The 57,109-nt window shown below is 64.5% G+C and carries 53 protein-coding genes (1 of these 53 cut by a window edge); 37 read left to right on the top strand and 16 right to left on the bottom strand.

The genetic code is table 11. From position 1 onward, the window contains the following. Window positions 1-49: 49 nt before the first annotated feature. Window positions 50-892, top strand: coding sequence for an MBL fold metallo-hydrolase (locus ACVW17_RS33165; protein WP_456798330.1), 843 nt, complete (start codon window positions 50-52; stop codon window positions 890-892). Here ACVW17_RS33165 and ACVW17_RS33160 read toward each other — a convergent pair. Genes ACVW17_RS33160 through ACVW17_RS33150 form a run of 3 tightly spaced genes read right to left on the bottom strand, consistent with a single transcriptional unit; the run spans window position 889 to window position 4,386 of the window. Then, window positions 889-1,512, bottom strand: a complete 624-nt coding sequence (locus ACVW17_RS33160) for a DUF1254 domain-containing protein (RefSeq protein ID WP_456798329.1) — start codon at window positions 1,510-1,512, stop codon at window positions 889-891. The two genes, ACVW17_RS33165 and ACVW17_RS33160, sit on opposite strands and share 4 nt — an antisense overlap. After that, on the bottom strand, window positions 1,509-2,087 hold the full coding sequence (locus tag ACVW17_RS33155) for a DUF1214 domain-containing protein (protein WP_456755791.1): 579 nt from the start codon (window positions 2,085-2,087) through the stop codon (window positions 1,509-1,511). The genes ACVW17_RS33160 and ACVW17_RS33155 overlap by 4 nt, the downstream gene beginning before the upstream one ends. A 1-nt stretch (window position 2,088) precedes the next feature. Beyond that, the gene (locus ACVW17_RS33150; RefSeq protein WP_456798328.1) at window positions 2,089-4,386 is read right to left on the bottom strand and encodes a transglycosylase domain-containing protein; all 2,298 of its coding nucleotides are present in this window, start codon (window positions 4,384-4,386) and stop codon (window positions 2,089-2,091) included. A gap of 286 nt (window positions 4,387-4,672) precedes the next feature. Between ACVW17_RS33150 and ACVW17_RS33145 the strand changes: the two genes are divergently transcribed. From ACVW17_RS33145 to ACVW17_RS33115, 7 genes are all read left to right on the top strand, one after another. Then, window positions 4,673-5,209: a YcgN family cysteine cluster protein gene (locus tag ACVW17_RS33145; RefSeq protein WP_456798327.1), complete on the top strand. Its 537-nt coding sequence runs from the start codon at window positions 4,673-4,675 to the stop codon at window positions 5,207-5,209. Window positions 5,210-5,368: 159 nt separating this feature from the next. Next, a complete protein-coding gene (locus ACVW17_RS33140; protein ID WP_456755788.1) occupies window positions 5,369-6,964 on the top strand; it encodes an MDR family MFS transporter in 1,596 nt (531 codons plus the stop codon). Window positions 6,965-7,543: 579 nt separating this feature from the next. After that, window positions 7,544-8,767 (top strand): ABC transporter substrate-binding protein, encoded by a 1,224-nt coding sequence (locus tag ACVW17_RS33135; RefSeq protein ID WP_456756585.1) that lies wholly within the window; start codon window positions 7,544-7,546, stop codon window positions 8,765-8,767. Between the two features lie 94 nt (window positions 8,768-8,861). Next, on the top strand, window positions 8,862-9,737 hold the full coding sequence (locus ACVW17_RS33130; protein WP_050424320.1) for a branched-chain amino acid ABC transporter permease: 876 nt from the start codon (window positions 8,862-8,864) through the stop codon (window positions 9,735-9,737). A gap of 1 nt (window position 9,738) precedes the next feature. Further along, on the top strand, window positions 9,739-10,665 hold the full coding sequence (locus ACVW17_RS33125) for a branched-chain amino acid ABC transporter permease (RefSeq protein ID WP_456755787.1): 927 nt from the start codon (window positions 9,739-9,741) through the stop codon (window positions 10,663-10,665). After that, the gene (locus ACVW17_RS33120; RefSeq protein ID WP_456755786.1) at window positions 10,665-12,143 is read left to right on the top strand and encodes an ATP-binding cassette domain-containing protein; all 1,479 of its coding nucleotides are present in this window, start codon (window positions 10,665-10,667) and stop codon (window positions 12,141-12,143) included. The genes ACVW17_RS33125 and ACVW17_RS33120 overlap by 1 nt, the downstream gene beginning before the upstream one ends. A gap of 45 nt (window positions 12,144-12,188) precedes the next feature. Then, window positions 12,189-13,430: an ABC transporter substrate-binding protein gene (locus ACVW17_RS33115; protein WP_456755785.1), complete on the top strand. Its 1,242-nt coding sequence runs from the start codon at window positions 12,189-12,191 to the stop codon at window positions 13,428-13,430. Window positions 13,431-13,550: 120 nt separating this feature from the next. Here ACVW17_RS33115 and ACVW17_RS33110 read toward each other — a convergent pair whose 3' ends face one another. Continuing rightward, window positions 13,551-14,765, bottom strand: a complete 1,215-nt coding sequence (locus tag ACVW17_RS33110) for an NAD(P)/FAD-dependent oxidoreductase (protein WP_456755784.1) — start codon at window positions 14,763-14,765, stop codon at window positions 13,551-13,553. A gap of 82 nt (window positions 14,766-14,847) precedes the next feature. Next, entirely contained in the window at window positions 14,848-16,542 is a 1,695-nt protein-coding gene (locus ACVW17_RS33105; protein ID WP_456756584.1) for a thiamine pyrophosphate-requiring protein, read from the bottom strand. 203 nt (window positions 16,543-16,745) lie between these two features. Here ACVW17_RS33105 and ACVW17_RS33100 point away from each other — a divergent pair, with 203 nt between their 5' ends. Beyond that, a complete protein-coding gene (locus ACVW17_RS33100) occupies window positions 16,746-16,970 on the top strand; it encodes a Flp family type IVb pilin (protein WP_456755783.1) in 225 nt (74 codons plus the stop codon). A 104-nt stretch (window positions 16,971-17,074) separates the two neighbouring features. Here the strand turns inward: ACVW17_RS33100 and ku are convergent, their stop codons facing one another. Then, window positions 17,075-18,052 carry a non-homologous end joining protein Ku gene (ku, locus tag ACVW17_RS33095; protein WP_456755782.1) on the bottom strand — a complete coding sequence of 326 codons (978 nt, stop codon included), beginning with the start codon at window positions 18,050-18,052 and terminating at the stop codon, window positions 17,075-17,077. A gap of 253 nt (window positions 18,053-18,305) precedes the next feature. On the opposite strand from ku, the gene ACVW17_RS33090 reads away from it, so the two are divergent. The 8 genes from ACVW17_RS33090 (at window position 18,306) to ACVW17_RS33055 (ending at window position 22,597) form a co-directional block, all read left to right on the top strand. Next, complete coding sequence (locus ACVW17_RS33090) at window positions 18,306-18,458, top strand: hypothetical protein (RefSeq protein WP_456755781.1); 153 nt, start codon at window positions 18,306-18,308, stop codon at window positions 18,456-18,458. A 299-nt stretch (window positions 18,459-18,757) separates the two neighbouring features. Next, complete coding sequence (locus ACVW17_RS33085) at window positions 18,758-18,934, top strand: hypothetical protein (RefSeq protein WP_212019182.1); 177 nt, start codon at window positions 18,758-18,760, stop codon at window positions 18,932-18,934. A 157-nt stretch (window positions 18,935-19,091) separates the two neighbouring features. Then, the gene (locus ACVW17_RS33080) at window positions 19,092-19,289 is read left to right on the top strand and encodes a hypothetical protein (protein WP_456755780.1); all 198 of its coding nucleotides are present in this window, start codon (window positions 19,092-19,094) and stop codon (window positions 19,287-19,289) included. Window positions 19,290-19,442: 153 nt separating this feature from the next. Continuing rightward, window positions 19,443-19,712 carry a hypothetical protein gene (locus ACVW17_RS33075; RefSeq protein ID WP_456755779.1) on the top strand — a complete coding sequence of 90 codons (270 nt, stop codon included), beginning with the start codon at window positions 19,443-19,445 and terminating at the stop codon, window positions 19,710-19,712. A 56-nt stretch (window positions 19,713-19,768) separates the two neighbouring features. Further along, complete coding sequence (locus tag ACVW17_RS33070; protein ID WP_456755778.1) at window positions 19,769-20,185, top strand: hypothetical protein; 417 nt, start codon at window positions 19,769-19,771, stop codon at window positions 20,183-20,185. A gap of 90 nt (window positions 20,186-20,275) precedes the next feature. Further along, window positions 20,276-21,304, top strand: a complete 1,029-nt coding sequence (locus tag ACVW17_RS33065; protein WP_456756583.1) for an NAD-dependent epimerase — start codon at window positions 20,276-20,278, stop codon at window positions 21,302-21,304. A gap of 58 nt (window positions 21,305-21,362) precedes the next feature. Beyond that, window positions 21,363-21,620, top strand: a complete 258-nt coding sequence (locus ACVW17_RS33060; RefSeq protein WP_456755777.1) for a hypothetical protein — start codon at window positions 21,363-21,365, stop codon at window positions 21,618-21,620. A gap of 767 nt (window positions 21,621-22,387) precedes the next feature. Next, the gene (locus tag ACVW17_RS33055; RefSeq protein ID WP_456755776.1) at window positions 22,388-22,597 is read left to right on the top strand and encodes a hypothetical protein; all 210 of its coding nucleotides are present in this window, start codon (window positions 22,388-22,390) and stop codon (window positions 22,595-22,597) included. Window positions 22,598-22,776: 179 nt separating this feature from the next. Here ACVW17_RS33055 and ACVW17_RS33050 read toward each other — a convergent pair whose 3' ends face one another. Continuing rightward, entirely contained in the window at window positions 22,777-22,965 is a 189-nt protein-coding gene (locus ACVW17_RS33050) for a hypothetical protein (RefSeq protein ID WP_456755775.1), read from the bottom strand. Window positions 22,966-23,631: 666 nt separating this feature from the next. Between ACVW17_RS33050 and ACVW17_RS33045 the strand changes: the two genes are divergently transcribed. Then, on the top strand, window positions 23,632-24,006 hold the full coding sequence (locus ACVW17_RS33045) for a transposase (RefSeq protein WP_456755774.1): 375 nt from the start codon (window positions 23,632-23,634) through the stop codon (window positions 24,004-24,006). 15 nt (window positions 24,007-24,021) lie between these two features. Here the strand turns inward: ACVW17_RS33045 and ACVW17_RS33040 are convergent, their stop codons facing one another. Then, window positions 24,022-24,327: a hypothetical protein gene (locus tag ACVW17_RS33040; protein ID WP_456755773.1), complete on the bottom strand. Its 306-nt coding sequence runs from the start codon at window positions 24,325-24,327 to the stop codon at window positions 24,022-24,024. Between the two features lie 95 nt (window positions 24,328-24,422). Between ACVW17_RS33040 and ACVW17_RS33035 the strand changes: the two genes are divergently transcribed. Beyond that, complete coding sequence (locus ACVW17_RS33035) at window positions 24,423-25,865, top strand: undecaprenyl-phosphate glucose phosphotransferase (RefSeq protein ID WP_456755772.1); 1,443 nt, start codon at window positions 24,423-24,425, stop codon at window positions 25,863-25,865. Between the two features lie 36 nt (window positions 25,866-25,901). Here the strand turns inward: ACVW17_RS33035 and ACVW17_RS33030 are convergent, their stop codons facing one another. The 5 genes from ACVW17_RS33030 to ACVW17_RS33010 all read right to left on the bottom strand — a co-directional run bounded on the left by ACVW17_RS33030 (window position 25,902) and on the right by ACVW17_RS33010 (window position 29,443). Further along, window positions 25,902-26,486, bottom strand: a complete 585-nt coding sequence (locus tag ACVW17_RS33030; RefSeq protein ID WP_456755771.1) for a hypothetical protein — start codon at window positions 26,484-26,486, stop codon at window positions 25,902-25,904. After that, window positions 26,479-27,294 carry a metallophosphoesterase family protein gene (locus ACVW17_RS33025; RefSeq protein ID WP_456755770.1) on the bottom strand — a complete coding sequence of 272 codons (816 nt, stop codon included), beginning with the start codon at window positions 27,292-27,294 and terminating at the stop codon, window positions 26,479-26,481. The genes ACVW17_RS33030 and ACVW17_RS33025 overlap by 8 nt, the downstream gene beginning before the upstream one ends. A 7-nt stretch (window positions 27,295-27,301) precedes the next feature. After that, window positions 27,302-28,597, bottom strand: a complete 1,296-nt coding sequence (locus tag ACVW17_RS33020) for a hypothetical protein (RefSeq protein WP_456755769.1) — start codon at window positions 28,595-28,597, stop codon at window positions 27,302-27,304. A 125-nt stretch (window positions 28,598-28,722) separates the two neighbouring features. Next, on the bottom strand, window positions 28,723-28,986 hold the full coding sequence (locus ACVW17_RS33015) for a hypothetical protein (RefSeq protein ID WP_456755768.1): 264 nt from the start codon (window positions 28,984-28,986) through the stop codon (window positions 28,723-28,725). Window positions 28,987-29,110: 124 nt separating this feature from the next. Continuing rightward, on the bottom strand, window positions 29,111-29,443 hold the full coding sequence (locus tag ACVW17_RS33010; protein ID WP_456755767.1) for a hypothetical protein: 333 nt from the start codon (window positions 29,441-29,443) through the stop codon (window positions 29,111-29,113). A 228-nt stretch (window positions 29,444-29,671) separates the two neighbouring features. Between ACVW17_RS33010 and ACVW17_RS33005 the strand changes: the two genes are divergently transcribed. The 11 genes from ACVW17_RS33005 (at window position 29,672) to ACVW17_RS32955 (ending at window position 42,242) form a co-directional block, all read left to right on the top strand. Further along, a complete protein-coding gene (locus tag ACVW17_RS33005) occupies window positions 29,672-30,856 on the top strand; it encodes a polysaccharide biosynthesis/export family protein (RefSeq protein WP_456755766.1) in 1,185 nt (394 codons plus the stop codon). A 31-nt stretch (window positions 30,857-30,887) separates the two neighbouring features. Then, a complete protein-coding gene (locus ACVW17_RS33000) occupies window positions 30,888-32,342 on the top strand; it encodes an O-antigen ligase family protein (RefSeq protein WP_456798326.1) in 1,455 nt (484 codons plus the stop codon). Window positions 32,343-32,494: 152 nt separating this feature from the next. Further along, window positions 32,495-33,079: a hypothetical protein gene (locus tag ACVW17_RS32995; protein ID WP_456798325.1), complete on the top strand. Its 585-nt coding sequence runs from the start codon at window positions 32,495-32,497 to the stop codon at window positions 33,077-33,079. A gap of 123 nt (window positions 33,080-33,202) precedes the next feature. Further along, window positions 33,203-35,476, top strand: coding sequence for a polysaccharide biosynthesis tyrosine autokinase (locus tag ACVW17_RS32990; protein WP_456755763.1), 2,274 nt, complete (start codon window positions 33,203-33,205; stop codon window positions 35,474-35,476). A gap of 13 nt (window positions 35,477-35,489) precedes the next feature. After that, window positions 35,490-36,302, top strand: coding sequence for a hypothetical protein (locus ACVW17_RS32985; RefSeq protein ID WP_456755762.1), 813 nt, complete (start codon window positions 35,490-35,492; stop codon window positions 36,300-36,302). Beyond that, entirely contained in the window at window positions 36,299-37,051 is a 753-nt protein-coding gene (locus ACVW17_RS32980) for a class I SAM-dependent methyltransferase (protein WP_456755761.1), read from the top strand. Before ACVW17_RS32985 ends, ACVW17_RS32980 begins: the two co-directional genes overlap by 4 nt. Window positions 37,052-37,054: 3 nt before the next feature. After that, window positions 37,055-38,170 (top strand): glycosyltransferase family 4 protein, encoded by a 1,116-nt coding sequence (locus tag ACVW17_RS32975; RefSeq protein WP_456755760.1) that lies wholly within the window; start codon window positions 37,055-37,057, stop codon window positions 38,168-38,170. Beyond that, window positions 38,167-39,459: an O-antigen ligase family protein gene (locus ACVW17_RS32970; RefSeq protein ID WP_456755759.1), complete on the top strand. Its 1,293-nt coding sequence runs from the start codon at window positions 38,167-38,169 to the stop codon at window positions 39,457-39,459. The genes ACVW17_RS32975 and ACVW17_RS32970 overlap by 4 nt, the downstream gene beginning before the upstream one ends. After that, complete coding sequence (locus ACVW17_RS32965; protein WP_456755758.1) at window positions 39,456-40,775, top strand: polysaccharide transporter; 1,320 nt, start codon at window positions 39,456-39,458, stop codon at window positions 40,773-40,775. Before ACVW17_RS32970 ends, ACVW17_RS32965 begins: the two co-directional genes overlap by 4 nt. Beyond that, entirely contained in the window at window positions 40,772-41,398 is a 627-nt protein-coding gene (locus ACVW17_RS32960; protein WP_456755757.1) for a class I SAM-dependent methyltransferase, read from the top strand. Before ACVW17_RS32965 ends, ACVW17_RS32960 begins: the two co-directional genes overlap by 4 nt. A gap of 58 nt (window positions 41,399-41,456) precedes the next feature. Further along, the gene (locus ACVW17_RS32955; RefSeq protein WP_456755756.1) at window positions 41,457-42,242 is read left to right on the top strand and encodes a methyltransferase domain-containing protein; all 786 of its coding nucleotides are present in this window, start codon (window positions 41,457-41,459) and stop codon (window positions 42,240-42,242) included. Here ACVW17_RS32955 and ACVW17_RS32950 read toward each other — a convergent pair. The 3 genes from ACVW17_RS32950 to ACVW17_RS32940 form a co-directional block, all read right to left on the bottom strand. Further along, complete coding sequence (locus tag ACVW17_RS32950; protein ID WP_456755755.1) at window positions 42,150-42,866, bottom strand: class I SAM-dependent methyltransferase; 717 nt, start codon at window positions 42,864-42,866, stop codon at window positions 42,150-42,152. The genes ACVW17_RS32955 and ACVW17_RS32950 overlap by 93 nt on opposite strands. An 8-nt stretch (window positions 42,867-42,874) precedes the next feature. Further along, a complete protein-coding gene (locus tag ACVW17_RS32945) occupies window positions 42,875-44,185 on the bottom strand; it encodes a nucleotide sugar dehydrogenase (protein WP_456755754.1) in 1,311 nt (436 codons plus the stop codon). Window positions 44,186-44,258: 73 nt separating this feature from the next. Then, window positions 44,259-45,566: a glycosyltransferase family 4 protein gene (locus ACVW17_RS32940; protein WP_456798324.1), complete on the bottom strand. Its 1,308-nt coding sequence runs from the start codon at window positions 45,564-45,566 to the stop codon at window positions 44,259-44,261. Window positions 45,567-45,683: 117 nt separating this feature from the next. Here ACVW17_RS32940 and ACVW17_RS32935 point away from each other — a divergent pair, with 117 nt between their 5' ends. From ACVW17_RS32935 to ACVW17_RS32905, 7 genes are all read left to right on the top strand, one after another. Continuing rightward, window positions 45,684-46,922 (top strand): glycosyl hydrolase, encoded by a 1,239-nt coding sequence (locus ACVW17_RS32935; RefSeq protein ID WP_456755752.1) that lies wholly within the window; start codon window positions 45,684-45,686, stop codon window positions 46,920-46,922. A 109-nt stretch (window positions 46,923-47,031) separates the two neighbouring features. Continuing rightward, the gene (locus tag ACVW17_RS32930) at window positions 47,032-49,218 is read left to right on the top strand and encodes a bi-domain-containing oxidoreductase (protein ID WP_456755751.1); all 2,187 of its coding nucleotides are present in this window, start codon (window positions 47,032-47,034) and stop codon (window positions 49,216-49,218) included. Continuing rightward, window positions 49,215-51,221: an alginate lyase family protein gene (locus ACVW17_RS32925; protein WP_456755750.1), complete on the top strand. Its 2,007-nt coding sequence runs from the start codon at window positions 49,215-49,217 to the stop codon at window positions 51,219-51,221. Before ACVW17_RS32930 ends, ACVW17_RS32925 begins: the two co-directional genes overlap by 4 nt. Next, complete coding sequence (locus ACVW17_RS32920) at window positions 51,218-52,429, top strand: glycosyltransferase (RefSeq protein WP_456755749.1); 1,212 nt, start codon at window positions 51,218-51,220, stop codon at window positions 52,427-52,429. The genes ACVW17_RS32925 and ACVW17_RS32920 overlap by 4 nt, the downstream gene beginning before the upstream one ends. A gap of 603 nt (window positions 52,430-53,032) precedes the next feature. Further along, a complete protein-coding gene (locus ACVW17_RS32915) occupies window positions 53,033-54,304 on the top strand; it encodes a calcium-binding protein (RefSeq protein WP_456755748.1) in 1,272 nt (423 codons plus the stop codon). Between the two features lie 483 nt (window positions 54,305-54,787). After that, window positions 54,788-55,402, top strand: coding sequence for a class I SAM-dependent methyltransferase (locus ACVW17_RS32910; RefSeq protein WP_456756582.1), 615 nt, complete (start codon window positions 54,788-54,790; stop codon window positions 55,400-55,402). 195 nt (window positions 55,403-55,597) lie between these two features. Further along, window positions 55,598-57,109 carry the 5' portion of a peptidase domain-containing ABC transporter gene (locus ACVW17_RS32905; RefSeq protein WP_456755747.1) on the top strand. It continues 723 nt past the right edge of the window, so 1,512 of the gene's 2,235 nt are visible here — the first part of the coding sequence; its start codon is at window positions 55,598-55,600; its stop codon lies off the right edge, out of view.

Below are 57,109 nucleotides of genomic sequence, written 5' to 3'. Positions count from 1 at the left end.
ATGGAATGGCGAGTGGCAAGCCTGCCTCGGCTCCAGCGGAGGATTTGTCATGCGCATCCATCATCTCAACACCGGCACGATGTGCCCGATCGGCAAGCGGCTCGTGAACGGCAGCGGCAGCATCTTCCAGCGGGCGCGGATGGTCTGTCATTGCCTGCTGGTCGAGAGCAATGACGGCCTCGTGCTGGTCGACACCGGGATCGGGCTCGACGACATCGGCGACCCGCCGCGGCTCGGGCGCAAATGGGTGCGGCAGACCACGCCGCGGCTCGATCCGGCCGAGACTGCCGTCCGGCAGGTGAAGGCGCTCGGCTTCTCGCCTGGTGATGTGCGCCATGTGCTGCTGACGCATCTGGATCGCGACCACGCCGGCGGCGTGCCTGACTTTCCAAAGGCCAGGGTGCACGTTCATCGCAAGGAATACGACATGGCGGTAACGCATCAGGTCGCGCCGCGGGTGGGACGCTACATCACGGCGCAGTGGCAGCACGGGCCGGACTGGGCGTTCTATGGCGCCGATGGCGAGGACTGGTTCGGCTTCAGGGGCGTGCGCGCACTCGGCGACCGCGAGCCGGACATTCTGATGATCCCGCTGCACGGCCACACGCTCGGCCATTGCGGCATCGCGGTGCGCGACAAGGGCAAGTGGCTGCTGCACGCCGGCGATGCCTATTTCCATCACGCCCAGCTTGACGCCAGGCCGCGGATCCCGCTGGTGCTCGGCATGTTCCAACGCCGGGCGGACATGGATCGCGCGACGCGCGTCCAGAACCAGGAGCGGCTGCGGCAATTGAAGGCGGCGCATGGCGCCGACGTCACGATCGTCAACAGCCACGATCCCGTCGATTACGAGACCTGCCGCTGCGGCCGGCACCTGGCGTTAGCAAGCTAGCGCTTGCGTGCGGCGGGCGGTGGGGCAGGAGCGGGCGGCGGAGGTGGCGGCGCTTCCTGTTTCGCCGCGACCGGCTCGGCCTGCACCTTGCATGAGGAGGCCGCAAGTGAGGCCTGCGCCTGCGGCATCAGGCCGGGCTCCGGCGCCAGCGCCTTCAGCAGGATCAGTCCGGTCGAGGTCGGCGAGTCGATGATCAGCCGGTCGGCCGCGGTGACTTCCTCGTCCTCGGGCAGATCGTTGTGCTGCGCCTCGGTCATCAGGTCGAGCTCGATCACCTTCTTGCCGGCGGAGCGGTCGTTGATCGCGTAATAGGCGACCTCGTTGCGGGTGTAGAACGACACCGAGGTGTAGGCCTGGCTGACCGGCACGGTGAGCTTGAGGGGCCCGGTCGAGAGATCGTAGCGGCAGATCGCCACCGCGAAGGCCGGATCCATCAGCGGCATCGGCGCGTGGCTCGGGTCGGCCAGCGGCAGCTGCGTCACCTCGTTGAGCTTGGTCATCGGCGTCAGCCGCGAATAGGCGTCCTGCGAGGCGATCCGCGGCAGCGCCAGCACGCTGACGAGATGCACCACGCCGCCGAGCAGCACGCCTGCGAGGATGGTGAGCAGCACGCGGATCATGAACAGCCCGTCGTGGTGATCGAGGGCATCGGCGCGTCGCGCTGGGTGCGGGTCGCGACCCCGACCGGCGTGTCGTAGAGCCGCAGCATCAGCGCGTAGCGCTCGATGCCGCCGGTCGGCAGCCAGTTGCCGGCGCGCGAGCGCGAGGCGATGTGGATCTCGAACGTGCCGTCGGAGGCGCGCATGATCTCCTGGCTGGTGAAGCCGTAGCGCTGCAGCGAGTTGGCGACGAGGTGGCCCTTGCGGTCGAACAGCGTCAGCGTCCAGAACCGCGCCGCCGGGGTCACGCCGCTGACCACGACGTCGCAGCGGCCGTCGAGCGGCTTGTTCTTGTCGTCTGACGTCGCCGAGAATGCGATGCCGTCGCCGGTGCCGATCGGCAGCTCGCCGCTGCGTGCGATGGTGGCACGCGAATAGGGATCGACGTCCGAGGTGCCGTTCTTCGGCCGCGCGGTCCAGGCGCCGATCTTCAGCGTGCCGAGATCGGTGCCGCGCGTCGCCGTCGCGTAGGTCAGGCCGAGGCCGACGGCGGTGGCGATCACGAGGGCCAGCAAAGTGGTGAGGAGGAGCCGCACGTCAGTTCTTGCGTGGCACAGAAGGTGTCGCGCCGTCCGGCCCGGCCGCGGCAACGTAGTTTTCGGGGAACGCCAGCGCGCTCGAGGACTCCGCCTTGCCGGTCTTCGAGGGCTCGTTCAGCGTGGTCTTGCCGGTGGTCTTCTCGGCGGTTCTGGCGGCATCGTCGAGCAGCTTCTCGACCCGCACCAGGATATCCGCGCCGCGCTTGGTCAGCACCGGCGGCGGACCCGGCTTGGTCTCCAGCACGCGCGGCGCCGCGTTGGCCTGGGCATTGGCCTGCGCCTGCGGCAGCTTCTGGCCCATGCCGACGCCGGCGAGTTCGCGGACTTCCACGCCCTGATGTGCAGCAACCATGATGTCGTGCCAGGTCTGCGCCGGCAGCGAACCGCCGGTCATGCGGTTGGTCGGCGAATAGTCATCATTGCCGTACCACACCGCGCAGGTGAAGTTGCCGGTGTAGCCGACGAACCAGGCGTCGCGATAGGCGTTGGTGGTGCCGGTTTTGCCCGCGGTCGGAATGCCGTCGAGCGCGGCGCGGCGCGCGGTGCCTTCGCTGACCACGTGGCTCATCATGCCGGCCATATCGGCGGCAATATTCGGCGGGATGGCCTGCCGCGGCTTCGGACCGTCGCGGTCCCAGCGCCAGACCAGATCGCCGGCGCCGGTGCGCACCTCGAGCACGGCATGCGGCGTCACGGACTTGCCGCGGTTCGGGAAGGTCGCATAGGCCACCGCATGCTCGAGCACGGTGACTTCGTCGGAGCCGATCGGCATCGACGGCGTATCGGGCAGCGGCGCCGTGAGGCCGAAGCGCCGCGCGACCTCGACGATCGCGGCGCGGCCGAACTTGGCCGGATTGGGCGCCTTCGGCTGCAGCTTCTGGCCGATCGCGATCGACAGCTTCACCGGGATCACGTTGATCGAGTTGGTGATCGCCTGCGTCAGCGTGATCAGGCCGGAATAGGAGTGGCCATAGTTCTGCGGGCACCAATTGCCGATGCAGACCGGACCGTCGACGATCTTCGAATTGGGAGTGAAGCCGTTCAGCAGCGCCGTGGTGTAGACATACGGCTTGAACGACGAGCCGGGCTGGCGATAAGCGTCGGTGGCGCGGTTGAACTGGCTCGACCCGTAGTCGCGTCCGCCGACCATGGCGCGAACGCCGCCGTCGAGATCGGACACCACGGTCGCGGCCTGGGTCGCGTGATAGTCGCGACCGAACTGGCGGAGCTGGTTCTCGATCGCTTCCTCGGCCGCGTGCTGCACGTTCATGTCGATCGCGGTGCGGACCACGAAGACGCGCTCGGTGTAGGATTTCGGGAAGGTGTCGACCAGCTTGCGCATCTCGTCGAAGGCGTAGTCGAGATAGTAGTTCGGCGAGTTCTCGTCGCGCCGGTCGACCGCGACTGCGGGATTGCGGCGGGCGCCGAACACCTGGCCCTCGGTCATGAAGCCGGCATCGACGAGGTTGTCGAGCACGACGTTGGCGCGGGCGCGCGCCGCGGGCAGGTTGATGTGCGGGGCGTATTTGGTCGGCGCCTTGAACAGGCCGGCGAGCATCGCGGCTTCCGCGAGATTCACGTCGCGCACCGACTTGTTGAAGTAGAAGTGCGCGGCGCCGTCGACGCCGAAGGTGCCGCCGCCCATATAGGCGCGGTCGAGATAGAGCTTGAGGATCTCGTTCTTGGTCAGCCGGGTCTCGAGCCAGATCGCAAGGAAGGCTTCCTTCACCTTGCGCTCGATGGTGCGCTCATTGTTCAGGAACAGGTTCTTGGCAAGCTGCTGGGTGATCGACGAACCGCCCTGGCGAACGCCGCCGGCCTGCGCGTTGGTGACGAGCGCGCGGGCGAGGCCCGGTACGTCGATGCCGAAATGATCGTAGAAGCGGCGGTCTTCGGTGGCGAGCGTCGCCTTGATCAGGTTGTCCGGAAAGTCTTCCAGCGGGATCGAGTCATTATGCTTGATGCCGCGGCTGCCGATCGGGTTGCCATAACGGTCGAGGAAGGTCACCGCGAGGTCGGACTTCTTCAGCCAGTCCTCGTCGGCGGTCTCGCGGAACGCCGGGATCGCGAGCGTCAGCAGCAGGATCATGCCGCCGAGCCCAAGGGTTGCGGCTTCCGACAGCGGCTCGATGAACACCCAGCGCTTCCAGCGGCCGACATAGAAGCGGTCCATGAAGGTGGAATAGCGCTCGTAAAGCTCGCGCAGGCCCTTGCCCGACGAGAACAGCGTCGAGTCGATACGCGCATCGAGGTCCAGGAAGAAATTCCGGACCTTCTGTTTCCAATGCGACGGCATGATCTGAAAGGACCGACCCTTGATCAGTTTGATAGCACTGCGGGCGCCCTAACGGGCACAGGCCAGCGTCTTGCTTCGATGTTGCGGCAATCCCAAGGCGCTTTTGCGTCGTTGGGGACTCGTTCCACGTTCTATCCGAGCGGCTGCCATAAACCAATGGCGCGGCTGGTGAATTTAATGAAAGGCCTAACGCTGCCCACCGGCTTTTGGGACCCCGCAATCGCACCCCCTTGCGGAGGCGGCGCCGGCGTCCCAAGAAGAGCTGCACCGTAAATTCAGGGATAGCATGACCGCACCGCCCAAGCGCCCGTCGGACCAGGAGGGATTCTTCTGGAAAACCAAGACGTTGGAAGAAATGTCCAGCGCCGAATGGGAGAGCCTGTGTGACGGCTGCGCACGTTGCTGCCTGGAGAAGCTCGAGGACGAGGACACCGGCAAGATCTATTTCACCCATATCTCCTGCAAGCTGCTCGATGCGGGCCTGTGCGCCTGCAAGGACTATCCGAACCGCTCCGACCAGGTTCCGGATTGCGTCCGTCTGACGCCGGAAAATGTCCGGACCCTGAACTGGCTGCCGCCGAGCTGCGGCTATCGCCTCGTGGCCGAGGGGCGGGACCTTTACTGGTGGCATCCGCTGGTCTCCGGTGATCCCAACACCGTTCATGAAGCCGGGGTCTCGGTGCGCGGGCGGGTGGAGGGCACCGAGCTCGACGTCAACGACGCCGACCTCGAGAGTCACATCGTGCGCTGGCCGGCGGTGCTGCCCAAGCAGGCGCAGTTGAAGAAGCGACCGAAAGCGCTCGGCAAAACGACCAAAGCCTGACGTTGCCGCTGCGTCCGCGATCACGTCATCGCGAGAACATCGCGGTGGGATGCACCCATGCGCTGGGGTGCCTGCCTCGGCAGGCAATTGCTGCATAAATTGCAAAACAGAGAATGATTCCATCGCGGGATGCGCCCGCGCAGCAGCATTACGCCTCAAATGAACAAGTATGAACGGCAGAGCCGTTTTCCTGCCGACCAATCCACTTTGCCTGACGACATTGCCGGAGAGCTGTCCCGTCTTCCAAGCGAGGTGATCGAGCTCAGCGACGCGCCCCCGCTGGCGCCGCCGGCACCGCTCAATCCGGATGAAGTCCGCACCATCGTCATCAGCCTGATGCTGACGATGTTCCTGGCCGCGCTCGACCAGACCATCGTTGCGACCGCACTGCCGACGATCGGGCGCCAGTTTCACGACGTCACCAATCTGTCCTGGGTGATCACGGCCTATCTGCTCGCCTCCACCGCTGTGGCGCCCGTGTTCGGCACGCTGAGCGACATCTATGGCCGCCGCGTCATGATCATCACCTCGCTCAGCCTGTTCGTGGTCGGCTCGGTGCTGTGCGCGATCGCGCCCAGCATGACCATGCTGATCGTTGCCCGTGGCCTGCAGGGGCTCGGCGGCGGCGGCATCATGCCCGTGGTCCAGACCGTGATCTCCGACGTGGTCACTCCGCGCGAGCGCGGCCGCTACCAGGCCTATTTCTCCAGCGTTTGGATGGCGGGCGGCATTCTCGGCCCGGTGGTCGGCGGCGTGTTCGCCGAGCATCTGCACTGGTCGATGATCTTCTGGATCAACCTGCCGCTCGCGGCCGCTGCACTGGCGCTGCTGCTGCCGAAGATGGGCAAGATCCCGGTGTTCCACCGCAAGCGCAAGGTCGACTGGCTCGGCGGCGTGCTGCTGATGGCCTCGGCCGTCGTCTTGATGCTGGTGCTGACCTGGGGCGGCACGCGTCTCTCGTGGTTGTCGCCGACCATCACCGCGATGGTCGGCGCCTCGATCGCGCTCGCCGGTGCCTTCGTCTGGCACGCGCGCCGCGCCGACGAGCCGTTCCTGCCGCTGTCGCTGCTCGGCGGCTCGGTGGTGCCGTTCGCGATGGGCGCCGGCGGCTGTGCGCTCGGCGCCATGGTCGGCCTCACCGTGCACCTGCCGCTCTATTACGAGGTGGTCTATCACCTCACCGCCAGCGAGGCCGGCCTCGCGCTGATCCCGCTCGCGGCGATCTCGACCTTTGGTGCGGCGATCGCCGGCCGCACCATGGCGAAGGCCAAGCACTACAAGCGCGTCGCGATCGTCGGCACTTCGGTCGCCGCGATCTGTGCCGTCGGCATGGCGGTGACGACGCTGCCGCTGTGGGGCTTGCTGCTTGTCATGAGCGTATTCGCGCTCGGGCTCGGCACCACATTCCCGATCAGCGTGGTGTCGTTACAGAACGCGGTGGCGCGGCCGCAGGTCGGCACCGTGACCGGCGCGATGAACTTCTTCCGCGCCATGATGGCGTCGTTCACGGTCGCCGCCTTCACCACGATCCTCTTGATGACGCTCGGCACCGACATCTCGCTCGCCGGCGAGCATCACGCTGCTTCCGCCGGCACCGTCAGCGCGATCCCGATGGCCGACATGATCACGGCCTTCCGCTACGTGTTCGGCGCCGCCGCCGTGCTGCTGACCACCGCGTCGATCTGCATGATCACGATGGAAGAGCGCCCACTCGCCGGCCCCGCCACGCGGCCGCCGGCGGAGATGGCGGAGTAGGGCTTGTAGCCAAACTCACAGCTGTCGTCCCTGCGAAAGCAGGGACCCATACGCCGTGACTTTCGTTATCAAAGGGACTCGTCGTTCCAGCATCGTTTCGATAATGAGTATTTGTGGTTATGGGTCCCTGCTCCCGTGCGCAATTGCGCACTAGGCAGGGACGACACCGAGATTGTTACACGGTCTGCGAGTCATACATCCGCCTTCTCGCGAGGCCCACGCTACTCTATCCCTTCGTCATTCCGGGGCTCGCGAAGCGAGAGCCCGGAATCCATTTCACCACAGGTGATGCGGCTTAATGGATTCCGGGCTCGCGCCAAGAGGCGCGCCCCGGAATGACGGATGGAGAGTTTGGCGCCCCGCGCCTTTTATTCCGGCGCTGCCTCATATTTATTCAGCCGCCTCACTCCGACCCACTACTTTAGTCGCCGTCCAAGCATGGCGATCTGCGCGCAGTTTCACTTGCTGCGCATTTTGTCGCGGCTATAGTCCGGCCCCAAGAGCTCAAAGCAGCCGAACAAGAACACAAAAGAGGAGAGAAACAGGGTGAAAAGAACATCGCGACTGCCTGCTCATGCGATGCAGCAACTTGCCGGAGCGGCCGTGTTGGGCCTGTTGGCAGCCAGCCCCGGCGGCGCGCTTGCCGCTGACACCCTCAAGATCGGCGTGATCGCCGAAGCTCAGGCCATTGCGGGGGCCTCGATCCCGCAGGCAGCGCAGCTGGCCGCCGACGAGATCAACGCCAAGGGCGGCATCGACGGCCGTAAGATCGAGATCGTCTCCTATGATAATCACTCGTCCTCGGCGGATTCGGTGCGTGCGTTCCAGCGCGCGGTCAACGAGGACAAGGTCAACGTCGTCATCTCGAGCTACATCAGCGAAGTGGTGCTGGCGCTCGAGCCGTGGGCCTCGCGCCTGAAGACGCCGTTCGTCACGCCCGGCGCCGCCTCCAACGAGATCAGCAAGAGCGTCCACGCCGACTACGAGAAGAACAAGTACACCTTCCACGGCTACCTGACCTCGGCGGCGCTGGCGCTGTCGGTCTGCGACGCCGCCAAGGAGCTCCTGGTCGATCAGAAGCACATGAAGACCGCGGTCATCATGAGCGAGGACGCAGCCTGGACCAAGCCGCTCGACGTCGGCTACGAGGAGTGCCTGCCCAAGATCGGGCTCAAGGTCGTCGACCATATCCGCTTCTCGCCCGACACCACCGACTTCACGCCGATCTTCAACAAGGTCGAAGGCTCGAAGCCCGACGTGATCATCACCGGTATCTCGCATGTCGGCGTGCAGCCGACCGTGCAGTGGAAGAACCAGCAGGTGCCGATCCCGATGTTCGGCATCTCCTCGCAGGCCACCAACGAGACCTTCGGCAAGGACACCAATGATGCCGCGGAAGGCGTGCTGTATCAGGGCGTGTCCGGCCCGAACGTCGCGGTGACGCCGAAGTCGGTGCCGTTCGCGGAGGACTTCAAGAAGCGCTACGGCAATTACCCGTCCTATGCGGGCTACACCGCCTATGACGAGGTCTACTACATCGCCGATGCGGTGAAGCGCGCCGGCTCGGTCGATGCCGACAAGATGGTCGATGCGCTGGAGAAGACCGATTGGGAAGGCACCATCGGGCGCGTCCAGTTCTACGGCAAGGACGATCCGTTCACTCATTCGATCAAGTACGGCAAGGGCCTGATCACCGGACTGATGCTGCAGTGGCAGGGCGGCAAGCAGGTCGCGGTCTGGCCGAAGGAGGTCGCCAAGAGCGACCTCAAGTTCCCGAGCTTCATCAAGCTCACCACCAATTAACCGATGATAATGCTCCCGGGTCGCTCCCGGGAGCATCCTTATTCGGTCCCGCGTCCTCCACAACAGGCAGCCCGGCTGCCGCGGCCAATCTGAGATGCTTGCCTTACAAATCCTGATCGATGGCTTTGCCATCAGTGCGCTCTATGCGCTCGGCGCCACCGGCTTCACCCTGATCTTCGGTGTCTCCGGCGTTCTCAATCTCTCCCACGGCGCCATCATGGTGGCCGCAGCGGTCGCGGCTTGGGCCGCGGCCAGCGTGCTGCACCTCGACATCTACACCGGCGCGCTGTTCGGTGTCGGCGTGGCGCTGATCGTGTCGTTCGCGACCTATTTCGCAGTCGTCAAGCCGATCCAGAATTCCACACGGATCCCCAATGAGGAGAAGGAAATCTTCGTCCTCACCGGCACGTTGCTGTGGGGCATCATGATCCAGGAGCTGATCGCCTATTTCTTCACCAACAATGCCAAGACCGTGCTGCCGATCGTCGAAGGCGTCGTCGATATCTTCGGAAACCGCACGCCGCGCAACAACATCTTCACCGCGCTGGTGTGCTGCCTCGTGATCGGCCTGCTCTGGCTCTTGGTGAACCGGACGCGGACCGGCAAGGCGGTGCTGGCGGCCTCGATGAACCCGCGCGGCGTCACGCTGCTCGGGCTCGAGCTCACCCAGATCTACATCGTGGTGTGGGGCATCTACGGCATTTTGGCCGGCATCGCCGGCGTGCTGCTCGGCATGTTCCTCGGCGTCAGCTCCTACAGCGTCGGACCGCTGACCGCGAGCGCGTTCTCGATCGTGGTGCTCGGCGGTCTCGGCAGTGTGTCGGGCTCGCTGATCGCGGCCTTCGTGGTCGGCTATCTCGAGACCATCACGGCCTACATGATCTCGCCGGCCTACCGCACCATTCCGGCGCTGCTGCTCCTGGTGTTCGTGATGTATATCCGGCCCCAGGGCCTGCTCGGGAGGCGCTGAGATGGCCAACTTCTTCACCTCGCGCCTGTTCTTCATTTCGCTGGCCTGCGTGGCGATCGCGGCGACGCTGCCGCTCTACGTCTCGGGCTACATCCTCGGCCTGCTCACCGTCGCGTTCTATTTCGGCGTGTTCGCGATGGCCTGGGACCTGTTGTTCGGTTTCGCCGGCGAGGTCAATTTCGGACCGACCTTCCTGATCGGCACCGGCGCCTACACCGCCGGCATTCTCAACAACCAGTATGGCTGGTCGGTCTATGTCTGCATCCTGCTCGGCGCGCTGGCCTCTGTGGTCGCGGGCTTCGTGCTGGCACTGCCGGCGCTGCGGGTGAGGGGGCCGTATTTCGGCCTCACCACGCTGGTCGCGGTCTTGATGTTGCAGAACTTCGTCGTGGTGTTCGCCGATCTGACCGGCGGCGAGATCGGGCTGACGATCCCCGACGTGATCAGCATCAATGCCGGCACCAACTACTGGATCGCGCTCGGCTTCATGACCGTGAGCGCGGCCATTCTGTACGGCTTGTCGCAATCGCCCGTCGGCCTGGTGTTGCAGGCGAGCGGGCAGGATCCGGTGCAGGCCGGCGCGCTCGGCTTCAATATCGTCAAGCACAAGCTCGCGGCCTTCATCGTCAGCGCGTTCTTCTCGGGCCTGTCGGGGGCGCTCTTGGTGTTCTATTTCGGCACCGCCTCGGTCGGCACCGTGGTCGACGTGGCGGTCGGCGTCAACGTCATCGTCTCCGCCGTGCTCGGCGGCCGGCGCACCGTGCTGGGCGCGGCGTTGGGCGCGATCTTCCTGATCGTCGCCGGCGAGTTCCTGCGTCCGACCGGCGAGCTTGCAACCTTCATCGTCTCGGCGGTGGCGCTGCTCGTCGTCCTGTTCTTCCCCGGCGGTTTCCTCGGAGCGGCCCTGTCACGCGAGGCGCGCTCCTGATGGATCAGACTGTGACCACCGCAACCCTCACCGTCCGCGGATTGACCAAGAGATTCGGCGGCCTGACCGCCGTGAAGAACCTCTCGTTCGATCTGCATCCCGGCGAGATCCTCGGCCTGATCGGGCCGAACGGCTCGGGCAAGTCGACCGCGATGAAGAGCGTGATGGGCATCGAGCGCCCGACCGCGGGCGAGGTGCTGTTCGAGGGCGAGAACATCGCTGGCCTGCCCGCGCACAGAATCGCGCGCAAGGGTTTTGGCATGGTGTTCCAGCACTCGCGGCCGCTGAACCGGCAGACCGTGCTCGAGAACATCATGGTCGCGCTGCTGCCCGACAGCCTGTTGATGCTGTTTCCCGACAAGGCGCTGACCGAGCGCGCCAAGTGGATCGCCGAGCGCGTCGGCCTGGGGGCGGTGATGAACCGCCGTCCGCCGACGCTGCCGTTCGCCGATCTGCGCCGGCTGGAACTGGCCAAGGCAATCGCGCGTGATCCAAAAGTGGTGCTGGTCGACGAGCCCTTCGCCGGGCTGACCAGCGCCGAGGTCGGCATGTTCTCGCAATTGATCCGCAGCTTCCGAGACGAGGGGCGGGCGGTGATGCTGGTCGACCACAACGTCAAGAGCGTTGCGGCGATGGTCGACCGCGTGCTTGCGATGTATCTCGGCGAGGAGATCACGACCGGCCGCGCCGAAGACGTGATGAAGAACGAGACCGTGCGGCGGGTCTATCTCGGCGGCGCGATCGAGACCCATGCGCGGCCCGAGACCTCGTTCAAGGATAAGGTGCCGCTGCTGCAGGTCGAGAATGTCAGCGTGCATTACGGCAAGGCGCAGGCGCTGGAGAACGTCTCGATGCACGTCCATGAGGGCGAGTTCGTCTCCGTCGTCGGCCTCAACGGTGCCGGCAAGACCACGCTGTTCAACACCATCTCCGGCTTCCTGCCTTACACCGGCGAGATCCTGCGTGGCGGGCAGCCGCTGCGCGGCACCGGACCGGCCAAGATCGCCCGCTCGGGTCTCGTGCAGTGCCCGGAATCGCGCGAGCTGTTCGGCGAGATGACGGTGCGGGAAAACCTCGACCTCGGCGGCCAGCATCTCGACGACGCTGCGCGGGCGAAACAGCTCGCCTGGCTGTTCGAGCTGTTCCCGATCCTCAAGGAGCGGCAGGGCCAGATGGCGCAGACGCTGTCCGGCGGCGAGCAGCAGATGCTGGCGATCGGGCGCGCGCTGATGATGCAGCCGCAGATCCTGATCCTCGACGAGCCGACGCTGGGCCTCGCGCCCGTGATCCTCGAACTGCTGTCGAAGGCGCTGGAGAAGCTGCGCCAGACCACCAAGATCACGGTGCTGCTCGGCGAGCAGAACGTGACGTTCGCGCTTCCGCATGCCGACCGCGTCTATGTGCTGGAGCACGCGCGGATCGTCTGGGAGGGCGATCCGGGCCGGTTCGCCGCGGAGGCCGGCAAGGACTTTCTCTGACGTTCGAAGATTTAAAAACAAGAAAGCAAAGCAAGGGAGATCATCATGTCACGCTATTCAACTGCCACCCGTTTGAGCCTGTTGGCGACTGCGCTCGCGCTGTGCCTCGCGGCGCCGGCCTATGCGCAGTCCAAGGATCCGATCAAGATCGGGGTCATCGCCGAGGTGCAGTCGATTGCCGGCGCGGCAACCCCGGGCGGCGCGCAGATCGCGGCCGACGAGATCAACGCCAAGGGCGGCGTGATGGGCCGCAAGATCGAGATCGTCACCTATGACAACAAGAGCTCGTCGGCCGATTCCGTGCGCGCCTTCCAGCGCGCGGTGAGCGAGGACAAGGTCTCGGCCGTGATCGCGAGCTACATCAGCGAGGTCGTGCTGGCGCTGGAGCCGTGGGCCTCGCGGCTGAAGATGCCGCTGATCACGCCAGGCGCGGCCTCCAACGAGATCACCAAGGCCATCCATAACGACTATGAGAAGAACAAGTACACCTTCCACGGCTATCTGACCTCGGCGGCGCAGGCGCAGCTGGTCTGCGACGCGGCCAAGGAGCTGCTGGTCGACCAGCTCAAGTTCAAGTCGGTCGCGATCATGAGCGAGGACGCGGCCTGGACCAAGCCGCTCGACGTCGGCTACGAGGCGTGCCTGCCCAAGGCGGGGCTGAAGGTGGTCGAGCACATCCGCTTCTCGCCCGACACCACCGACTTCACGCCGATCTTCAACAAGATGGAAGCGGCCAAGCCCGACGTGATCGTCACCGGCATCTCCCATGTCGGCGTACAGCCGACGGTGCAGTGGAAGAACCAGCAGGTGCCGATCCCGATGTTCGGCATCAGCGCGCAGGCGCTGAGCCCGACATTCTGGGGCGACACCAACGGCGCGGCCGAAGGCGTGCCGTCGCTCGCGGTCGCGACGCCCGACGTCGCGGTGACGCCGAAGACAAAGCCGTTCGCGGCCGCCTTCAAGGCCAAGTTCGGCACGCCGCCGGCCTACACCGGCTACACCGCCTATGACGAGGTCTACATCATCGCGGAAGCGATCCAGCGCGCCGGCTCGACCGATCCGGACAAGATGGTCGCCGAGCTCGAGAAGACCGACTTCGAAGGCACGATCGGCAAGATCCAGTTCTACGGCAAGAACGACGAGTTCACCCACGGCATCAAGTCCGGTCCGGGCGCCGTCACCGGCCTTGTGTTCCAGTGGCAGAACGGCAAGCAGATCACGGTCTGGCCGAAGGCGATCGCCGAGGGCAAGCTGAAGTTTCCGGATTTTGTGAAGCTGTCGCAGTAACGGACGTACTCGCCGTCATTGCGAGGAGCATAACGACGAAGCAATCCATCTATCCGAGTAAGTGGAGGGATGGATTGCTTCGCTTCGCTCGCAATGACGATTGGGGGATGTGAGCCTCAACTACTTGCGTGTCGGCGGTGCCGCCTGGATCGTCGGCGCGGCGGCCGCGAGCAGCGCGGCGCGATCACCGTTGCGCGGCGGATAGATGCGCTGCTGGTTGATGGTCTGCTTGGTGAGTTTCGCGGCCGCGCCCGTGCTGTGCACCTCGCGGTCCCAGCCGGTGGTGTAGAGCGCGCCCCAGGCCCCGAGATCGAGCACCGTCACATACCAGTCGATGGTGAGCGGCAGCAGCTTTTCGCCGAACAGGTCGGCCACCACATTGTGCCCGGCGAAGCGGCCCATCGGCCGCGCGAACTGGCAGGACATCACGGTCGGATGCGCGCCGTCGATCAGGCAGGACGCGACGTCGCCGGCGGCGAACACGCCCTCGAGGCCCTCGACCCGCATGGTGCGATCGACCGCGAGCCGGCCGAGCGCGTCGCGCTTGCCCGGCAGCATCGCGGCAAGCGGGCTCGCGCGCATGCCGGCACACCACACCACGGTCTTTGTCGGAATGATCTCGCCGCTATCGAGCGTGATGCTGTCGGCACCAATGGCATTGACCCTGACATTCAGCCGGGTCTCGACGCCGAGCGCGGTCAGTGCCTCGTTGATGACGGGACGGCCAGGCGCGCCGAAGGTCGCACCGACCACCGGATTGGGATCGATCAGGATCACGCGACGACCGCCCGTGATGCCGGCGCGCGCGAGCTTGGCCGGCATTTCGGCCGCGACCTCGATCCCGGTAAATCCCGCGCCGATCACCGCGACCGTCGAACGCGCCGGCGACGGCGGCTCCCTGCCGAGCGCCGCCAGATGCGCGTCGAGCCGCATCGCGGCGCCATAGGTGTCGACGTCGAAGCCGTGCGCGGCAAGGCCTGCGATGGCAGGGCGCAGCAGCTCGCTGCCGGTCGTCAGCACCAGCCGATCATAAGTCAACGTATCCGCGCTCGCGCCGGTCTTGACCACGACTTCGCGCTTGGCCGGATCGATCGCCGCGACCTCAGCCACCCTGTGCGCGACGCCGACGGGATCGAGCAGATCCTTGAGCGGCAGCGCGACGTCGCCGAGATCGACCTCGTAATTGCGCACCCGGATGTTGTGATAGGCGTTGCGATCGACGACGAGGATCTCGGTGTCCGCCGCCCGGGCGCCGATCTCGTCGCGCTTGCGGGCCGCACCGAGCGCGGCCCATAGCCCGGCAAAGCCGGCCCCCAGCACCAGGATGCGCGCCATTGCTCCCTCCGATCTTGCGTCGGAGAGAGCTTGCCCGCGCAGGCGAGGTCAAATCAAGTGGGTGAGGGCGTGTGAGGTGCCCTCACGTCCCCGGCCGCGACACCTCGGTCTCCTTGCTGGTGATGAACTCCAGCAGCACCGGCACGCCTTCCTTGGTCTTCTGGATGCCGCGCTTGATCGCGGGGATAATGTCTTCCGGCTTGGTCACGCGCTCGCCGTAGCCGCCGAAGGCGCGGGCCATTGCGGCGTAGTCGCCGGAGATGTCGGTGGAACGATATTTCTCGGTCGAGATCGGCATCACCTTCAATTCGATCGCCATCGAGAAGTTGTTCAGGAGGATCGACATGATCGGGATCCGCTCGCGCACCGCGGTCTCGAAATCCATGCCGGTGAAGCCGATCGCGGCGTCGCCCCAGACATTGATGCAGAGCTTGTCCGGTTTTGCCAGCTTGGCGCCCATCGCAAGACCGAGGCCGTAGCCGAGCTGCGTGGTCTTGCCCCAGCCGATATAGGACAGCGGCTCGACCGACTTCCAGAACGGCGACAGCTGGTCGCGCGGGCTGCCGGCGTCGTGGGTGATGATGGTGTTATGGATGTCGACGGTGTGCTGCAGGTCCCACAGCACGCGGTAGGGATTGAGCGGCGCGTCGTTATGCGTCAGCTTGGGCATCCATTTGGCGAGCCATTCCTTATGGGACGCGGCGATCTCTTCCGCGACCGCGCCGGCGTTGCGGTCCGAGGTCACGGTCTTGCCGATCTCCTCGAGCAGCGCGTCGAGCACCAGGCCGGCGTCGCCGACCAGGCCGATCCTGGCCTCGACATCCTTGTTGATGTGGTTCGGATCGAGCGTCGAATGGATGATGGTCTTGCCCTTCGGCATCGCGATGCCGAACGAGGTCTCGGTGAAGGAGCAGCCGATGCCGAAGATCACGTCGGCGTCGGCCAAAAATTTCGGCACCGCGCGCGGCACCGCGAGGCCGCCGGAGCCGAGCGACAGCGGATGCGTCTCGGGGAATGACGACTTGCCGCCGAGGCTGGTGGTGACGGGGATCGCGAGCCGTTCGGCGAGCCGCTTCAGTTGCGGCCAGGCCTTCGCATAGTGCACGCCCTGGCCGGCATAGATCACCGGACGCTTGGCGTTGATCAGCAGCGCGGCGGCTTCCTTCACATGGACAGGATCGGCGCCGTAGCGGGTGCGCAGCACCGGCGTGTAGTTGAGCGGCTCCGGCACCTCCTCGTTCCACATGTCAGCGGGGATTTCCACGATCACCGGACCGCCGCGGCCGTTCTTCAGCTTGGTGAAGGCGCGACGGAAGATGTTGCCGACTTCAGCTGCGATGTTGATCGGCTCGGAGGATTTCGAAAACGCCTTCATCGCCTGGCTGGAATTGAAGTTCGGGTCGATATTGGCAAGCCGCCGCGCATAGCCCATCGGCAACACCAGCACGGGGACGGATTCGCCGTAGCACTGCGCGACGCCGCCCATCGCATTCTCGGCGCCGGGGCCGTGCTGCATGCAGAACGCGCCGATCTTCTCGCCCGAGGTGACGCGGGAGATCGCATCCGCCATGTGGACGCCGATGCGTTCCTGGCGAACCATCACGGGGCGGATGTCGGCGGCGGCGGCGTATTCGATCAGGTGGTTGACCGGATAGCCCGTGAGGATCTCGATCCCCTCCCGCTTCATGATTTCCGCGATCGCGGTGCCGAGCTTCATGACGGTCACTCCCTTCGAATGCGGCCGGTTTGGTCCGGCCTCGTTGTCGTCCTGTCCGATAAAGGAACAGGATTCCGCCGACGGGTAAAGCCGAGCGGCGGGCCGGATCGGGTAGTCCTGATATGCGTTTACGCCCAATCGCGAGCCGATTGCGCGCGCGGCGGCACCATGATGCAGGCAAAACTGGCAGTGAATTTCTGCGCAACCCTTAAGCGATCGTTCATCCTGTCCCTCAATGGGCCGTCAACCAATGTGGCCTAGTTTTGCTGGAATATTACTACGGCGCGGGAGACAAAGCCGCGGGCGTCGGACAGGAGCTTTTCATGCGCGCGTTGCTGGCAAGATTTCTGCGAGATGAGGTCGGGGCGACTGCGATCGAATACGCCATCATTGCTGGCGGCATCAGCATCGTGATCGTCGCCGGCGTCAGGGGCATCGGCACCCAGGTGGCAGGCCAATTCACCGCCGTCAGTTCTGCATTCAAGTAAAGCGCTGCAAGTAAGCGCCGCAAGGCGCCGCTTCATCGCGTTCCCGCTTCAGCCGTCCCGGTCGTCTCCATTCAACGCGCGCGGCATCGGCATGCGCGCGAATTTCAGCCGGCCTTCTTCCGCGCCGCGGTGCCTTGCGCGCGCGTTGCCTTCTCGGCCTTCTTCGGCTCGGGCTTGGCGGTCTCCTTGGGCTCGCGCTTGCCGCTGCCCGAGATCGGCAGCAGCATCTCGCGCTGGCCTTCGATGCGCTTCTTCGGCTTCTTGCCCTTCGCGGCCTTTGCCTCGTTCCTGGCCGGTGCGGCCTGCTTCTCGTTGGCGAGGCTCTTCTTCAGCGCGTCCATCAGATTGATGACGTTGCCGCTGGCCTTGGCGGCGGGCTTGGCGATCTTGATGCCGTTGCGCTTCTGGTTGATCAGATCGATCAGCGCCTGCTCGTAGCGGTCCTCGAACTCCTCCGGATCGAACTCGGCGGACTTCTGCTCGACGATGTGCTTGGCGAGATCGAGCATGTCCTTGGTGATCTTCACGTCCTGGATATCGTCGAAATACTCCTTCTCGCTGCGCACCTCGTAGGGGTAGCGCAGCAGCGTGCCCATCAGCCCGTTGTCGAGCGGCTCGAGCGCGATGATGTGCTCGCGGTTGGTCAGCACCACGCGGCCGATCGCGACCTTGTCCATGCTGCGGATGGTTTCGCGGATCACCGCGAAGGCGTCGTGGCCGACCTTGCCGTCGGGCACGAGATAATAGGGGCGGATCAGATAGCGGCTGTCGATCTCGCTGCGCGGCACGAATTCGTCGATCTCGATGGTGCGGGTCGAATCCAGCGCGATGTCGTCGAGCTCTTCCTTGGTGACCTCGATATAGGTGTCGGTGTCGACCTTGTAGCCCTTCATGATGTCGTCGGTTGCGACTTCCTCGCCGGTCTCGGCATCGACCTTGGCGTATTTGATGCGGTGGCCGGTCTTGCGATTGATCTGGTTGAACGAGACCTTCTCGGTATCCGACGTCGCCGGGTACAGGGCAACCGGGCAAGTCACGAGCGAAAGGCGCAAAAAGCCCTTCCAGTTGGCGCGAGGGGCCATAGGGAAAACTCCAATTACGCAACCGACGGAACGGTCAAGGATAACACCGGGAACCCCGGTTTGAAACAACATGGCCCGGTGAATCTCGTAACGGCGTTAACCGTGGCCTCAAGCCTGCGCCCGTTTGACGCGGTGCGCGGGACGCCGTCGGACCGCCGTCAAACGGTTCGGAACGTCACTCCTGATCACGCGTTGGCCTTGCGAAGGGGAGCAGCAACCGCCGGAATTACAGGCACTTAAGCAAGGAGGTCTTATGGCAACGGAACGACACGGTCAGATCATTGAAACCCCGACCGAGGCGCGCCAGGCCGAGCCTGGACCTTCGGTGCTCGCGCTGCTCACGGTGTCGATCGGGCTTGCCGTCCTGATCCTCGGCCTCGTCTGGCTCGTCTTCTTCCGCGTGTAACGCGGCTGTGGCGAATGCGCGTGCGAGGTCTCCAATGTTAAATTGAGATGCAGGCGGCGCAGGGCGCCGTGTCGTCATGGCGTTGCGCGCGGCCTCCCCCGAGCACTGATCTCCCGCGTCCGAGGCCAGGATGTTCGGGCAAGGATTTTCAGCCGAGGATTTTCTTCAAGCGGAATTCGTCGAGCGACGACGCGCGGCTTCACGAGATTTTGCAATGACCATCTGTGATGCGACGGGCGGATCGCTCGCGCGGCGCGTCACGAGATCATCGAAATTGACTGCTAGCTGATTTGAATCAGATGCGTCTCGAGCTTGAAATGTTGTATCGGCAAGAAGAAAAAAATTCGCTGTTGGTGCGCCTGAAGGAGAAAAGCGCATCGGGTGTCTTCGTCGGACTGACGGTGCTGGCGATGGCGGGGTGGATTTATCTTCTCAGTTCGATGTTCCTGAAATTCATGCTCTGGTGGTTCTCCTGAGATCGTTCTCGCGAGAACAACTCCGATTGGCGCCTGATCATTGCGTCGTTCGGTTGCACAAAGATTCCCGCGGCTGAACAATCTTTCGGCGCGCGCAATCATGATGTCGTCACAAGTCCGAATGTTAATAACATCGGGGCGAATGTGGACGATTGTGATGCTTTCTCCTGTTCTCATTCTCGCGGCGGCGTTCGTCGCAGGTTTCTTCTCCGGCTTCGCCGCGCGCGCGTGGCGATCGCATCGGCGCCGCGCACAATATCGGATCTATGCGCCCTATGTGGCGCCGTCGGCCACCAGATCGTCGCGACGGGAACAGCCGGTCAGCGCATTCGGTCATGTGCGCCGCGCGTTCTAGCGGGCTAGTTCGATCGAGGTAGCGCGACAGTCGGGCCAGTTGGGGTTGGCGTGCGAGATGCAATGGGTCATCTTGTCTTCGTTATGGCAGTTGGGCTGGGTGCCGGCCTGGTCTTGTCGTCGGCGCTCGGCAGCGTGAGGGAACTTGCACAGCATGAGTGATCTCAGGGGGCATTCGCCAAGGCGGTATGTCGTCGATGTCAGTGGCCGGCGCGTGCTGGTCGGTCTCACGCTTGAAGAGACGTCGGAGTTCGAGGGCTTGGACTCCGCGTTGCCGGACCGAGAAGAGCAGGGGCAAGGGCTCGTGCCGTCGGCCGGCGAGGGACGGTGGCTGGAACTCTACGACAAGCACGATAAGGCCTGGATCAAGTGGAAGGCCGACCTGAGGGCCGGCTACGAAGGCAATTCACCCTTTTTTAACTAAGACCGGGTGATTTTTGGCCTATCCTGCCTGAATGGGCCCGAACCGGATACCGACTGATGTTTCAGCTGTTTTTGCGGGCTCGCGCGCATGACCTGATCAGGTCGCGGCGTGGCGAGGAAGGTTTCAAGGCTCGCTCGGCCGAGCGCGATGCCGAGACCGATCGCGCCCGGATCGGATCGATCATGGCCGCGATCGAAGCCGCGTTGCAGGCGGCCGAAAGCGAGCAGACCGGTCTTGGCCGCCGTGTCGACGACGTTCTGGCCCGCGCCGCGGTGACGCTTGGCAACGGCACCGACGAGTATCTGGAGCGCGAGGCGCTTGACAACTACCATCAGGACCTGTTTGACGCCGAGATCTCCAACGGCCAGCGCCGCCTGAAGGAATTGGCGACCGAGATCGCGCACTTCAAGTTCATGAAGGCCGCGGTATTGAGCCGCTTTCCGGACTACAAAGCTCCGGCCGCCAGCAACTGACGTGCCTTGCAGCCGACGCGAAAGCGAAAGCTGCGGCCGCGCCTGATGTCGTCGGCGGCTCCGGCGCAAGGCGAAAGACACAGGCAGGACGTGGTGATCGCAGGCAATCTACTCGTCACCGGCTGCGCCGGCTTTATCGGCTTCCATCTGGCGGAGCATCTGCTGCGGGCAGGGCAGCCGGTCATCGGCATCGACAATCTGAACCATTATTATGACCCGGCGCTGAAGCGCGCGCGGCTCGATCTGCTCAAGCAGCACCCCGGCTTCACCTTCGTCGAGCTCGACCTTGCCGATCGCGCCGGGATGAAGGCGCTGTTCGAGCGTTATCGCTTCGAGGTGGTGGTGCATCTCGCCGCGCAGGCCGGCGTGCGCTATTCCCTGCAGAACCCGCACGCCTACGTGGATTCCAATCTCGAGGGCTTCCTCAATGTCCTCGAGGGCTGCCGGCATACCGCCTGCAAGCACCTGCTGTTTGCGTCCTCGTCGTCGGTCTACGGCGCCAACACCAAGCTGCCGTTCTCGACCCACGACAATGTCGATCATCCGGTCAGCCTGTACGCCGCGACCAAGAAGGCCAACGAGCTGATCGCCCATTCCTACAGCCACCTCTATCGCATTCCGACGACCGGGCTGCGGTTCTTCACCGTGTATGGGACGTGGTATCGGCCGGACATGGCCCTCTATGCGTTCGCGGATGCGATCACGCAGGGAAAGCCGATCCAGCTGTTCAACAACGGCAATATGCGGCGCGACTTCACCTATGTGGATGACGTGGTCGAGGCGATGGCGCGGCTGATCGGCCGTCCGCCCGAAGGCGACGCCGGCTGGTCGGGCGCGCACCCCGATCCCGGATCGAGCAAGGCGCCCTGGCGGGTGTACAATATCGGCAACTCGAGGCCGGAAGAACTGATGCATGTGGTGACGCTGCTCGAGCAGGGCTTCGGCCGGCAGGCCGACAAGCAGTTGCTGCCGATGCAGCCTGGGGATGTCCTGGAGACGTCAGCCGACGTCTCCGACCTCGAGCGCGAAATCGGCTTTCGCCCGCGGACGCGGATCGAGGACGGCATCACCAGGTTTGTCGCCTGGTACCGGGACTATCACGACGTCGATCGGACCTAGTGCTCCTGCCGAATCCGGGCGCGATAAAAGTTGGTTCGGCGTGGAACGGAGTTTGGTCATGAGAGTTATCACCGGTTTTGCAATCGCTCACGCCGTGATCATCATTTCCGGCATCATCGTTCCGGCGCGCGCGATCGACGTCAAAGTGGCACGCGCTTGCGATGCCTTGGTGGCGAAGGCATTCCCGCCGCTTCAGCCCGGCAATCCGGCCTCCGGCAGCGCCAAGGGTGGTGCGAAGGCCCAGCGGGACTATTTCAGCAAGTGCGTCGCCAATGGCGGCAAGATGGACGACGACACGCCTCCGAATTCGAAGTAACACGCGTCGCGATGCGCATTCCGGATTAGCGATGCTTATGGCGATTCGTGGCGCTCAGCTGTTTGCCTGGTGATCGTGCAAAGCATGTAGAATGAAGCGGCAAACGCATGAATGCGCGCCCGCTCGCCGTGCAAACCGGACGCATCGCTCCGCTCGATTTGAATTAGAATAGAGCTATCGTGCTTGCGTTCGATGGAGGCGAATATCGCGCCTGCCCCGGCTATCGCGCGCGAAAACATTTCGTCGCATCGCTCAGAACGGGATCGGGCCGCCAGGCATCGCTTCAACATTCGCAACCGGTCGCAACACTCTGCGATCCTTGATGCGTGGGGGTAGCAGATTTTGCGTCGATGGGGCAGGCTTGGTGGAATATCTTGTGCGCGTTTGAGCGGTCCTCATCGAGCCTTCGCCATAACGCGGCGATATTGTGATCCCCGGCCGACGCGCGTTGAGCAGCGCAAGCCACGGAGCTTATCGATGTTCGCCAAGCAATTTCATGCGCTTGCTCGAACTCCCATCTTCGCTGAGTTGCGTTGTCTGGCTGTGCGCCTTATCGCCGCCGCGGCCGTCGCACCTCTGCGACACATTCGGGCCATCGATCGAGCGCTTCGCGATCAGGTTGTGGAACCTGATGGAGAAAATTTAACGCGGAGCCGTGTTTGTCGCAAACCTGCCCCATTAACCGCATTGCATGTGCGCGGAATAACCCTGTCATCGAAACTTCAATCACATCGCTCATACCCTTAACCGCAGAGCGAGGGCGCGCCATGAAGCAGCACAAGATTCAACATTTGCATCAGCCGATCGAAGAGGCATTGCTGGCGACCAATCAATCGTTGCGCAACGAAGTCGTTGCGCTGATGCTTGATATCGCCGAGCTACGTGAAATCCACGAGCGCCCGGATTCGTCGCGTTCGTTCGGCATGTCCCGTGAGCAGAATACTCCGCGCGTCGCGCTGCGCCGGATTCACAGCTGAAGTCGTCAGCCTCCCACCGAGCAGAATTTGCGGCCACATCCAAGCCAATCCGGCGAGGATGCTGGCGCGCGTGCTGTGAAAACGCCAATTTTGAATTGAAGAGTGCTCCGCCCCGCCACTCGGTGGGGCGAGTTGGCGGATATTTGCTACGAAGGATTGCGGTCAAAGGGGAGGAGCGGTCAGTGTTCCTGACGCACGGGCTTGTGCGTCACGACATCGGACAGGCGCTCGCGCAGGATCCAGGTCTGCAAGACCAACTCGACGGCGGTATGCCGAAGCTCCGAATTCTCTGCGACCAGCCGCTCCAGCGCGTCGGTCGCCTCGCTGGACGTGGATTGGTTCCCCTCGAAGACCTTGAGACGCGCCATAGTGTCGATCCTCGCAAAAGTGGTGATCAGAGACTGGCTCTGACTGGCGTCAGCACAGAATAGTTCGCGGATTGTCGGGCGGTCGTGGGTCCGCCGGATGGCCTCGGGTGGGAAAGCGTTTAATTGACAAATCGTGGATCGAGCTATGAGTGTTAGGTCTCGCGAAAATAATGCTCAAATATGTTGAAACCCTCACGACACCTAACGTCTTAGTAACTACTTCCGCACGTGCGTGACCGCAAGCTATCGGGCGCGAAAGCTGCGGGATCAGTTTGTTAGAGTTTTGTGAAATCCTTACTTGACCGGCGGCGGTGCTATCACAAGGGAACATGGTGCACTCACAATCTGTCGACGGACCGATCGGATGTTCTCATTTACTTCTCATTGGGGAATGCAAACAGTGCGCCAGTTATCCAGATCAAATTCTCATACCCCAAAAGTAGTATAACTTTTTTTCTCGGCCGCTTGCTGAGGGGGAATATTGCGCAAATATCTCGGTAAGTACCTTGCAGCTTCGGCGTTTCTTCGCACAATGCGTCGCTGCCGATGGCAAGCTTGAGGCTCCCGAAAGACCCCCGGGGAATCCTCAATTTGAATTTCCTGTTGCATTTACATAGCTTATAGGCCATGCGATTATTGCCAATCTAGGGGGCAATGAGATGACCAATGAGGCGTCATTCTACTGAGGAGATCACTTCCAAGGTCAAACAGGCCGAGGAACTCATGGCGCGGGGGCAGTCACAAGCCCAAGCGTGCAAGGTGCTGGGCGTTAGCGTGATGACATTTCACCGCTGGCGCAAGCAGGAGGCCGCGCGCGGTCACCAGGCGAATGGTACTGTTACCGAATTCGCCGCTCACTCCGAAGATCGAGATGGGATCCCCCCTGCGCGCAACCGTATTGACGAATTGCGGCTGGAAAATGAACGGCTGCGCCGGATCGTGACCGATCTGCTGCTCGAAAAAATGAAGATCGAGGAGAAGCTTGCGCTCAGATCCAGCGGCGGGAGCGGTTTGCCCCGCCGTGGTGAAGTTCAGAGCTGACGACCGGCTGATCCGCTAGTGGATTCGCGAGGGCCTGGGCGCCAGCAGCAGCTGGTCGCTCAGATGCGCCTTTTCCGAGCGTGCGCGCAGCTCTTCGAGGATCGGTCGCAACCTGGCCTGTGCGAGGTCCAGGCCATTGACGATGTCCTGATTCGGCATTTCGGCTGGAAAGCGGGCCGATCGCAGTTTTGTTTCGACTGCCTTGACGAGCACCTCGACGTCGTCGCGATGTTGACCTGCGACGAGTTCGGCGCCCATCAGGCGGATCAAGTGAAGGAGGGCCACAAGCGCGGCTTCGGTTTCGCCAGTCGATGAACTCATCGATGCTCTCTGCCTGAGATTGCCGGCAGGTCTTGCGAGCTCACGACCTGCCTGATATTAAACATATGAATTGTTAACACGAATGTTAATTCCCGATGACCGACCTTTCGGACGCTCGATTAGCGAAGGTACCGGTTAACTTCGGCGCCTTCTCGTTCGCTTTTGCCTCGCTCGAAGCGTTTGCCGTCGCTTTCGAGATGGTCATCGTCGTGCTGTCCAGCATCATCGGCGGCGCGGCCTATCATCTGTTTTACTACCACACGATTTATAGCAACAGCTTCGAGGGTTTTCTAGGGATCGGGGTCCTTGCCGCCATCCTTCACATGTTCGTGGCGAAGTCGCAGGGCCTCTATAACCCGCAGGTGCTGGCCGGCCTCGACCGGCGCTGGAGCAGCCTGCTCGGCGGCTGGCTGCTGGTCGTGCTGCTGATGACCCTGATCATCTTCCTCTTGAAGGTCGGCTCCGGCGTCTCCCGCGGATCGGTGCTGTCGTTCGGTCTGATCGGCGGCCTTGGTCTGGTGGGTGGACGCATGCTGCTGCAAGCGCCGCTGCAACGCGCGATCGACCGCGGCATGCTGGCGACGCGCCGTGCGGTCGTGGTCGGGATGGCGGACGAATTGTCGCGTGTGCGGCAATCGAGCCTGCTGCGCGACTTCGGCCTCAGTGAGGTGCGGCGGGTTCAGCTGTCCGGCCAGTCCGACCACGACGCCGATCGCGCTGCCGTCGCGTCGGCCATTCGCGCGGCGCGCGAATGCGGCGCCGACGAGATCATCCTGGCGATGCCCTGGCAGCAGGAGCCGCGCATCCAGTTCGTGTGCGATCAGCTGCGGGCGTCACCGTTGCCGGTGCGGTTGCTGCCGGATCGGACCGCGGAACGGTTCCTGGCGCTGCGGATGGTGGCGACCGGCCCGATACCGACGTTGGAAATGCAGCGCTCGCCGCTCACCTCGCTCGAGCGTGCCGGCAAGCGCCTGTTCGACATCGTGGCCTCCAGCGGCCTCTTGGTGCTGTTCGCGCCGCTTCTGATCGGAACGGCGATTGCGATCAAGCTCGACTCCCGGGGGCCGATCCTGTTCCGGCAGCGCCGCAACGGGTTCGACGGCAAGCAATTTTATATCCTCAAATTTCGTTCGATGCATGTGCTCGAGGATGGCGACGTCATCACCCAGGCGCGGCCGAACGATCCGCGGCTGACCGGGATCGGCGCGACGCTGCGCCGGCGCAGCATCGACGAGCTGCCGCAACTGGTGAACGTGCTGCGCGGCGACATGTCGCTGGTCGGGCCGCGGCCGCACGCGCTGGCGCATGACGACAAATATTCGAAGCTGATCGCAAGCTATGCGCAGCGCCAGCACGTCAAGCCCGGCATCACGGGCCTCGCCCAGGTGCAGGGACTGCGCGGTGCGACGCCTGCGATCGAGGACATGCAGCTGCGCGTCGCGCACGACCTGATCTACATCAAGAGCTGGAGCTTCATGCTCGACCTGCGCATCCTGCTCCGCACGGTCGGCGCGGTGCTGCGGCACAAGGGCATCTGACGGGGCGGCCGTCCAACGGTTACCCGTGCCGCTGCGTTACTCCGGAATGCTCTGGTTGGCATCCTTGAATTCCGCCTCGATGATGCGCCGGTTGGCATCGGATGCGACCCGATAGGCTTGGCCGATCGCGCCTTTCAGCTCCGGCGCGCGGGTCAGGATCAGGCGTATTTGCCGCTGCAGCAGATCGACCAGCTCCACATCGCGTGCGGTGTCGACCTGCGCCAGCAGGATCAGGCGCGGCGCGATCAAGTCGCTGCGGTTGAAGCCCGTGTAATAAGACATCTTCAACGCCTTCGACGTGGTCGGGTTCAGCCAGTCGAACCGCCCGGTCGCCGAGGCGAGGCCGAACCAGGCGCCGGAATCCATCGGCGAGAGCCGAAGCGCGCGCGTGAAGGAGGCTTCGGCCGCCTCGGGCGATGGCTGCAATTCGCTCCAGCCGTCACGCAGCCACAGCTCGCTCCTGACCGCGCCGATATTGGCCGCAAGCGACGGCTTGACGCGCAATGCATCGGCGGCGAGCCACCACGCCGACAACGCCAGCGTCAACGCACCGATCGCTGTTGTCGCCGGCCTGAAAGCCGGCGACAGCAGCCGCGCATACCGCTGCAGCGTATCAGCCATTGTGCGAGCCTTCGTGTTTGCCTTGGCGTGAACCTTGGCGCGTCAGGCGGTCGCCGGTCGTCAGCAGGGTTCGCCGCGGTCCCTCCAGCTTGACGCAGGTCAGGCGGCCGGTTGCATAGGCGCCGGTGTCGACATTGATGCGGTTGTGCAGCAGCTCGGCCTCATACACCGGCGTGTGGCCATGGACCACGACCTTGCCGAAATCTTCTTCCGACAGCAGGAAGTCATCGCGGATCCAGAGCAGGTCTTCCTTGCGCTGCTGGTTGAGCGCGACGCCGGGCCTGACGCCGGCATGCACGAAGAAGTAGCGGCTGTGCACGTAGCAGATCGGCAGCGAGCGGAGGAAGGCGAGATGCGCCGGCGGCATTTGGCGAACCAATTGCCGGGCCAGCGCCCGCCGCTCCGCGGCATCGGGATTGGGCGAGGGCGACAGCCCGTAGGACATCAGCGTTTGCAGGCCGCCGAACTGCCGCCATTGCGCCAGCATGTCGGGATTGACGAGAAACTCCAGCAGGCAGGCTTCGTGATTGCCGAGCAGGCAGATCATGCTGCGGGTGCGGCGGCGCTGCTCGAGCATGGCGATCACGTCGCGCGAGTCCGGTCCGCGATCGATGTAGTCGCCGAGAAACACCTGGATCGGCCGCGCCGGCCGCGACTTGCGGATGTCGGCATCAATGCGGGCGCAGATCTCCTGCAGCAGGTCGGCATGGCCATGGATATCGCCGACGGCATAGATGCAGCTCTCGTCGCCCTCGTCATGGTCGAGGCCGCCGGTCTGGCCGACAAGACGCCGGAGGAGGCTGCGCATCTGCCGTCTAGCCCGCCCGCAGCCGTGGACGGCTGATGCGCTGGGCAAGTCCTGTTCCGATCACGGCTCCCAACACGATCACTCCGGGCAACGCCGGCAATTCCGGCAAGGTGAAGGCGGCGAGCGCCAGCGTCAGCAATACGGCCGCGGCCGCCGCGGAATAAGACCAGTCGCGGCCGCGATTGCGCGCGCCGGCCGTGAATGCCGCGATGGCTGCAACCGTAACCGCGAGTAACGTCCAGAACATGGCGGAACCGAACTGCGCGATCAAGGCGGCCGCGCTGGTTGCCACCACCGGCCGCGTGGTTGCGCCTTGCCAGTCCATGTAGGTCGACGCCAGCATCGCCGTGGTGCCGGCGCCGCTGCCGAGCGCGGGCAGGTCGCCGAGCAGATTTAGGGTCGATTGCACGAGCTCGGCCGGCGCCTCCGTGAAGGCAATGGCAAGCGGGACATCCGGATGACGGTTGGCGACCGCCGTCGCCAGTGCGATCAGCGCGATCGCGGCCGCCGCAGCAGCGCTGCTCCAGCGATGCAGATGAAGTTTTCTCGCGGCGAACGTCATCAGCACGAGCGCGATGCCGGCAGCGAGCGCGATCGCGGCGCCGCGACGGCCGTACCAGCAGGCGCAGATGACGCACAGCAGGGTGCTCGCGGCAAGCAGCCAGCGCAGCTGCGCCAACCGCGCCTGCGTGCGGCCATCGCCGTGCCCGCCGCCGCCATCGAGTGCGCGCGCCAGGCCGAGCGGGACGCCGGCGAGAACGACGAGCAAAAAGCCGTTTGCCGTCGCATCGCGCGCGGCGCTGGCCGCGCCGAGCCACGTTTTCAGCGGATCGCTGTCCGATAGCAGGATCAGGCCCGCGACCGCCGCCGTCGCGGCGATGCTGCGAGCCACCCTGTCGGCGCGGCGGGCATCGATCGCGATCGCCGCGGCGGCGATCATCACGGACAGAAATGACAGCCAGACCAGCAGCGCGCCAAGGCTTGCGCCGGTATCGATCGTGACGCTGCCGGTCAGCGATGCGCCGAGCGTCTCGCCGGCGAACTTCCACACCGGATTCGCCAGCGTCTGCAGCGGCAGCATCTGCAGGATGATCCAGAGCATCGGCAGCAGCGCCGCAGCCATCGCCGGGCCGGCGACCGATTTCAGGAACGACAGTTCACCGGGACGGATCGCCGTCAGGCTTGCCAGCAGTCCGAGCGACGTTGCGGCACCGACCAGACCGGTGGCGAGCGATCCGTCGATCAAGCCGAATGGAATCGACGCGCCGATCAGGATGCAGATGAAAGCCGTGACGTTCCACACGAGAAGGGCAAATCCTGAGAAGGTTGTTCCTGCGGAGGATGAGAACGCGAGGCAGCGGGATGCCCCGGGCTTGCCGCGAGGTCAATGGGAATCGGTCGCGCCCAATGAGGCAGCGTTATGCGGCGTTATTGCGGGCGGCGCAGCGCGAGCAGCGGCGTCGAGCTGCGAAACCAGCGCGACCAGACCAGCGGCGCGAAGCTGCTCGCGAGATAGCCGCCTTGCAGCGCCACCATCGCGACGACCATGCACAGCAGGGTCTCTGACCGAGCGCCGCCGATCGCGACGAGCAGCGCGAGCTCCGCAAGCGCCACCGGTGCCAGCGCCAGACAGTGCTGGCGTAGCCCGAGCGCGGCGCCGCCGATCAAATTGCCGAGGAAAACAAATAACATAACCAAACCCTGCGCCCGCATCCTAGCGGGCCGGGTGCTAAGCCGGGGTTAATCCGATGCTCGGAAAACCGTCGGATGCGGCATCTGCGTTCGCAGGCCGGCGGTTATGTTAATCAACTAACATTCAGAACGGGCGGAGGTCGCCATAGCTATAGGCCGCCCAATAATCGCGGCCGCCATACGGCCCGTAGGCGCCGTAGAGCGGGGCGCACGCATAACGGTCGGGACAGCCGTGCCAGCACACCCGCTTCCACTGGCAGATATCGCCGTGACAATATTGCAGCCGCTGGCAATTGCCGCTGACCCGCTCGACGGCGCGCGGGGCTTTATAGACGCTCAATTCGGCGGCAAAAGCGCTCGAGCCGCCAACCAGGAAGGCGACCGTTCCGAAGGAACTTCCGAAGGAAATTCCCAGGGCAATTCCCAAGGCAATCGTCAGGGACTTCATGCGGGCCATCGACCCCTCAATCGGTTAACGCAAACTATCTCATTCACAGATAACTGGAGCATCACACAAAATCAAAGCCGGAGTGACGTCGCGCCGGTCTTTGTCGCACGGCGATGCGCGGGTGTCGCCGAATTGCCGCACCTTGCTAACATTCTTTATCAATTGCACCGCAATATATCGTGGAACCTTGTGATTATGATAATCGGCGTGTTACGGCACGGCCGGAGTAATTTTTGAATGTCGCGTACGAATTTCATTCGGGTGATGTTATTGCTTGCGGCCGCCGGATGGCTCGGCGGTTGCCATTACATGCCGACCAACGGTCCGACCAGTTCTGATGTCCTTGCCGGGCAGAAGGACGCGGAAAGCCTGCCGTATGCGATGGTGAAGATCACGCCGCAGGTCGAGAACGTGCTGGCGTCGTTCGCGCCGCAACTCGCCGGCGGCATCCAGGGCCCGCCGCCCAAGGACATCCATTTCGGCATCGGCGACGTCGTCAGCGTCACGATCTTCGAGGCCGCCGCCGGCGGTCTGTTCATTCCGGTCGAGGCCGGCGTGCGCCCCGGCAACTACATCACGCTGCCGAACCAGAACGTCGATACCGACGGCAACATCTCGGTGCCCTATGCCGGCGCGATCCGCGCCAAGAACCGCACCCCGGCCGAAGTGCAGCGCTCGATCGTCGATGCGCTGAAGAATCGCGCGATCGAGCCGCAGGCCGTGGTCGCCCTGATCGAGCAGCGCACCTCGCTGATCTCCGTGCTCGGCGAGGTCAATACGCCGAACCGCTTCCCCGCCAACGCCGCGGGCGAGCGGGTGCTCGATGCGATCACCCGCGCCGGCGGTCCGAAAGGGCAGGGGTTCGACACCTGGGTGATGCTGGAGCGCGACGGCAAGCGCACCACCGTGCCGTTCGGCCAGCTGGTCTACGAGCCGAAGAGCAACATCTACGCGCATCCCGGCGATACCATCTATGTCTACCGCGAGCCGCAGACCTTCGTCGCCTTCGGCGCCTCGGGCGCGCAGGGCCAATTCAATTTCGAAGCCTGGCGCATCTCGCTCGCCGAAGCGGTCGCCAAGGCGGGCGGTCTGAACGATTCCTCGGCCGATCCGGCCTCGGTGTTCGTCTATCGCGGCGAGCTGCCGGAAGTGGCGGCCAAGCTCGGCGTCGACGTCAGCAAATATTCGGGGCCGATCATCCCGGTCGTCTACAACATCAATTTCCGCGATCCGGCCGGCTATTTCCTGGCCACGCGTTTCCAGTTGCGCAACAAGGACGTGCTCTATGCGTCGAACGCGGCATCCGTCGAGGACGCCAAGTTGATGCAGCAGATCCGCCTTGTCACCGCAACGGCGAACGATCCGATCGTGGCCGCCTACAACGCAACCTTACTTCGTAATTCGATCAAGCTTGCGCCCTGATACTAGGGCGTGAGCCGGCACGGCCGGCTTCATGACACCTGTGCGATTAGCTTCCGGCTCGGGCGAGGCGACGGCATTGCCGTGGCCGGTGCGCTGGTCGTCGTGGCTGTTCTGCGCCGTCGTCGCGCTGGCGCCGCTGCCGCTCGGCTCGATCGGCGCTGTCGCACCGGCGATCTGGTCGATCCTGCTCGGAATCGCACTGCTCGGGGTGCTGCCGATGCGCCTGCGCGGCGGCCAGCTCGCGATCCTCGCGGTGACGGCGCTGTTGACGGCGCTCGCCATGCTGGTGCTGCACGAGCAATCGGCGGTGCGGCCCTGGCTCGGTTCGGCGCCGAACGCGCTGTGGGCGGAGGCCGGCCGATTGCTGCCGGCCGAGCTGCCGCCCGTCGTGGCGATCGCAACCAATCTGCCGTTCTATTCCGCCGGTGTTGCGATCGTCTGCCTGCTCAGTTTCGCCATCGGCGTCGTGCTCGGCGCCAATCGCATCCTGGCGCGCGGCTTGTTGCGGGCGGTGGCGCTCGCCGGCCTCGCCTATGCGATCTGCGGCATCGTCACTTTCGCGATCGATCCCACCCGGATCTATCTGCTGCACGAGAAGCAGGCGCATCTGGAGTGGCTGACCTCGCCGTTCGTCAACCGCAACACCGCCGCCATCTATTATGGGTGTTGTGCCCTGATCTGGCTGCTGTTCGGCTGCGAGCTGATCGAGCGGCATTGGCCGTCGCGCCGGGGCAGCCTGCCACGTCTGTTGGCGCGCTTCGACAGGCCGGCGCGGCGCCGGCTTGCCGGCCATGGGGTCGGCTGGCTCATTTGCCTGCTCGCAATGTTTCTGACCGGATCGCGCGGCGGGGTGGGGATCTCGCTGCTGGCCGCGGTCGTCGGCGCCGCAATCCTGTTTCGCAAGCGGATGCCGCGCCGTTACGGCCTGATCGTCGCGCTCGGCATCGGCAGCCTGGTCGCACTCGCCTTGCTGCAACTGCTCGGCGGCGGCGTCGGCGCGCGCTTCAGCACGATGGGCCTGTCGGACGAGGGACGGTTCTCGACCTACCGTGCGACGCTGCGGATGATCTGGGACCACCCTTGGCTCGGCGCCGGGTTCGGATCCTTCGAATGGGTCTATCCGGCCTATCGCACCGACGACATCTCGCTGCGCGGGACCTGGAACCGGGCGCACAACAGCTGGCTCGAGCTCGCGTCCGACGGCGGAATGTTAATGGCCGGCGCCGTCATGATCGCGCTGCTCGCAGCCTTCGGCGTGCTCGCGCATGGCGTGCGGACGCGCCGCCGCGACGTCATCGTGCCGCTGGCGGCACTCTGCGCGTCGGTTGCCGGTGCGCTGCATTCGATGATCGATTTCTCGCTCCAGATCACCGGCTATGCCGTTGTTATCGCCGCCTTGCTCGGGGCGGGCCTGTCACAATCCTTCCGCTCCGGCCGTGCCCGTGGCGACCGTGACGGCCATGTTACGGCCGGGGCGGCCGGTTAACGTTGATTTCGCGCGTCGTGCCGGGCAGGGGTTTTAATTGGCGCGATAACTCTGACTATGCTAACGAACTGTTAGTATTCGTTAGGGAGATAGAAGTGTTCACATTTGAACGATCCGGCGGTTTTTCCGCCCCGCGCCTGGCGGTTTTTGTGATGTTGGCGCTCGCGGCGCCCGGCGGCGCTGTGATGGCGCAAACGACGGGCGGGCTGGTCCAGCTCTCCCAGGCGGTGACGAGCTTCAAGGCCAATCCGGAGCAGTTGCTGACCCAGTTTCCGAACGCAGGCGTGGAGCTGACCTCGCGGGCACGCGATTTCGCCGTCAACGATCCGACTGCGCTCGATCCGCTGATCGCGCTGCTTGCCAAGGCAAGCAAGGATCAGAAGACCGCGATCGCCGCCGGTCTCGCCCAGGCCGCGCGCATCGTGGTGCGCAGCAACCAGCCCTACGCGACGCGCATCCAGCAGGCGATCGCCGACACCAAGGACCTCGACACCGTGATGGCGTTTGCCGCAGCGTCAGGCGATGCCGGCACCGCAGCGACCGGCGCCGGCGGCGCGGGCAGCGCCGGCGCTTCGGGCGGCCAGACCAGCGCGATCGGCGCCACCGGCGCCGGAGGCGGCACGCTCGAGGCGATCAACGGCAACAGCGTGAATACCGGCATCTTCAGCTTCACCTCGTCGGTCAGCAGTTCGGGCAACACGACGGGCACCACACTCATTTCCACAGTGACTCCCTGAGCGGGCTTGCGGTTGCCGATGGAGAACTCTCTGCAGCAATGCGCTTCGATGTCGGGACGCGTCCCGGCGCTATTGGAGGGCGCGAGGGCAGGATCCATCCTGCCGGCGCGGCGATAGGACGAGATGCTTCAGCGCAACCAGATTCCGCCGACTGTCGATCTGAGAAATCGTCCGGCCGAACTGCCGTCGCTGGCGGAAACCTTCGACGCCTTCGTCACCTATCTGCTGCGGCAGTACTGGGTGATCCTCGGCACCGCCGGGCTTTGCCTGTTCGGCGGCATCTGTTATCTCGCGACGGCGGCGCCGAGCTACACCGCGCTTGCCACGATGATCATCGACACGCGCAAATTCCAGGTGTTCCAGCAGCAGTCGCCGGCGAACGACGTCCCCGTCGATTCCTCCGCGGTCGAGAGCCAGGTCGAAATCCTGAAGTCGGAGAACGTGGCGCTCACGGTGATCCGCGACCTCAAGCTCAACGAGGACCCGGAATTCATCGGCTCCAAGGCCGGCGCGGCGGGAGCGGTGCTGGATTTCGTGACCGGCCTGTTCGCCGGCAGCGCGCCGCCCAACGAGTTCGACCGGACCCGGCGCGCAGTCCGCACCTTCCAGAAGCAGCTCGACGTCCGCCGCCGCGGCATGACCTATGTGATCGAGGTCAGCTTCCGCTCGCTCGATCCGGAGCGCGCGGCGCAGATCGCCAACGCCGTCGCCGATGCCTACATCGTCGACCAGCTCGATTCCAAGTACCAGGCGACCCGCCGCGCCAGCGTCTGGTTGCAGGACCGCATCCAGGAGCTGCGTACGCAGGCATCCAATGCCGAGCGCGCGGTGCTCGACTACAAGAAGACCAACAATATCGTCACTTCCAGCGGCAAGTTGCTCAACGAGCAGCAACTGGGCGAGCTCAACACCCAGCTGCTGCATGTGAAGTCGCAGGTCACCGACGCCAAGGCCAAGCTCGACCGCATCGAGGCGGTCGTGAAGGGCGGCGTTCCCGATGCGACGGTCGCCGATACCCTGAACAACCAGGTCATCACCAAGCTGCGCTCGCAATATCTGGAGCTTGCCAATCGCGAGGCCGACTGGTCGTCGCGTTATGGCTACAATCATCTGGCCGCGGTCAACCTGCGCAACCAGATGCGCGAGATCCAGTCGTCGATTATCGACGAGCTGAAGCGGCTCGCCGAAAGCTACAAGAGCGACTATGCGATCGCCCTGCAGCGCCAGGACGAGATCGAGCGCGCCGTCAACGATTCGGTGTCGCAATCGCAGTCGACCAACCAGGCGCAGGTCACGCTGCGCGAGCTCGAGAGCTCGGCACAGACCTATCGCTCGCTCTATGACAATTTCCTGCAGCGCTACATGGAAAACGTGCAGCAGCAGTCGTTCCCGGTCAGCGAGGCGCGGGTGATCACCCGTGCCTCGCGTCCCCTGAGCAAGAGCCACCCGCAGACCCTGGTCGTGCTGGCGCTCTCGGCGCTCGGCGGCCTGATCGCAGGCCTCGGGCTCGGCGTGCTGCGCGATCTCTACGACCGGGTGTTCCGCACCGCCGAGATGGTCGAGACCATCCTCGACGCCGATTGCGTCGCCATCGTGCCCCGCGTCGCGCCGGGCCAGCTCAAGCCTCCGAGGGCCGGTCGCCCCAATTTGCCAGTCGGCCTGCGCACGATCCAGCGCGGCGACGAGGCGGTGCTGTGGGCGGCGATCGATTCGCCGTTCTCGCGGTTCTCGGAAGCGATCCGCTCGATCAAGGTCAATGCCGACCTCAACGTCACCAAGCCGTCGAAGATCCTCGGTCTGACCTCGGCGCTGCCCAACGAGGGCAAGTCGACGCTGGCCTTCGTGTTCGCGCAACTGGTGGCGCAGAGCGGGGCGCGCGTGCTGCTGATCGATTGCGACCTGCGCAATCCCTCGCTCAGCCGCAAGGTCGCCGCCAGTGCCGAGCGCGGTATCCTCGACGTGCTGTCGAACAATGCGACATTGCAGGAGGTGTTGTGGCGCGATCCGGAGACGGGTCTGGCCTTCCTGCCGGGCGCCACACGGTCGCGCATCGCGCATTCGCACGAGGTGCTGGCTTCCGACCAGATGAAGGATTTCATCGACGGGGTCCGCAGCCAGTATGATTACGTGATCGTCGATTTCCCGCCGTTGACGCCGGTGGTCGATGTCCGCATCACCGCGCACTTCGTCGATTCCTTCATCTTCATCGTGGAATGGGGCAAGACCCAGGTGCAGGTGGTCGAGCGGGCGCTGCGCAGTGCGCGCGCGGTCAACGAGAACCTGCTCGGCGTCGTGCTCAACAAGGCCGACATCGCCGCGATGAGCCGCTACAGCGGCTATGGCGGCAAGAACTACTATTACAACTCGCACTATGGGCGATATGGCTACACCGAGTGAGACACGCGATGCGATGTCCCGGCGTGCCGCCGTCTGGTTCGCGCGCGGCTTGCTGGCCGTGGTCGCGTGCTCGTCGGTCGCCTGGGGCGCGACCACCTTGCCGGACTTTGTCGACCAGATCCGGCTGGATGGCGCCAGCGACCTGATCCTGCGCAACGTCGCGGTCAGCGATGCCGAGCTCGGCGTGCTTGCGCCGGCGCTCTCCCGCGCCGCGGCGCCATCTGATTGCATGCCTGCGAGCGATCGCAGCGCGGCGGTGATCCGGCTGCGGCTCGCCGAGAACGCGCTCGCATCCGGCGACCAGGTCGACGCCCGGATGGGCGAGCTCGATGCGGCGATCCGCAAGTCGCTCGGCTGCGCGCCGGCCGATCCCTATCTCTGGCTGGTGTTGTTCTGGCTTCGTAACACCAGGCAGGGCTTGAGCGACGCCAATTTCGACCTGCTGCGGATGTCCTACCGGCTCGGACCCAATGAGGGCTGGATCGTCGTCAAGCGCAGCGCCATGGCGCTCGCGATGTTCGATGCGCTGCCGCCCGATCTTTCGGTCGAGGTCGTTGCCGAGTTCGCGCGCCTGGTGAAGACGGAGCTCTACACCGAAGCGATCGATCTACTGAAGGGGCCGGGCTGGGTGCACCGGGAAAAGCTGCTGGCCGGCCTTGCCGCCGTTCCGCAGCGCAACGTCGACATCCTGACCAAGACCATGGCCGACATCGGATATGATCTCGACCGCCGCTCGCCGGCAGAGCGGCGCAATCTGGAGCGCAAATCGAACGACCGCCTCGACGAGCTTGCCCGAATGCCGCCCGAAGCGAGGGCTAGGCCATGACCATGGAATTTCTCGTCGGACGACACAACGCGCATTATGAGGGCGTCTATTCCGCGCAGGAGCGCGACTGGCGCCGCGTCTGCGCGGTCGACAAGGCCGATCATATTGCCGGCCTGCTTGGTGCGTCCGCTGCCGGGATCGGCACTGTGCTCGAGGTCGGCTGCGGCACCGGCGCCGTGCTGGCGCGGCTGTCCGCGATCGGTGTCGGCCGCGATTTCACCGGCATCGACGTGATCGATCCCGCGACCAATCTGGAGATCGACGGCGCCGCTTCAGCCCCGTTCCATTGGTCGAGCTATGATGGTGCGACGATCCCGTTCGCCGACCGATCGTTCGACCTGGTCTATGCCAGCCATGTGCTGGAGCACGTGCCCGAGCCGCGCGCATTCCTGCACGAGCTCGCTCGCGTCTCGCGGGACTTCATCTATGTCGAGGTGCCCTGCGAGTTGCACGCGCGGACCAGTCGCGGGGCGCTGCAATCGACGCTCGACATCGGCCACATCAATTTCTACACGCCTGACACCTTTCGGCTGCTGCTGGAGACAGTGGGGCTCAAGGTCAAGGGCTTCGGCACCTGGGACCACAGCCTGCCGGTGCATGCTTTTCATTCGTCGCGGTTGAAGGGGCTGGTGAAGAGCATCGTGCGGAAGTCGCTGTTGTCGGTCGGCCCAGGCCTTGCGACCCGGCTTGCGACTTATCATTGCGGAGCGATCTGCCGGCACGACGCGGCGCCGCCGCGGGACCGTTGAGCCATGGCGCCGCGCGTGGTCGTCTTCAACAACATGATCACACCCTACACCAACCGGCTCTACAACGAGCTGGTTGACGGAGGGCTCGATCTCGCCGTGCTGTCCTGCACCGCGCAGGAGGCCGATCGGTTCTGGGCCGGCTCGTTTACGCCGCGCTATACCACACGCACGGTGCCCGGCGTCTCGATCCCGCTGTCGCGGTCGCGTCACACCCATGTCAATATCGGGATCGGCCGCGCCTTGAACGCGCTTGCGCCCGACGTGCTGTTCGTCAACGGACTCTATCCCTCGATGCTGGCCGGCGCGGCATGGGCGGGCGCCAACGGCAAGGCGCTCGCGCTGACGATCGACGGCTGGCGCGAGACCATGCCCAACACCGCCTATCACCGGCTGGCGCGGCCATGGCTGCTCCGCCAGTGCGACGCGGTGGTCTGCTGCAGCGACAAGGGCAGGGCCTATTTCCGCGAACAGGGCGTGGTCGACGACGATCTGTTCGTGGTGCCGCTGGTGCCGGCATGGGATCCGCCGGCGACGGTGCCCGCCTTCCACGACCGTCCGTTTCATCTGCTCTGGTGCGCCCGCATCAACGACGACGCCAAGAATGCGATCTTCTTCGAGAACGTCGCGATCGCGCTCGGCAAGGTGCTGCCCGGACTCAGTATCCGCGTAGTCGGGTCCGGCGCCGCCGAGGCGCGGATGCTGGCGCGGCTCGGCGATGCCGGCATCGATGTCCGCCACGACAGCTATGTGCCGTGGCAAGCGATCTCGGAAGTCTATCTGCAATCCCGCCTGCTGCTGCTGCCCTCGCTGCTGGAGCCGTGGGGCCTCGTCTGCAACGAGGCGATGCAGTGCGGCGTGCCCTGCCTGGTGTCGCCGCATGTCGGGGCAGGCGGCGAGTTGGTGCGCGATGGCGACAACGGCCATGTTTGCGCTCTCGACGAACAGATGTGGGTCGATGCGGCGCGCGGCCTGCTCGAACATCCCGCACGCTGGGAAACGATGTCGCAGCGAGCCCGGCAAAGCGTGCGACGCGATGCGCTTGCCGACGCCGCGGCCCGCTTCAGCGCTGCGGTCGATCATCTCTCGCGGGCGCCGGCCCGGCAGGAGGCCGCGCCATGATCGGCCGATGGTGGTGGCGGACCGATGTGTTCCTGCACGCCTATCTGGTGATGGTGCTCGGCTGTATCTATTTCCTGTTCAATTTCATCGAGGGCATCTCGTTCGCGGAACGGGCCGGCGAATCCACGCTGTTCCGCGGCGCGTGGCTGCTGCTCTACATTCTCCTGATGCTGCATATTGCAGTCGACCGGAAGCGCTTCGGCCTGCTGATGCTGCAATCGCACCTTTATCTGACGTTTATGGCCTTCGCGCTGGTGTCGCTCATGCTGAGCGCCGATCCCGCCGGCTCGTCAGTCAAGTTCGCGATGTATCTGTTGACCACGATGTTCTCGGCCTGGGTCGTGATCAGCTGTCCGGTCGACCGTCTGGTCGACACCTTGTTCCGGATCGGGATCGTGGTCCTGATCGTTCACGTCGTGCTGTTTCCGGTGCTCGGCTCGCAATGGGATTACGACCCGCTGCATCGGCCGACGGTGCTCGGCACCCAGGCCTATGCCGGCGTGTTCGGCCACAAGAATCTCGCAGGCGCGTTCTTCGGCCTGATGGTGCTGATCTGCTTCGTGCGCATGCTGGCGGGGCCGCGCAAGCAATTCGGCTGGTCGCTGTTGCTGATGGGCTGCCATCTGTTTGCGCTCGCGGCGGCCGGCGCCGCAGGACCTTTGATCAGCATGCTGACGGCGCTTGCCGTCACGTTCGGGCTGCTGCTGGTGGCGCTCGGGCACAGGGGCGCCGCGGCGATCTACTGGCTTGGCCTCGCCTTCGTGGCGCTTGTCGTGTTCGCGGTGCCGAGCGACGAGTTGTATGGGCTGGTCGGCCGCAGCGGAAATCTGACCGGCCGCTCGTTCCTCTGGTCGGTGTGGCCGCATTTCTTCTGGCAACACCCCTGGCTCGGCTACGGCTTCTCCGGATTCTTCAACGAGCTGCCGAACTCGCCCGCGACCGAACTGACCAACATGGCGCCGTGGAATACCGAGTTCGGCTCGTTCGAAAATTCCTATCTCGACGCCTTCCTGCAGTTCGGTCTGCTCGGCGGCGTGTTCTACATCCTGCTGCTGGGGCGCGCATTGTGGAACACCATCGTCTTCACTTTCGAGCGGCGAGGAATGTACTGGCTGGCGCCGTTCGCGATGCTGCTGTTCGTCGTGGTCGCCTCCGCCAACGATTCGAGCCAGCTGCTGCACAATTATTTCGGCTGCGTGCTGGTGTTCTGGTGCTATTTCGGGCCGGAGGCGAGGCTGCAAACGGTGCCGCGGCGGGCGTTCACCAGATTGCGTGTGAGTGAGGCGTGAGTGCGTTGACCGACAGGTTGGATCGCGCGGCGGGCCAGTCCCGGGTTGCCGCCGCCGTGAGCGGATCGGTCCGCCGGCTGCGGCGAGCCGGCGGCAATGTCGCGCTCGGCCTGGTCGATCAGGCACTGCTCAGCGGCGCCGCCTTCGTGCTGACGATCGTGCTCGCCAATGTGCTCGACATCAATTCGTTCGGCCGGTTCAGCGTCGCCTGGTCGTTCTCGATCCTGATCGAGGCCGTGTTCCTGCGCGGCCTGTTCGACGACGGCTTGCCGGCGACCGCGCATCGCATCCCGAAATCGTTGTGGCCGCAGCTCCGGCTCGGCCTCTATCTGTCGTCGCTGCTGATCTCGGGTTCGCTCGGCTTGCTGCTGGTGATCGCAGGCCTGGTGATTGCCGCGATCGGCAGCGAAGCGGGCGGGCTCGTGGTTGCAACCGGGCTCGCGATCCCGGCGGTTCGGCTGCAAAGCATGTTCCGCCGCATCTGTTATCTCGACGGGCGGCTGCCGCGCGCGGTGGCGTCCTCGCTGACCTATTGCGTGGCGCTGGTCGCCTCGGCCGGGCTGATGATCGCGCTCAAGCTGACCGGCGCGGCCGCAGCGATGGGGTGTATCGCGATCTCGGCCGCGATCTCGGCGAGCCTGCTGCTGGCCCACACCAACGAGCTGGCCTGGCCGCAGGCAAGAATCTTCCGCGGGTCGCTGCGGCGGTTGTTCCGGAACGGCCGCTGGTTCGTCGCGACCTCGCTCACCTACTGGATCGGCAGCATCGGGCTGATCCCGGTGTGTGGTATCCTGATCGGGCTCGACGCCAGTGCATCGCTGCGCATCTTGCTGCTGGTGTTCGCACCGCTCAGCCAGTTCTGCGCGACGATGTTCTCGGTCCGCCTGCCGGAGATCGCATCCGAGCTGCGCGCCGGCCGGCGCAGCGCCGTTGCCGCGGCCGCGCGTGAAAATGCCTTGCTGCTCGGATCGATCGCCGCGGCCTATGGCACGGCGATCGTGCTGCTCGGCCAGCGCATCCTCGCGCTCGTCATCCATGGGCAGACCTATCAGATCGGCACCGGAAGCCTCGCCTTGATGGGCGCTGCGATGGCGCTCGATGCGGTGTGGCTCGGCCTCGCATTGCCGCTGTTTGCGACTGGCAAGCCGCAGCGGTTCATGCTGAGCCGGATCGCCGGCCTCGTCGCGCTGTGCTGCGTGCTGCCGTTCGCGGCCGGCGCGTGGGGGGTAACGGGTGCGGTTGCGGCGATGGTGGCCTCCAGCGCGGCGTCGGTGATTACGGTCGTGCTGACCAATTCGGCGCGGGAGCGGATATGACGAACGACGCATCGGGCCGCGCGCTCTCGAAGTTGCATATCGGCGCCTTCAATTGCGGCATCGAGGGCTGGATCAACACCGACATCACGATGCATCTGTGGATCGCGCGCCTGCCGTTCGCGGCGAAAGCGCTGCATCTCGCCGGCCTGCTGAACGATGCCCGCTATGCCGAACATCAGCAGGGCAAGTTTGCGGGACTCCGCCATATGGATTTGACGAAGCCGCTGCCGTTTGCAGATGGCAGCCTCACGGCGGTGTTCAGTGCGCATGTGTTCGAGCATCTGTTTCCCGACGAGGTCGCGCGGCTGGCGCGCGAGATCGTGCGGGTGCTGGCGCCGGGCGGGGTATGCCGCATCGTCGTCCCCGACATGGAACGGATCGTCGCGCTGTACGATCCGGCGGCGCCGCAGGCCTTCCTCAAGGGCGTGTTCGAGATCGAACGCCGCAAGGAGGTGGCCTTCGCGCATCACTGGGGTTTTACCCGCGCGTCGCTCGCGACGCTGTTCTGCGACGCCGGGTGCTCGGAGACCCACATAAGGGCCTATCGCGAGGGCATTTGTCCCGATATCGACCGGCTCGACAACCGGCCGGACGAGTCGATCTTCTTCGAGGCCATCAAGTGAGCGGGAAAGATCGCATGCGTCGTGCTGGATCGGTGCGACCGAAAGCAGGAGGCTGATCGTGCTGGGCGTCATTCAGGCCCGATTTTCCAGTGCGGCACGCCAGCGGCGCGGCGAGTTCCTCGTCCGCACCGTGAACCTGCCGCTCGATGCGAAGATCCTCGATCTCGGCGGCGGCACCGGCCGGCACATCCGCGCGATCCTGCCGCGCCATAGCGACATCACGGTTTGCGACATCGCGGCTGACGATCTGAAAGCTGCGCGCGAGCGCTTCGGCTTCAAGACTGTGCTGCTGCAGGAGACCGAGCGCCTGCCGTTCGATGATCAGGCGTTCGACTTCTGCTTCTGCTCGTCGGTGATCGAGCACGTCACCGGGCCGAAGCAGGACGTGGTGAGGATCGCAAGCGACGCAGATTTCCTGCATGTCGCGCGCGAGCACCAGAACCGCTTTGCCGGCGAGATCTCGCGGATCGCAAAATCGTTCTACGTGCAGACGCCGTACCGGTACTTTCCGATCGAGAGCCATACCTGGCTGCCCGGGATCATCGTGCTGCTGCCGCGGCGGCTGCAAATCACGCTGATCGACACCTTCAACCGCTTCTGGTTCAAGCGGACCGCGCCCGACTGGCACCTGTTCGATTGGCGCGAGATGACGGAAACCTTTCCGGACGCGAAAATCTATCGCGAACGCTATCTCGGCATGACCAAGTCGCTGATGGCGATCAAGATTTGCGACGGGCGTCCGCCTGCCGCGTCAATTATCGCGGCGGGCCAGGATGTTGATCAGCGTGCCGACCGCCGGCCGGCGATCGAGTGCCGGCGGCAGCGGGGATCCGGCAAAGCTTGAGTCGAGCATCGTGAGGCCATGCTGTCGCAGCAGGCCCTGCATTGTGGCCGGCGATGTGTCGAATTTGGAGAAGGCAAGGTAGCGGAACAACGGCCGCGCCGTCACGCGTGACGATGCCGCGTGCGCGAGCTTGTAGCCCCGGCGCAGCAGCGATCCGCGGTTCGGGATCGAGACCAGCAGCACGCCGCCGGGCCTGAGCACGCGATGGATCTGGCGGAGGCACTGCGCCACGTCCGGGACATATTCCAGCACGCTCGCGCACAGCACGCCATCGAACGATCGATCGGCGAAGGGCAGGTTTGCGATGGTCGGGATCTGCCGGAAGGTCAGCCGTTCGGCCGGTAGGTCGGCGAGGCGGCGGCGCGCCGCCGCGATCATCTCGGGCGAGGCGTCGACGCCGGTGACGTCGCAGCCGCGCGCGGCGAGCAGGCGCGACAGCGTTCCGGTGCCGCAACCCGCATCCAGCCAGCGCTGGCCGTTGAGCTCCGCATTCCCGAGCAGGCCAAACATCGCGGTAGTGCGCGCCCTGAAGGTGCGGCTCTGATGCAGTGCCTCCCATCCCGACGAGATCTCGTCGTGGAAGCGGATTTCGGGTCGGTCGCGGGTCTCGGCCATGGTCGCCATGGTCATCCCTACCAATGGAAGCCACTCACTCTGGCGCTGACTTCGTCGGGCAGTCCGATATCAGCCAGTTCGAGCACGGTCTGGTCGGGACGGCTTGCCGTCAGTGCCGCGACGAAGCGCGGATCGGCCGTCGTCAGCACGATGATATCGGCCCATTCGATCGTCGCCTCCACGTCGTCATGCAGCAGGCCGACCAGGTCCGGGTTGCGCATCAGGAAGTCCCGGTTGGCGCCGATCAGCTGCGACAGCTGCACATTGGGGTCATAGATCCGGATTTCCCGCCGTTCGCCGCGCAGACTCTTGACCAGTTCGACGAACGGGCTGTCGCGCACGTCGTCGGTACCGGCCTTGAAGCTGATGCCGAGGAAGGCGATGCGGCGCCCCTCGTGCGACAGGATCCAGTCGGCTCCGCGCGACATGATCATGTCGTTGCTCGGCAGAATGCTTTCGAGCACCGGCGTCGACAGCCCGCGGCTGTGCGCCAGATGCTTCAGCGCCTTGACGTCCTTGGGCAGGCACGAGCCGCCGAACGCAAAACCCGGCCGCAAGTATGCCGGCGAGATGTTGAGCCGCGTGTCCTGCATGAAGATGTTCATGACGTCGCGGCCGTCGATGCCGAATGTCTTCGCGATGGTGCCGATCTCGTTGGCGAAGCTGACCTTCAGCGCATGCCAGCTGTTGTCGACATATTTGGCAAGTTCCGCGGTCTCGACCGGCGGCGTGATCTTGGCGCCGGGCAGGTCCTTGTAAAGCGCCATGACGCGATCGGCGGTTTCCTGGTTGAAGGCGCCGACCACGGTCTTCGACGGCGCGTTGAAATCCGCGATCGCTGAGCCTTCGCGCAGGAACTCGGGATTGAAGGCGAGGTCGAAATCGCGGCCGATCCTGTTGCCGGAGGCTTCCTCGATCAGCGGCCCGACGGTGCCGCGGGTGGTGCCGGGCAGCACGGTGGAGCGGATCGTCACGGTATGCGGCGCGTTCTTCGCACGCAACCCGCGGCCGATCTCGATTGCGACCTGCCGGATCGCGGTGAGGTCGAGATTGCCGTTGCCGGAGGAGGGCGTGCCGACGCAGACCATCGAGATGTCGCTGTTGACGATCGCCTCGGTGGCGTTTGTGGTCGCGGTCAACTGGCCGGCTGAGACCGCGCGCGCCACCTTGTCGGATATGCCCGGCTCGATGACAGGCGATCGGCCGTCGCGGATCAGGTCGACCTTCGCCACGCTCTTGTCGACGCCGATGATCTGGTGGCCGAGCTCCGTGAAACAGGCGGCACACACCGTTCCGACATAACCCAGGCCGAATATGCTGACATTCATGCTTCGACCTTCAACAGCTTGGAAACGCGCGCGTGGCCGCGGCGCGCTTGGCGTGAGTGAGGCGACAGCGCGTTCAACGCGAGGCCCGCCCGGCGGCCGCATTGGCGTTGACGCCGGAGGCTTGTGAGGTCGGCCGTTCCGCGGTTGCGCTCGCGCGTGGCGCACGGCTCTCCGAGGCCTTCTCGGCGAACAGCGCCTCATAGGCCGCGAGCAGCTTCGGCTCCTCATGGCTCCAGGACAGTGCGCGCTCGACGCGGCTGCGGCCGAACGCGCCCATCGTCTGACGCCGCGACGGATCGTCGATCAACGTCATGATCTTGCTGGCGAAATCCTGCGGGTCGTTCTTCGCTGCATAGAGCGAGGCATCGAGCGCCGAGCGGCGGCCCTCGCGGACGTCGAACTGCACGATCGGCCGTCCCAGCGCCATGTACTCCATGATCTTGTTCATGGTGGAGATGTCGTTCATCGGCGTCACGCGGTCCGGATTGACGCAGACATCGGCGGTCGAGAGCATCGTGAACAGCGCATCGTCGGCGATCGCGCCGGTGAAGTTCACATAGTCGGAGAGCTGCATCTCCTCGCAGAGCCTGACCACCGCGTTCCATTCCGGCCCGGTGCCGGCGATGTTGAATTGGATGTCGGTGCGTCCGAGATCGTGCACGATATGGCCGATCGACTGCAGCAGCAAATCGATGCCTTCCGACTGGCCGATCACGCCGACATAGCCGACGCTGTAGCGCCGGCCACGGCGCCACGCCGGATCGTCTGGGCGCAAGCGCACCCGCTCGAGGTTGGGGCCGGAGCGCACCACGAAAACCCGGTTGGCCGGCATGCCGCCGCGCGTGACCGCGATCTCGCGATAGGATTCGTTGGTCGCGATCGAGATGCTCGCCGTCTTGAAGGTGAGATATTCGACCAGCCGCAACAGATGCCAGAAAAAGTCCCGTCGGCCGAATTTCGCCTCATAGAGCTCGGGATTGACGTCGTGATGATCGAACACGAAGCGCTTGCCGCCGAGCTTGAACAACAGGCCGATCAGGAAGATCAGGTCGGGCGGATTGCAGCCCTGGATCACGTCGAAGCCGTGCTTCCACGCCACCTTGATCGCAAGCCAGGTTTCCCAGAACAGTGCGACCGGATACTCGATGAGATAGGCGGCGATGCCGCGTGCTTCCACCGGCATCGGATGGCGGTAGATGTGAATGCCCTCGAGACATTCGTAGGCTTCGTCGTGACCGCGGCCCATCGGGCAGATCACCGAAACCTGATAGCCCGCCTTCCGCAGCGACGTTGCCTCGCACCACACCCTGCGATCGAAAGGAACCGGAAGGTTCTCGACGACGATCAGGATCCGCCGCGGTGATGGTTCAGCTCTCGACATCTGCGATGATCTATACCATTGACCTAACAACATCACAATCCGACTAACATCGGCATTAACATGCGCGACTTGCACTTAGCAATCCCGGCGCGGATGTGACGGCGACGAGACGAGGACATGGCAGGCAAAGTGAGGGAATGGGGTCAAAGGGCGTTGATTGCCCTGGTTTTGAGCGCGCTCGCGCCGCTGGCCTACAAATGGCCGTTGCTGTGGGCCGGCTCGACCTCAAACGATGCGCTCGTTGCGAGCCGTCTGAACGCGGTGGTCCCGCCGACGCTGTTCGGCATGACGGTCAACGCGATCGGGCAATCGCAACCCTGGCCTGAACTGAAATTCGAGGGCGTTCGGCTGTGGGGCGCGATCTACTGGGCGCAGATCAATCCGGCGCCCGGGATCTATAACTGGGCGCGCTTCGACGCCATCCTTGCGGCGGCGGAGCGCGAGCACGTCGATATCGTGCTCAATCTCGCCTTCACGCCGCGCTGGGCCGCGTCGGTGAAGGATGCGCCGCCGGCGTTCACACCCGGCGCAAGCTCGCCACCTGCCGATCTGGCGTCATGGGATCAATGGGTGCGCGCCGCCGTCACACGCGCCGCCGGACGCATCAAATACTGGGAAATCTGGAACGAGCCGGAAGATCCCAAATATTACTCGGGCGATATCGCCACCATGGTCCAGATGCAGAAGCGGGCCTACGAGATCATCAAGGGCGCCGATCCCGATCTGATCGTGCTGACGCCGCCGTCCAACGGCACACCCGACGGATATCGCTGGCAAAAGGGCTTCATGGCGCAAGGCGGCGGCCAATATGCCGATGTGTTCGCCTTCCACGGCTATAGCAGCGAACCCGAAGCGGTGATTGGCATCATTGCGCGCTTCAAGCAGATCCTCGCCGCGCACGATCTCCCGGCACGGCCGATCTGGGACACCGAGGCGGGCTGGTCGTCCTATGAGGACAATCCGGACGGGTGCCTGGCGCGGGCCTACATCCTGAAATGGATCAGCGGCGTCGACCGGTTCTATTGGTACGAGTTTGCCGGCGGCGGCAGCGACTTTGGAAAATTATGGGATCCGGCACGCGGGCTGCTTCCGAGCGGAATTGCCTACCGCACGGTCCAGTCGTGGTTGGTCGGCGCCAGCGTCGTGGCCGCAGGCAGGACGTCGCCGTCGACGTGGCGGGTCGAGCTTCGCATGCCGGATGGCCGCAACGGCCTGATCCTCTGGAGCACCAAGGGCCGGTCGCTCACCCGGGTCGATCCGCATTTCAGCCGTTACCAGGGTCTCGACGGCGGCGAAGGAGCTGTCGCCAATGGCGAGGTCGAGATCTCGCCGAAACCGGTGCTGTTGCTGGAATGATAACGATGTTAAACCCCGGCCGCGGGATAACTATATCGATGTTCTTGGCTTCATTGCAGGCGGCGGGCGCGATACAAGGGCGCTGTTAACGTGAGGCGATTGACCGACTGTGAAGCAGATCGCGCAGAACTATAAGAGCGGCGAGCTCAAGCTGATCGATGTGCCGGCGCCGCGCTGCCGCCCCGGCGGGGTTTTGGTGCGCACGGCATTCTCGGCGGTGTCGACCGGCACCGAGATGATGAAGTTCACCGAAGGCCGCCTGTCGCTGCTCGGCAAGGCGCGCGCGCGGCCCGATCAGGTCGCCAAGGTGGCGCGCTCGGTCCGCCAGCAGGGATTGCTTGCGACCTACCAGAAGGTGATGAACCGGCTCGATTCCTACACGCCGCTCGGCTACTCGCTGTCGGGCACCGTCGTCGAAGTGGGCGAGGGCGTCGGCGGCTTCTCGGTCGGACAGCGGGTCTGCTGCGGCGGCAATCAATATGCGACCCACGCCGAATACAATTGGGTGCCGGTCAACCTCTGCGTGCCGCTGCCGGACAGCGCCGCGCTCGACCAGGCCGCCTTCACCACCATCGCGTCGATCGCGCTGCAGGCGATGCGCCAGTCGGAGATCCGTTTCGGCGAGACCGCCTGCGTGATCGGCCTTGGCCTGATCGGGCAGATCATGGTGCGCCTGCTGCGCGGCGCCGGAGTCGTGGTCACGGGGCTCGACAGGCTGGAGGCGCGCTGTCGGCAGGCCGAGTCTGCGGGGGCTGCGGCCTGCGCCGTCGCAGCCGACGATGGCGCGGCGTCCTTTCGCGCCCGGATCGATCAGCTGACCGCAGGCAACGGCGTCGATTGCGTGTTCATCACCGCAGGCAGCGACGATCCCGAGCTGGCATCGCGTTCGGCGGCGTTGCTGCGCGACCGCGGCCGCATCGTCGATATCGGCAAATGCACGCTGAACCTGCCGTGGAACGAATTCTACGACAAGGAGCTCGACGTTCGCTTTTCGCGCTCCTACGGCCCCGGCCGCTACGATCCGCTCTACGAGGAGGGCGGCATCGATTATCCGATCGGTCATGTGCGCTGGACCGAGAAGCGCAACATGGAGGCGATCGTAGCCCTGCTCGCCGACGGACGGCTCGATTTTTCCTCGCTGATTTCCGAAACAGTGCCGCTGGAGCAGGCAACATCGGCATTTGAGCGCATGAGCCGGGGCGAAGTCGGCCTCGGCATGGTGTTCGCCTATCCGGACGCCGCTCCCCGCACGATGCAGATGACCTATCGTCCGGCGCTTGCCCTGCGCAGCGGCCGGGTGCGGCTCGGCGTCATTGGCGCGGGCAATTATGCCTCCAGCATGCTGCTGCCGCAGCTCGCGAACAACGCACGCGTCGATCTGGTCGAGGTCGCCACCAATACCGGCTTGAGCGGCGCGACCGCGGTGCGCAAGTTCGGCTTCGCGCGCGCCTCGACCGATGCCGCCTCCGTGCTCGGCGCCGACGACATCGACGCGGTGCTGATCGCGACGCGCCACGCCTCCCATGCCGGCCTTGCGGTGCAAGCGTTGCGTGCCGGCAAGGCGGTGTTCGTCGAAAAGCCGCTGGCGATCGATGCCGGTTCGCTCGGCCAATTGGAGCAGGTGATCCGCGAGACCGGCAACAACAGGCTGATGGTCGGCTTCAACCGCCGCTTCTCGCCGCTGCTGCAAGCGATGCGCGCGGCATTCGCTCCGGCAGGTCCGCAGACCCTGCAGTATCGGGTCATCGCCGGCCCGTTGGAGAAATCATCCTGGTATTTGCAGGCCGAGAGCGAGGGCAGCCGCTTTGTCGGCGAAGGCGGCCATTTCATCGACGTGTTGTCGTGGTGGCTCGGCACTGAGCCGGTGCGCGTCTCCGCGCGCGCCGCGGGCAGGGATGTCGACAATCTCGTCGCCACCTTCGACTTTGCCGACGGCTCGGTTGCGAGCCTCAGCTATCTCACCGGCGGCGATCCACGGGTGCCGAAGGAGGCGCTCGAAATATCGGCAAGCACCGGCTTTGCCGCCTTCGATAATTTCGCAGGCTTCGAGGTCTGGCACGCCGGACAGCGGACGACGAAAAAAGCGCGGCTGGACAAGGGCCAGCGGCCGATGCTGGATGCCTTCATCGCGGCTGTCGCAGCGGGGAGCGCGATGCCGATCGGGCTGGATTCCCTGCTTGCGACCACCCGCGCAACGCTTGCGGTGCAGGAGAGCGCGGCCGCCGGCATGCCGGTCGATCTGACGCGTGACGTCGCAGAGCAGGGCGCCGCGCGCGCCGCGACCGGCGCGAGATGAATCCGGCCTGGTATCTGCGCAGGCTGCGGCGCATGGAGCCGTCCGAGCTTGCGGGACGGGTGAACGACCAAATGCTGCGCCAGCTTTGGCGGATCGCTCCGCCCGATCTCGCGCGGCGCACCGGCATCAGGCTCGCGCCGGGCACGCGGCAGCCGCGGCTGAAGCCGCTGCCTTCGCCGGACCGCGCGCCGCAGCCAGCCGCCGAGCGGCTGATCGCGTCCGCCAACCGGGTTCTCACCGGACACTGGCGGATCTTTGCCAGGGATCATGATGCCCTCGGCGAACGGCCCGACTGGTTCGTCGATGTCCGCAGCGGCAAGCGGGCGCCCGCTGGTGCGTACGCGTTTGCGGTTCCGTATCGCGACGAAGCCGCGATCGGAAACATCAAATACATCTGGGAGCCGTCGCGTCACCACCATCTCACGGTGCTCGCGTCCGCATACTACCTGACCTCGGATCAACGCTACGCCAGCCGCGTGGCCGAGCACCTGTCGAGCTGGTGGCGCGAGAATCCATTTCCCTGCGGTCCGCACTGGATCAGCGGCATCGAGCTCGGCGTGCGGCTGATCTCCTGGGCCTGGGTGCGCCAGCTGTTGCAGGGCTGGCCCGGTGCGCCTGCGCTATTCGAGGACAACGATCAGTTCCTGACGCAGCTTTATGCCCATCAATACTGGCTGTCGCAGTTTCCAAGCCGGGGCTCGTCCGCCAACAACCACATCATCGCGGAGGCTGCCGGACAGTTCGTGGCGGCCTGTGTGTTTCCCTGTTTCCGCGACAGTGCGCGCTGGCGTGCGCAATCCTCAGCGACGCTGGCGCATGAGGCGGTTGCGCAAACCCTTGGCTGCGGCAGCAACGCCGAGCTCGCCACCGATTATCACGGCTTTGTCCTCGAACTTTTGCTCGCCGCGGCGGTGCAGGGCGAAGCGTCGGGACATCCGCTTGACGACGCGGTCTGGGCCAATATGTGCCGGATGAGCGACGTCATTGCCGCGATGCTGGACGATCGCGCGCATCCGCCGCGTCAGGGCGATGGCGACGACGGCATTGGCCTGCTGCTCGACGATCACGCCGGCAATCGCTGGCTCGGCTTGCTCGCCACCGGCGCGCGCCTGTTCGGCGATCTGCCGTGGTGGCCGCCATTGCCGGAGTCCGATTTGCGCAGCTTTGTGCTGACCGACGGCATCGCGGGGCGCGCGATCGCGGGACGGCCGCAGCGCCGTCCGCATCTGCTGGCTGAGGCAGGACAAGCCTTTCTCGTCGATGCCGAGCGCGCGGTCTGGTGCCGCTGCGACCACGGTCCGCACGGCTTCGGCCGGATCGCCGCGCATGCCCATGCCGATGCGCTGTCGCTTGAATGCAGGATCGCCGGCGTCGATGTCCTCGCCGACCCCGGCACCTATTGCTATCACGGCGATCCGCGCTGGCGCGCCTATTTCCGCTCCACGCTGGGCCACAACACGCTCTGCCTGTTGGCGCGCGACCAATCGGTGTCGGGCGGGCCGTTCCTCTGGACCCGGCATGCGCAGAGCCGGCTGATCGCGACCAGTGGCCTGGATAATCGTGATGCAGACGCGAGCTGGGTCGCGGAGCACACGGGATATCGCGACGAAGCGGGTCTCGTGCATCGCCGCTCGGTGCATCTGCAGCGTCAGGCGGCGCGGCTCGTCGTCACCGATATTGTGCTTGGGGATGAAGGATTTGGCGACGAAAGACGTGCGGTGCCGGCGAGCCTCAGTTGGCATCTCGGTCCCGAGGTTGAATGCAGGCTCGAGGGGCGCACGGCGCAGCTCGCATGGCCGGGCGGACGCGGCGAGCTCGATCTGCCCGCCGGGCTCAGCTGGACGTCATATCGTGGTGACGAGGCCGTGCCCGCCGGCTGGTACTCGCCGTCGTTCGATCTGAAAGTGCCGGCGACCACGCTGATCGGCTCCGGTGCGCTTGCCGCCGGCCAAAGCCTGGTGACGGAGCTGCGCTGGTCGCGAGACTTGGCGCCCCGATCATGAAGATCCTGGTCGCTCACAACAGATTTCAGGGGCGCGGCGGCGAGGACGTTGTGTTCGAGGCCGAAGTCGGCCTGCTGCGCGGCGCGGGACACAGTGTGGAAACCCTCACGGTCAGCAACGAGACGATCAATTCGCTTGCGGCGCGGATCGCGACCACGCTGTCGATCGCCGACAATGCGGACGGCAGCAGGGTCATGGCGGATGCGATCGACCGCTTCCGCCCCGAAGTCGTGCACGTCCACAATTTCTTTCCGCTGCTGTCGCCCGCGGTGTTCGATCTCTGCCGGCAAAGGGGCGTGCCCGCGGTGGTGACGCTGCACAATTATCGCACCATCTGCACCGGCGGCATGTTGCTGCGGGATGGCCGCATCTGCCACAAATGCCTGGACCGCGGCCATCTCTGGGGCGTTGCGCATCGCTGCTACCGCGGATCGCTCGCCGGCTCGATGGCCTCGGCCTACATGATCGCGCAGCACCAGCGCCGCGGCACCTGGACGCGTCCCGGGCTGCGCCTGATCGCGCTAACGCAATTTGCCAAGACCCTGTTCGCGCAGGCCGGCTTCGACGCGGACCGGATCGACGTGAAGCCGAATTTCATGGCTGATCCCGGCGCGCCCGATCCGGCCGCGCCGCGTGCCGGATTGCTCTATGTCGGACGGCTGAGCCGCGAGAAGGGCGTCGGGGTGCTGCTCGATGCCGTTGCCGGGACCGACGTGCGGCTGCGGATCGTGGGCGAGGGCCCGGAGCGCGCCGCGCTCGCGGCGCGGGCGTCCGGCGATGTGACGTTCCTTGGTGCGCTTTCGCGCGCGGAGGTGCTGCGGGAAATGGCGAAAGCGCAGGCCTTGGTCGTGCCGTCGCTCTGGTACGAGGGCTTTCCGATGGTCGTGGTCGAGGCGTTTGCGCGCGGCACGCCGGTGATTGCCTCCGAGATCGGCGGACTTGCCGAGGTGGTGAGTGCCGGCAGGACCGGCGCGCTGGTGCCGCCGGGCGATGCGGCTGCGCTCCGACGCGCGATCGCCGACACCCTCGGCGCCGCGGACCTTGCTGCGGACTGGGGGCGGGCCGCACGGGCCGCCTACCTCGAACTCTACGCGCCGGCTGAGAACCTTCGACAGCTTGAGGCGGTCTACGCGCGCGCGACCGGAGGACGATCGCGGCCGGTGGCCGTCTTGCCCGATCGGAGGCCATCGGCCGGGCCGCGCTGCTAACAACTCGCGGCAAATCTGTGTTAATTTGTTATGTGCGGCATCCGACATGGCTCCGCACCGACCCTGGTCGGTGAGGGAATCGCCTCGAATCTGCGGCCGATTACGCGATTTCCGCCCGACCCGGAGCGGCAATCCGCAACCAGGAAGCGCAATAATGCCGGTCAGTTTGCTGGCCGGTTGTGAAGTTTGACGCTTTTTTGGAAAAGCTCTCACGCGGCGCAGAAATATTTTTTCAGATCAAAAAATCGCGTCGAAAGCAGCGCAACGACTGCAAAATTCCGCGCTCCGATGCGGTCGGCGGACCCGATGAAACCCCGTATAATCACTACCCTTTTTTGCGTCGCGGCTAACATTTCTGAGTTGTGTGCATTGAATGTTATTTCGTATTCGAAATCGCGCTAAGTCTCACATAAGTCTCAGGGAACCAGACGTTAATAGCACATTGCTGATTGACACTGCGTAATTGCGGACTTAACAATGGACTTAACAAGTTCGTAACGTGTGTCCACTTTTGGGTTGCGTCGCAACAAACCGGTTGTGAATCAACGGCTTAAGTGCGGGCGAGCGGCTTGAATCCTCGTATCCCAAGCAGGGGCTACCTCGATGGCGACTTACAATCTAGACCAAACGGACCTCAAAGCAGCGATCCACGGCACAATCGATCATGCAACCCAGCAACAGATTCTTGACTATCTGATCAATGCTGGGATCGGGTACACCAGCCCGGACAATGGCGCGACGATTCCGGTGCAGGAAGGGGCCGGCATCAGCAACCCGGATCCGAACGCCAACGTTCTCATCGAAACCAACGCAAATAACACTGTTAACACCGACGCCAACCTGAAGGCGATCATCGAGGCGACCAACCAGGACGTCACGCTGACAGTGAACGGCAGCACCCCGGTGCTGGTCGCGACCGGTAACGGCAACGATCAGATCTACATCAACAACACCGGTGACACGACGGTTCTTGCCGGCAACGGCAACGACACGATCTTCGGCGGTTCGGGTCACGACTCGCTCGTCGGCGGCCGCGGCAACGACGTGATTGTCGACAACCTCTCCGGTCACAGCACGCTGGACGGCGGCTCGGGCAACGATCTGCTGGTCGGCACCGGCGCCGACACCCTGATCGGTGGCTCCGGCAACGATACGCTTTACGGCGGCACCTCGTCGACCCTCGAGGGCGGCAAGGGCAATGACGTCCTGGTCGGCGGTTCGGGCAACAATCAGCTCATCGGTGGCGCCGGCAACGACGCGCTCTACTCGAACTCGGATGCGTCGCACGGCTCGACCCTCGAGGGCGGTGCAGGCAACGATTCGCTGTATGGCGGTGCGGGTGCCGATACGCTGTATGGCGGCGCCGGCAACGACCTGCTGGTTGGCGGCACCGGCACCGTTGCGGAATACGGTGGTGCCGGCAACGACATCATCTACTCGGGCAGCGACGCCTCGCACGCGACCTCGCTCTACGGCGGCGGCGGCAACGACTCGCTGTACGGCGGTGCCGGCAACGACACCCTGTACGGCGGCGCCGGCAACGACACGCTCGTCGCCGGGTCGGGTACCCAGACGCTCATTGGTGGCGCCGGCAACGACTCGTTCGTCGGCTCCGCGACCGGTACGGCGTCGATGGTCGGCGGCGCTGGTCAGGACTACTTCTACCTGTCCAACCTCCACAGCAGCGACACCATCGACGGTGGCGCAGGCAGCAAGGACTCCCTGACCTTCCTCGATCATTCCTCGACCGACGTGACCGGTATCACTGCCGGCAAGGATGGTTCTCTGGACGTCAACTTCAGCAATGGCCAGGTGACCCAGATCAGCAACATCGAATACCTGATCTTCAACGATGGTCACTCGACCAAGCTGTAATATCCCAAGTCTGAACCAAGCGAACCTGAACTAAGCAAAGGCGCCGTCTCAACTCTGGTTGAGGCGGCGCTTTTGCGATTGGCAGGAGCTATATCGACGGTGACGCAGAGCCTGAACCAGACGCAGCTCCAGGCCGCGATCAGCTCCACGATCGATCAAGCGCCCCAGGTCAGCAACGTTGAATACCTGATCTTCAACGACGGTCACCAGGCTGTGAGGATCGATCCCGGATTTGCATCAGGCGAAGCGCCGTCTCGACACCAGTTGAGGCGGCGATTTCCTGCATACGAATGTTAAGATCGGAACTTTGTCGACCGATCCGCGTCGAATCTGCTCCCCTCCATCACAAGTTCCCCGCCTGGCATCTCCGCCAGCGGATGTTAGAAGTTAGTTCGTCACATTCGGACCACGTAGCTTTTGTAAAGGCGTGCTCGATTGACGTCACGCGAACCCCGCGGAGCTCTCGAATTGGCCAAGAAGAAAATGCTGAATGCCGGCGCTGGATCGACGGTCAACAAGCGGATCCAGCCGCTCCTGACATCGCATGAGTGGGAGGAGATTCGATTGGACATCGACGGCGAGGTGAGCCCGGATGTCGTCGGGTCGATCACCGACCTCTCCCTCTTGTTCCCGCTGGCCTCGTTCGATGCGATCTGGTGCTCGCATGTCATGGAGCATCTCTATGCCCATGAGGTTCACCCGACATTTGTCCAGTTTCGTGAAGTCCTCAAACCGGACGGCTTCGCGCTGATCATGTCGCCCGACCTGGAGGCGGTGGCTCAGCACATGCTGACCCGGGGCCTCGGCGCGATCGCCTATGTCTCGCCGGCCGGTCCGATCCGGCCGCTGGATATGATCTACGGACACTCCGGCGCCATCGAGCAGGGGCGCCACCACATGGCGCACAAAACCGGCTTTTCGTGCGACCGGATGGGAAACCTGCTGCTCAGCGCCGGCTTTCCGACCGTTTCCGTCCGCAGCGGGAATTTCGAGATTTGCGCGCTGGCGCTGATGCCGCAGGCCCGGGAGGAGCGGATCCGGCCGCAGCTCGAGGCCTGCGGTTTCGACTTCCGGGAGACGGTGACCGCCGTCCCGTAATCGCAGATGTTGCTAAATGTTATAAAGTTCCGCGATTAACCTTCCACGGCAATGTTCGAAACCGGCTTTCGGGCCTGCCGCTCAAATATCTTTTTTGACCGGTGCGCTGAAAATGCTGCGTTAGCGAACTAACAATGATAAGTTATAACTCGCCCGATCCCCGTGATCATGCGCAGTCGAAACTCCGAGGCCTCCATGACCAAACACCTCTCGCTCGTCGGCGCACCTTCGGTGGAGGCGCTGCCACCCTCGGGTCTCGCCTGCCTCGTCATCGTGGCACGGCAGCACGGTTTGCACCTGACGCCGACCCAGCTGATCCACGACAATCTGCTGGGCGACCAGGAAGTCACGCTGCCCGAGCTTCTGAAGTGTGCGAATTCCTCGGGCATGACGGCCAAGGCCGTCACGCTGGATTGGCAGGGGCTGAGCCACCTCAAGCGGGCGCTGCCGGCGATTGTTCGGCTGCGCGACGGCAGCCACATGGTATTGCTGCGCCTCGAGGGCGATGAAAACAGCTCCCGGGTGGTCTTGCAGGATCCGAACGCGAGTGAGGACGCGCTGCTGATCATCGATCAACCGCGCTTTGAGGACATCTGGTCGGGCGACGTCGTCATGGCCAAGCGCGACTACGAAATTTCGGACGAGACCCAGCCGTTCAGCTTCGGCTTTGTCACCGCGTTGCTGTTCCGGGAACGGCGCATCCTGCGCGACGTATCGATCGCTGCGCTGATCCTTGGTTTCATGGGCCTGGCGCCGATCACGTTCTGGCGACTGCTCTCGGACAAGGTGATCTTCTACAAGGCCTACAACACGTTCTACGTGCTGTGCATCGGGATGCTGGTGATCATCCTGTTCGAGGCGGCATTCTCGTTCCTGCGCCAGTATCTGGTTCAGCGCCTGACGGCACGGCTTGACGTCAAACTGTCGACCTACGTGTTCGAAAAGGTGCTCAACCTTCCGATCGACTATTTCGAACAGAACCCTGTCGGCCTGATTTCGCGGGATATCCGCGAGGTGTTCCGGATTCGCGGCTTTCTGACCGGGCAGTTGTTCGGAACCATTCTCGATTCGACGACGCTGTTTTTCTTTCTGCCCGTCATGTTCTTCTTCAGCCCGATCATGACGCTGATGGTTCTCGCCTTTGTCGGCCTGATCGTCGCCTGGCTTATCCTGATGCTGCCGACCTATCGGAAGAAGTCCGCGGCAACTATAGCGGCTGAAGGCGCCCAGGGCGCATTTCTGATCCAGAGCCTGAACGGCATGCGGACGATCAAGTCGCTGGCGCTCGATACGCGACAGCGTCACATGTGGGATGTGCTTGTGGCGCGCGTCGCCAAGGCGCGTCTTGCGGAAGGCATGACCGGAACCGCCATCCAGACGCTGGTGCGTCCGTTGGAACGGTTGGCGGTGAGCGGTACCTATGCGTTCGGCGTCTACCTTGCCCTGAGCAGCGGCGACCCGGTCTACGTCGGGGCGTTGTTTGCCTTTCTGATGCTGTCGCAGCGGGTCGCCGGCCCGCTGATGCAGATGGCCCAGCTCATCAACCAGTATGACGAGGCACGCTCGGCGGTCACGATCGTCGGCAGGCTGGTCAATCAGCCGCCCGAGGAGGGACGTTCCGGACATGGCGTGAGGGTTCCGCTGAAGGGCCTGGTCGAATTCTCCGGCGTCACCTTCCAGTACAAGGGGGCGGTGTCGCCGGCGCTG

This window comes from Bradyrhizobium sp. USDA 4473, assembly GCF_054063335.1.
Note: the sequence above shows the minus strand (reverse complement) of the source record. Positions and strands in the feature narration are given on the sequence as shown.

Bases quoted from the DNA above. Each gene is read 5' to 3' on its own strand.
- ACVW17_RS33165 (WP_456798330.1), top strand. From the start codon at position 50: ATGCGCATCCATCATCTCAACACCGGCACGATGTGCCCGATCGGCAAG.
- ACVW17_RS33160 (WP_456798329.1), bottom strand. From the start codon at position 1,512: ATGATCCGCGTGCTGCTCACCATCCTCGCAGGCGTGCTGCTCGGCGGC.
- ACVW17_RS33150 (WP_456798328.1), bottom strand. From the start codon at position 4,386: ATGCCGTCGCATTGGAAACAGAAGGTCCGGAATTTCTTCCTGGACCTC.
- ACVW17_RS33145 (WP_456798327.1), top strand. From the start codon at position 4,673: ATGACCGCACCGCCCAAGCGCCCGTCGGACCAGGAGGGATTCTTCTGG.
- ACVW17_RS33140 (WP_456755788.1), top strand. From the start codon at position 5,369: ATGAACAAGTATGAACGGCAGAGCCGTTTTCCTGCCGACCAATCCACT.
- ACVW17_RS33135 (WP_456756585.1), top strand. From the start codon at position 7,544: ATGCAGCAACTTGCCGGAGCGGCCGTGTTGGGCCTGTTGGCAGCCAGC.
- ACVW17_RS33130 (WP_050424320.1), top strand. From the start codon at position 8,862: ATGCTTGCCTTACAAATCCTGATCGATGGCTTTGCCATCAGTGCGCTC.
- ACVW17_RS33125 (WP_456755787.1), top strand. From the start codon at position 9,739: ATGGCCAACTTCTTCACCTCGCGCCTGTTCTTCATTTCGCTGGCCTGC.
- ACVW17_RS33120 (WP_456755786.1), top strand. From the start codon at position 10,665: ATGGATCAGACTGTGACCACCGCAACCCTCACCGTCCGCGGATTGACC.
- ACVW17_RS33115 (WP_456755785.1), top strand. From the start codon at position 12,189: ATGTCACGCTATTCAACTGCCACCCGTTTGAGCCTGTTGGCGACTGCG.
- ACVW17_RS33110 (WP_456755784.1), bottom strand. From the start codon at position 14,765: ATGGCGCGCATCCTGGTGCTGGGGGCCGGCTTTGCCGGGCTATGGGCC.
- ku (WP_456755782.1), bottom strand. From the start codon at position 18,052: ATGGCCCCTCGCGCCAACTGGAAGGGCTTTTTGCGCCTTTCGCTCGTG.
- ACVW17_RS33090 (WP_456755781.1), top strand. From the start codon at position 18,306: ATGGCAACGGAACGACACGGTCAGATCATTGAAACCCCGACCGAGGCG.
- ACVW17_RS33085 (WP_212019182.1), top strand. From the start codon at position 18,758: ATGCGTCTCGAGCTTGAAATGTTGTATCGGCAAGAAGAAAAAAATTCG.
- ACVW17_RS33080 (WP_456755780.1), top strand. From the start codon at position 19,092: ATGCTTTCTCCTGTTCTCATTCTCGCGGCGGCGTTCGTCGCAGGTTTC.
- ACVW17_RS33075 (WP_456755779.1), top strand. From the start codon at position 19,443: ATGAGTGATCTCAGGGGGCATTCGCCAAGGCGGTATGTCGTCGATGTC.
- ACVW17_RS33070 (WP_456755778.1), top strand. From the start codon at position 19,769: ATGTTTCAGCTGTTTTTGCGGGCTCGCGCGCATGACCTGATCAGGTCG.
- ACVW17_RS33060 (WP_456755777.1), top strand. From the start codon at position 21,363: ATGAGAGTTATCACCGGTTTTGCAATCGCTCACGCCGTGATCATCATT.
- ACVW17_RS33055 (WP_456755776.1), top strand. From the start codon at position 22,388: ATGAAGCAGCACAAGATTCAACATTTGCATCAGCCGATCGAAGAGGCA.
- ACVW17_RS33050 (WP_456755775.1), bottom strand. From the start codon at position 22,965: ATGGCGCGTCTCAAGGTCTTCGAGGGGAACCAATCCACGTCCAGCGAG.
- ACVW17_RS33045 (WP_456755774.1), top strand. From the start codon at position 23,632: ATGAGGCGTCATTCTACTGAGGAGATCACTTCCAAGGTCAAACAGGCC.
- ACVW17_RS33040 (WP_456755773.1), bottom strand. From the start codon at position 24,327: ATGAGTTCATCGACTGGCGAAACCGAAGCCGCGCTTGTGGCCCTCCTT.
- ACVW17_RS33035 (WP_456755772.1), top strand. From the start codon at position 24,423: ATGACCGACCTTTCGGACGCTCGATTAGCGAAGGTACCGGTTAACTTC.
- ACVW17_RS33030 (WP_456755771.1), bottom strand. From the start codon at position 26,486: ATGGCTGATACGCTGCAGCGGTATGCGCGGCTGCTGTCGCCGGCTTTC.
- ACVW17_RS33025 (WP_456755770.1), bottom strand. From the start codon at position 27,294: ATGCGCAGCCTCCTCCGGCGTCTTGTCGGCCAGACCGGCGGCCTCGAC.
- ACVW17_RS33015 (WP_456755768.1), bottom strand. From the start codon at position 28,986: ATGTTATTTGTTTTCCTCGGCAATTTGATCGGCGGCGCCGCGCTCGGG.
- ACVW17_RS33010 (WP_456755767.1), bottom strand. From the start codon at position 29,443: ATGGCCCGCATGAAGTCCCTGACGATTGCCTTGGGAATTGCCCTGGGA.
- ACVW17_RS33005 (WP_456755766.1), top strand. From the start codon at position 29,672: ATGTCGCGTACGAATTTCATTCGGGTGATGTTATTGCTTGCGGCCGCC.
- ACVW17_RS33000 (WP_456798326.1), top strand. From the start codon at position 30,888: ATGACACCTGTGCGATTAGCTTCCGGCTCGGGCGAGGCGACGGCATTG.
- ACVW17_RS32995 (WP_456798325.1), top strand. From the start codon at position 32,495: ATGTTGGCGCTCGCGGCGCCCGGCGGCGCTGTGATGGCGCAAACGACG.
- ACVW17_RS32990 (WP_456755763.1), top strand. From the start codon at position 33,203: ATGCTTCAGCGCAACCAGATTCCGCCGACTGTCGATCTGAGAAATCGT.
- ACVW17_RS32985 (WP_456755762.1), top strand. From the start codon at position 35,490: ATGTCCCGGCGTGCCGCCGTCTGGTTCGCGCGCGGCTTGCTGGCCGTG.
- ACVW17_RS32980 (WP_456755761.1), top strand. From the start codon at position 36,299: ATGACCATGGAATTTCTCGTCGGACGACACAACGCGCATTATGAGGGC.
- ACVW17_RS32975 (WP_456755760.1), top strand. From the start codon at position 37,055: ATGGCGCCGCGCGTGGTCGTCTTCAACAACATGATCACACCCTACACC.
- ACVW17_RS32970 (WP_456755759.1), top strand. From the start codon at position 38,167: ATGATCGGCCGATGGTGGTGGCGGACCGATGTGTTCCTGCACGCCTAT.
- ACVW17_RS32960 (WP_456755757.1), top strand. From the start codon at position 40,772: ATGACGAACGACGCATCGGGCCGCGCGCTCTCGAAGTTGCATATCGGC.
- ACVW17_RS32950 (WP_456755755.1), bottom strand. From the start codon at position 42,866: ATGGCGACCATGGCCGAGACCCGCGACCGACCCGAAATCCGCTTCCAC.
- ACVW17_RS32945 (WP_456755754.1), bottom strand. From the start codon at position 44,185: ATGAATGTCAGCATATTCGGCCTGGGTTATGTCGGAACGGTGTGTGCC.
- ACVW17_RS32940 (WP_456798324.1), bottom strand. From the start codon at position 45,566: ATGTCGAGAGCTGAACCATCACCGCGGCGGATCCTGATCGTCGTCGAG.
- ACVW17_RS32935 (WP_456755752.1), top strand. From the start codon at position 45,684: ATGGCAGGCAAAGTGAGGGAATGGGGTCAAAGGGCGTTGATTGCCCTG.
- ACVW17_RS32925 (WP_456755750.1), top strand. From the start codon at position 49,215: ATGAATCCGGCCTGGTATCTGCGCAGGCTGCGGCGCATGGAGCCGTCC.
- ACVW17_RS32920 (WP_456755749.1), top strand. From the start codon at position 51,218: ATGAAGATCCTGGTCGCTCACAACAGATTTCAGGGGCGCGGCGGCGAG.
- ACVW17_RS32915 (WP_456755748.1), top strand. From the start codon at position 53,033: ATGGCGACTTACAATCTAGACCAAACGGACCTCAAAGCAGCGATCCAC.
- ACVW17_RS32910 (WP_456756582.1), top strand. From the start codon at position 54,788: ATGCTGAATGCCGGCGCTGGATCGACGGTCAACAAGCGGATCCAGCCG.